Annotated in this window: 55 protein-coding genes (2 of these 55 cut by a window edge); 35 read left to right on the top strand and 20 right to left on the bottom strand. The window is 40.2% G+C overall.

Translation table 11 applies throughout. The features are described from left to right. On the top strand, nt 1-314 hold the final stretch of the coding sequence (locus BIZ36_RS03245; RefSeq protein ID WP_187456432.1) for a lysophospholipid acyltransferase family protein. It extends 445 nt beyond the left edge of the window; the window shows 314 of its 759 coding nt (coding positions 446-759); its start codon lies beyond the left edge, outside the window; the stop codon is at nt 312-314. 133 nt (nt 315-447) lie between these two features. Beyond that, a complete protein-coding gene (katG, locus tag BIZ36_RS03240; RefSeq protein ID WP_187456431.1) occupies nt 448-2,694 on the top strand; it encodes a catalase/peroxidase HPI in 2,247 nt (748 codons plus the stop codon). 57 nt (nt 2,695-2,751) lie between these two features. On the opposite strand, the gene BIZ36_RS03235 is transcribed toward katG, so the two are convergent. The 6 genes from BIZ36_RS03235 to recA all read right to left on the bottom strand — a co-directional run bounded on the left by BIZ36_RS03235 (nt 2,752) and on the right by recA (nt 8,499). Continuing rightward, entirely contained in the window at nt 2,752-3,681 is a 930-nt protein-coding gene (locus BIZ36_RS03235) for a YeiH family protein (RefSeq protein WP_187456430.1), read from the bottom strand. A 72-nt stretch (nt 3,682-3,753) separates the two neighbouring features. Continuing rightward, complete coding sequence (locus tag BIZ36_RS03230; protein WP_187456429.1) at nt 3,754-4,638, bottom strand: LysR substrate-binding domain-containing protein; 885 nt, start codon at nt 4,636-4,638, stop codon at nt 3,754-3,756. Nucleotides 4,639-4,733: 95 nt separating this feature from the next. Continuing rightward, nucleotides 4,734-6,266, bottom strand: coding sequence for an outer membrane beta-barrel protein (locus BIZ36_RS03225; protein ID WP_187456428.1), 1,533 nt, complete (start codon nt 6,264-6,266; stop codon nt 4,734-4,736). Between the two features lie 58 nt (nt 6,267-6,324). Beyond that, the gene (locus BIZ36_RS03220; RefSeq protein ID WP_187456427.1) at nt 6,325-6,888 is read right to left on the bottom strand and encodes an RNA polymerase sigma factor; all 564 of its coding nucleotides are present in this window, start codon (nt 6,886-6,888) and stop codon (nt 6,325-6,327) included. A 33-nt stretch (nt 6,889-6,921) separates the two neighbouring features. Beyond that, nucleotides 6,922-7,347, bottom strand: coding sequence for a hypothetical protein (locus BIZ36_RS03215; RefSeq protein WP_187456426.1), 426 nt, complete (start codon nt 7,345-7,347; stop codon nt 6,922-6,924). A 144-nt stretch (nt 7,348-7,491) separates the two neighbouring features. Continuing rightward, nucleotides 7,492-8,499, bottom strand: coding sequence for a recombinase RecA (gene recA / locus BIZ36_RS03210; protein WP_187456425.1), 1,008 nt, complete (start codon nt 8,497-8,499; stop codon nt 7,492-7,494). Between the two features lie 475 nt (nt 8,500-8,974). Between recA and trhO the strand changes: the two genes are divergently transcribed. The 7 genes from trhO to BIZ36_RS03175 all read left to right on the top strand — a co-directional run bounded on the left by trhO (nt 8,975) and on the right by BIZ36_RS03175 (nt 16,790). After that, nucleotides 8,975-10,006, top strand: coding sequence for an oxygen-dependent tRNA uridine(34) hydroxylase TrhO (trhO, locus tag BIZ36_RS03205; protein WP_187456424.1), 1,032 nt, complete (start codon nt 8,975-8,977; stop codon nt 10,004-10,006). Nucleotides 10,007-10,129: 123 nt separating this feature from the next. Continuing rightward, entirely contained in the window at nt 10,130-11,419 is a 1,290-nt protein-coding gene (locus BIZ36_RS03200) for a PSP1 domain-containing protein (RefSeq protein ID WP_187456423.1), read from the top strand. After that, the gene (locus BIZ36_RS03195; protein WP_187456422.1) at nt 11,412-11,894 is read left to right on the top strand and encodes a gliding motility lipoprotein GldH; all 483 of its coding nucleotides are present in this window, start codon (nt 11,412-11,414) and stop codon (nt 11,892-11,894) included. The genes BIZ36_RS03200 and BIZ36_RS03195 overlap by 8 nt, the downstream gene beginning before the upstream one ends. A 3-nt stretch (nt 11,895-11,897) precedes the next feature. Beyond that, on the top strand, nt 11,898-14,243 hold the full coding sequence (locus BIZ36_RS03190; RefSeq protein WP_187456421.1) for a penicillin-binding protein 1A: 2,346 nt from the start codon (nt 11,898-11,900) through the stop codon (nt 14,241-14,243). A gap of 97 nt (nt 14,244-14,340) precedes the next feature. Beyond that, on the top strand, nt 14,341-15,042 hold the full coding sequence (locus tag BIZ36_RS03185; protein ID WP_187456420.1) for a CoA transferase subunit A: 702 nt from the start codon (nt 14,341-14,343) through the stop codon (nt 15,040-15,042). A gap of 166 nt (nt 15,043-15,208) precedes the next feature. Beyond that, nucleotides 15,209-15,862: a CoA transferase subunit B gene (locus BIZ36_RS03180; RefSeq protein WP_187456419.1), complete on the top strand. Its 654-nt coding sequence runs from the start codon at nt 15,209-15,211 to the stop codon at nt 15,860-15,862. A 394-nt stretch (nt 15,863-16,256) separates the two neighbouring features. Next, nucleotides 16,257-16,790 carry a GNAT family N-acetyltransferase gene (locus BIZ36_RS03175; RefSeq protein ID WP_187456418.1) on the top strand — a complete coding sequence of 178 codons (534 nt, stop codon included), beginning with the start codon at nt 16,257-16,259 and terminating at the stop codon, nt 16,788-16,790. Nucleotide 16,791: 1 nt separating this feature from the next. On the opposite strand, the gene BIZ36_RS03170 is transcribed toward BIZ36_RS03175, so the two are convergent. Further along, complete coding sequence (locus tag BIZ36_RS03170) at nt 16,792-17,952, bottom strand: methionine aminotransferase (RefSeq protein WP_187456417.1); 1,161 nt, start codon at nt 17,950-17,952, stop codon at nt 16,792-16,794. A gap of 105 nt (nt 17,953-18,057) precedes the next feature. Here BIZ36_RS03170 and BIZ36_RS03165 point away from each other — a divergent pair, with 105 nt between their 5' ends. Together BIZ36_RS03165 and BIZ36_RS03160 are read left to right on the top strand one after the other, a co-directional pair. Next, nucleotides 18,058-19,032, top strand: a complete 975-nt coding sequence (locus BIZ36_RS03165; protein WP_187456416.1) for a ThuA domain-containing protein — start codon at nt 18,058-18,060, stop codon at nt 19,030-19,032. Further along, nucleotides 19,033-19,422, top strand: a complete 390-nt coding sequence (locus BIZ36_RS03160) for a DUF2721 domain-containing protein (RefSeq protein ID WP_187456415.1) — start codon at nt 19,033-19,035, stop codon at nt 19,420-19,422. 161 nt (nt 19,423-19,583) lie between these two features. Here the strand turns inward: BIZ36_RS03160 and BIZ36_RS03155 are convergent, their stop codons facing one another. Together BIZ36_RS03155 and BIZ36_RS03150 are read right to left on the bottom strand one after the other, a co-directional pair. Next, nucleotides 19,584-20,558, bottom strand: a complete 975-nt coding sequence (locus BIZ36_RS03155) for a succinylglutamate desuccinylase/aspartoacylase family protein (protein WP_187456414.1) — start codon at nt 20,556-20,558, stop codon at nt 19,584-19,586. Further along, nucleotides 20,549-21,442 carry a RimK family alpha-L-glutamate ligase gene (locus BIZ36_RS03150; protein ID WP_187456413.1) on the bottom strand — a complete coding sequence of 298 codons (894 nt, stop codon included), beginning with the start codon at nt 21,440-21,442 and terminating at the stop codon, nt 20,549-20,551. The genes BIZ36_RS03155 and BIZ36_RS03150 overlap by 10 nt, the downstream gene beginning before the upstream one ends. Nucleotides 21,443-21,761: 319 nt before the next feature. Between BIZ36_RS03150 and BIZ36_RS03145 the strand changes: the two genes are divergently transcribed. The 5 genes from BIZ36_RS03145 (at nt 21,762) to BIZ36_RS03125 (ending at nt 26,429) form a co-directional block, all read left to right on the top strand. Then, nucleotides 21,762-22,430 carry a succinate dehydrogenase cytochrome b subunit gene (locus BIZ36_RS03145; RefSeq protein ID WP_187456412.1) on the top strand — a complete coding sequence of 223 codons (669 nt, stop codon included), beginning with the start codon at nt 21,762-21,764 and terminating at the stop codon, nt 22,428-22,430. A 4-nt stretch (nt 22,431-22,434) separates the two neighbouring features. Continuing rightward, nucleotides 22,435-24,450, top strand: coding sequence for a fumarate reductase/succinate dehydrogenase flavoprotein subunit (locus tag BIZ36_RS03140; protein WP_187456411.1), 2,016 nt, complete (start codon nt 22,435-22,437; stop codon nt 24,448-24,450). Between the two features lie 19 nt (nt 24,451-24,469). Then, nucleotides 24,470-25,216, top strand: a complete 747-nt coding sequence (locus BIZ36_RS03135; protein ID WP_222937213.1) for a succinate dehydrogenase/fumarate reductase iron-sulfur subunit — start codon at nt 24,470-24,472, stop codon at nt 25,214-25,216. 102 nt (nt 25,217-25,318) lie between these two features. Beyond that, nucleotides 25,319-25,789 carry a very short patch repair endonuclease gene (locus BIZ36_RS03130; RefSeq protein ID WP_187456409.1) on the top strand — a complete coding sequence of 157 codons (471 nt, stop codon included), beginning with the start codon at nt 25,319-25,321 and terminating at the stop codon, nt 25,787-25,789. Between the two features lie 94 nt (nt 25,790-25,883). Continuing rightward, nucleotides 25,884-26,429: a type 1 glutamine amidotransferase domain-containing protein gene (locus BIZ36_RS03125; RefSeq protein ID WP_187456408.1), complete on the top strand. Its 546-nt coding sequence runs from the start codon at nt 25,884-25,886 to the stop codon at nt 26,427-26,429. A gap of 367 nt (nt 26,430-26,796) precedes the next feature. Here BIZ36_RS03125 and BIZ36_RS03120 read toward each other — a convergent pair whose 3' ends face one another. Continuing rightward, nucleotides 26,797-29,643, bottom strand: coding sequence for a WD40/YVTN/BNR-like repeat-containing protein (locus BIZ36_RS03120; RefSeq protein WP_187456407.1), 2,847 nt, complete (start codon nt 29,641-29,643; stop codon nt 26,797-26,799). Between the two features lie 373 nt (nt 29,644-30,016). Here BIZ36_RS03120 and BIZ36_RS03115 point away from each other — a divergent pair, with 373 nt between their 5' ends. From BIZ36_RS03115 to BIZ36_RS03105, 3 genes are read left to right on the top strand one after another with little or no spacing between them, the layout of a single operon-like run. Further along, nucleotides 30,017-31,309, top strand: coding sequence for an aminopeptidase P family protein (locus BIZ36_RS03115; protein WP_187456406.1), 1,293 nt, complete (start codon nt 30,017-30,019; stop codon nt 31,307-31,309). A gap of 23 nt (nt 31,310-31,332) precedes the next feature. Continuing rightward, a complete protein-coding gene (locus BIZ36_RS03110) occupies nt 31,333-32,103 on the top strand; it encodes an exodeoxyribonuclease III (protein WP_187456405.1) in 771 nt (256 codons plus the stop codon). 10 nt (nt 32,104-32,113) lie between these two features. Continuing rightward, nucleotides 32,114-32,287 (top strand): hypothetical protein, encoded by a 174-nt coding sequence (locus BIZ36_RS03105; RefSeq protein WP_187456404.1) that lies wholly within the window; start codon nt 32,114-32,116, stop codon nt 32,285-32,287. Here the strand turns inward: BIZ36_RS03105 and BIZ36_RS03100 are convergent. Next, nucleotides 32,284-33,573, bottom strand: coding sequence for a branched-chain amino acid transport system II carrier protein (locus tag BIZ36_RS03100; RefSeq protein ID WP_222937193.1), 1,290 nt, complete (start codon nt 33,571-33,573; stop codon nt 32,284-32,286). The genes BIZ36_RS03105 and BIZ36_RS03100 overlap by 4 nt on opposite strands. A 285-nt stretch (nt 33,574-33,858) precedes the next feature. Here BIZ36_RS03100 and BIZ36_RS03095 point away from each other — a divergent pair, with 285 nt between their 5' ends. Continuing rightward, nucleotides 33,859-34,077, top strand: coding sequence for a DUF1660 family phage protein (locus tag BIZ36_RS03095; protein ID WP_187456403.1), 219 nt, complete (start codon nt 33,859-33,861; stop codon nt 34,075-34,077). Nucleotides 34,078-34,253: 176 nt separating this feature from the next. Here BIZ36_RS03095 and thiL read toward each other — a convergent pair whose 3' ends face one another. After that, a complete protein-coding gene (thiL, locus tag BIZ36_RS03090) occupies nt 34,254-35,303 on the bottom strand; it encodes a thiamine-phosphate kinase (protein ID WP_187456402.1) in 1,050 nt (349 codons plus the stop codon). Between the two features lie 145 nt (nt 35,304-35,448). On the opposite strand from thiL, the gene BIZ36_RS03085 reads away from it, so the two are divergent. Genes BIZ36_RS03085 through BIZ36_RS03070 form a run of 4 tightly spaced genes read left to right on the top strand, consistent with a single transcriptional unit; the run spans nt 35,449 to nt 40,015 of the window. Continuing rightward, nucleotides 35,449-36,711 (top strand): choice-of-anchor B family protein, encoded by a 1,263-nt coding sequence (locus BIZ36_RS03085; protein WP_187456401.1) that lies wholly within the window; start codon nt 35,449-35,451, stop codon nt 36,709-36,711. Next, entirely contained in the window at nt 36,711-38,141 is a 1,431-nt protein-coding gene (locus BIZ36_RS03080) for a hypothetical protein (protein ID WP_222937191.1), read from the top strand. Before BIZ36_RS03085 ends, BIZ36_RS03080 begins: the two co-directional genes overlap by 1 nt. Before the next feature lie 10 nt (nt 38,142-38,151). Continuing rightward, nucleotides 38,152-38,922, top strand: coding sequence for an MbnP family protein (locus BIZ36_RS03075; protein WP_187456400.1), 771 nt, complete (start codon nt 38,152-38,154; stop codon nt 38,920-38,922). Nucleotides 38,923-38,941: 19 nt separating this feature from the next. After that, nucleotides 38,942-40,015 (top strand): cytochrome-c peroxidase, encoded by a 1,074-nt coding sequence (locus tag BIZ36_RS03070; RefSeq protein ID WP_222937189.1) that lies wholly within the window; start codon nt 38,942-38,944, stop codon nt 40,013-40,015. Nucleotides 40,016-40,017: 2 nt separating this feature from the next. On the opposite strand, the gene BIZ36_RS03065 is transcribed toward BIZ36_RS03070, so the two are convergent. Further along, nucleotides 40,018-40,974 carry a glycosyl transferase family 90 gene (locus tag BIZ36_RS03065; protein WP_222937188.1) on the bottom strand — a complete coding sequence of 319 codons (957 nt, stop codon included), beginning with the start codon at nt 40,972-40,974 and terminating at the stop codon, nt 40,018-40,020. Nucleotides 40,975-41,191: 217 nt separating this feature from the next. Between BIZ36_RS03065 and BIZ36_RS03060 the strand changes: the two genes are divergently transcribed. The 10 genes from BIZ36_RS03060 (at nt 41,192) to BIZ36_RS03015 (ending at nt 49,595) form a co-directional block, all read left to right on the top strand. Beyond that, nucleotides 41,192-41,521 (top strand): HesB/IscA family protein, encoded by a 330-nt coding sequence (locus BIZ36_RS03060; protein ID WP_187456399.1) that lies wholly within the window; start codon nt 41,192-41,194, stop codon nt 41,519-41,521. A gap of 9 nt (nt 41,522-41,530) precedes the next feature. After that, nucleotides 41,531-42,976 (top strand): Fe-S cluster assembly protein SufB, encoded by a 1,446-nt coding sequence (gene sufB, locus BIZ36_RS03055; protein WP_187456398.1) that lies wholly within the window; start codon nt 41,531-41,533, stop codon nt 42,974-42,976. A gap of 55 nt (nt 42,977-43,031) precedes the next feature. Next, on the top strand, nt 43,032-43,784 hold the full coding sequence (gene sufC, locus BIZ36_RS03050; RefSeq protein ID WP_187456397.1) for a Fe-S cluster assembly ATPase SufC: 753 nt from the start codon (nt 43,032-43,034) through the stop codon (nt 43,782-43,784). 53 nt (nt 43,785-43,837) lie between these two features. Further along, entirely contained in the window at nt 43,838-45,154 is a 1,317-nt protein-coding gene (gene sufD, locus BIZ36_RS03045; RefSeq protein ID WP_187456396.1) for a Fe-S cluster assembly protein SufD, read from the top strand. A 138-nt stretch (nt 45,155-45,292) separates the two neighbouring features. Beyond that, nucleotides 45,293-45,889: an outer membrane protein gene (locus tag BIZ36_RS03040; RefSeq protein ID WP_187456395.1), complete on the top strand. Its 597-nt coding sequence runs from the start codon at nt 45,293-45,295 to the stop codon at nt 45,887-45,889. 78 nt (nt 45,890-45,967) lie between these two features. Then, nucleotides 45,968-47,182: an aminotransferase class V-fold PLP-dependent enzyme gene (locus tag BIZ36_RS03035; RefSeq protein ID WP_187456394.1), complete on the top strand. Its 1,215-nt coding sequence runs from the start codon at nt 45,968-45,970 to the stop codon at nt 47,180-47,182. A gap of 75 nt (nt 47,183-47,257) precedes the next feature. Then, nucleotides 47,258-47,680 (top strand): SufE family protein, encoded by a 423-nt coding sequence (locus tag BIZ36_RS03030; RefSeq protein WP_187456393.1) that lies wholly within the window; start codon nt 47,258-47,260, stop codon nt 47,678-47,680. A 36-nt stretch (nt 47,681-47,716) separates the two neighbouring features. Further along, entirely contained in the window at nt 47,717-48,049 is a 333-nt protein-coding gene (locus tag BIZ36_RS03025; protein WP_187456392.1) for an SUF system Fe-S cluster assembly protein, read from the top strand. A gap of 18 nt (nt 48,050-48,067) precedes the next feature. Next, on the top strand, nt 48,068-48,583 hold the full coding sequence (locus tag BIZ36_RS03020) for a DUF2480 family protein (protein ID WP_187456391.1): 516 nt from the start codon (nt 48,068-48,070) through the stop codon (nt 48,581-48,583). Between the two features lie 79 nt (nt 48,584-48,662). After that, on the top strand, nt 48,663-49,595 hold the full coding sequence (locus BIZ36_RS03015; protein ID WP_187456390.1) for a DUF3078 domain-containing protein: 933 nt from the start codon (nt 48,663-48,665) through the stop codon (nt 49,593-49,595). A 555-nt stretch (nt 49,596-50,150) separates the two neighbouring features. Here BIZ36_RS03015 and hflX read toward each other — a convergent pair. Next, the gene (hflX, locus tag BIZ36_RS03010) at nt 50,151-51,371 is read right to left on the bottom strand and encodes a GTPase HflX (protein WP_187456389.1); all 1,221 of its coding nucleotides are present in this window, start codon (nt 51,369-51,371) and stop codon (nt 50,151-50,153) included. A gap of 77 nt (nt 51,372-51,448) precedes the next feature. Between hflX and BIZ36_RS03005 the strand changes: the two genes are divergently transcribed. Then, entirely contained in the window at nt 51,449-52,423 is a 975-nt protein-coding gene (locus BIZ36_RS03005; RefSeq protein ID WP_187456388.1) for an endonuclease/exonuclease/phosphatase family protein, read from the top strand. 17 nt (nt 52,424-52,440) lie between these two features. Here BIZ36_RS03005 and BIZ36_RS03000 read toward each other — a convergent pair whose 3' ends face one another. From BIZ36_RS03000 to BIZ36_RS02975, 6 genes are all read right to left on the bottom strand, one after another. Continuing rightward, nucleotides 52,441-52,911, bottom strand: a complete 471-nt coding sequence (locus BIZ36_RS03000; RefSeq protein ID WP_187456387.1) for an FKBP-type peptidyl-prolyl cis-trans isomerase — start codon at nt 52,909-52,911, stop codon at nt 52,441-52,443. Nucleotides 52,912-52,955: 44 nt separating this feature from the next. Next, entirely contained in the window at nt 52,956-53,669 is a 714-nt protein-coding gene (locus tag BIZ36_RS02995; protein ID WP_187456386.1) for a 3'-5' exonuclease, read from the bottom strand. Beyond that, nucleotides 53,659-55,476: a DUF4153 domain-containing protein gene (locus BIZ36_RS02990; RefSeq protein ID WP_187456385.1), complete on the bottom strand. Its 1,818-nt coding sequence runs from the start codon at nt 55,474-55,476 to the stop codon at nt 53,659-53,661. The genes BIZ36_RS02995 and BIZ36_RS02990 overlap by 11 nt, the downstream gene beginning before the upstream one ends. Nucleotides 55,477-55,718: 242 nt before the next feature. Then, nucleotides 55,719-56,192, bottom strand: coding sequence for a methylated-DNA--[protein]-cysteine S-methyltransferase (locus tag BIZ36_RS02985; RefSeq protein WP_187456384.1), 474 nt, complete (start codon nt 56,190-56,192; stop codon nt 55,719-55,721). Then, on the bottom strand, nt 56,192-57,316 hold the full coding sequence (locus BIZ36_RS02980; RefSeq protein WP_187456383.1) for a CNNM domain-containing protein: 1,125 nt from the start codon (nt 57,314-57,316) through the stop codon (nt 56,192-56,194). The genes BIZ36_RS02985 and BIZ36_RS02980 overlap by 1 nt, the downstream gene beginning before the upstream one ends. A gap of 51 nt (nt 57,317-57,367) precedes the next feature. Further along, nucleotides 57,368-57,671, bottom strand: the end of a protein-coding gene (locus tag BIZ36_RS02975; RefSeq protein ID WP_187456382.1) for a serine hydrolase domain-containing protein. 1,007 nt of this gene lie beyond the right edge of the window; only the last 304 of its 1,311 coding nucleotides appear in the window; its start codon lies off the right edge, out of view — the gene reads right to left on this strand; it ends in the stop codon at nt 57,368-57,370.

Here is a 57,671-nt window from a genome sequence, read left to right as displayed (position 1 = left end):
GGTTGAGCATCTGTATTTTTCCGGAAGGTGGGGTGCCCGATGATGAATCTATCATTTTAGACCACTTTAAAGATGGCGCTTTTAAAATGGCCATTGCCCATAAAATACCTGTTGTGCCCATGTCTTTTCTTGATAATAAAAAAAGATTTTCGTTTACCTTTTTTAGCGGTGGACCAGGTATTGCTAGAGCTACGGTACATAAATTCTTTAAGACTCATAAATTAAAGGAAGAGGACAAAGTTGAATTACGTGAAAAAGTGCGAAGTATAATTTACCAAGAGCTACAAGGGGTATCAAGTCCAAAACCTCTTTGAGTTATTAGTGATTTCTTGGGTAATTATCAATTTGTATAAGAAAAATCAATACAGGAATAATTTAATTCAAATTTTAGAGTCATTATCCGAAGTCGTTTTTTGGTAATTTTATAGGAAACTTAAAACGATTAGCATGGAGAGCAACAACAATTCCCACGGTGAAGCTTGGGACGTAAACGAATCGAACGCAGCACAATGCCCGTTTTTGAACGGTAGCCTCAATCAAGCTGCTGGAGGCGGTACCACCAATAAAGATTGGTGGCCCAATCAGTTAAACCTGAATATTTTAAGGCAGCATTCTTCCCTTTCCGACCCTATGGACAAGGATTTTGACTATGCGGAAGAATTTAAAAAATTAGACCTGGCCGCCGTTAAGCAAGATCTATATGATTTAATGACGGATAGTAAAGAGTGGTGGCCTGCAGATTACGGTCACTACGGTCCCTTTTTCATTCGTATGGCCTGGCATAGCGCAGGAACTTACCGTATTGCAGATGGTAGAGGGGGTGGAGGTTCAGGATCCCAACGTTTTGCTCCTTTGAACAGTTGGCCAGACAATGCTAATCTAGATAAGGCCCGTTTATTACTTTGGCCTATCAAGAAAAAATATGGTAAGAAGCTCTCTTGGGCAGATTTGTTGATTTTGGCCGGTAACTGTGCTCACGAATCCATGGGCCTGAAGATGTTCGGCTTTGGAGGCGGACGTGAAGATATTTGGCAACCAGAAGAGGATATTTATTGGGGTTCCGAAGGTGAATGGTTGGGTAATAAAGAACGTTATGCCAATGAAAATCAATTGGAAAACCCTCTAGGTGCTGCACATATGGGGCTCATTTATGTGAATCCTGAAGGTCACAATGCCAATCCGGACCCTGTGGAAGCTGCTCATTACATTCGCGAAACTTTTGGCCGTATGGCCATGAACGATTATGAAACGGTAGCCTTAATTGCTGGTGGCCATACCTTTGGTAAGACCCATGGTGCTGCCAATCCAGACGATTATGTTGAAGCAGAGCCTGCCGGTGCCGGAATTCTGGAACAGAGCATGGGCTGGAAAAATAACTTTGAAAGTGGAAAAGGGGAACACACCATTACCAGTGGTTTGGAAGGCGCATGGACAGATACCCCTACGAAATGGAGCCACAAATACTTTGAAAATTTGTTTGGCTACGAGTGGGAATTAACCAAAAGTCCGGCAGGTGCTTGGCAATACAAGCCCAAGGGCGATGCTGGAGCGGGAACTGTTCCTGATGCCCACAATCCCGATAAAAAGCACGCTCCATTTATGTTGGTGACCGATATGTCCCTACGAATGGATCCCGCTTATGAAAAAATATCGCGACACTTTTTAGAGAATCCTGATGAGTTTGCCGATGCCTATTCCAGGGCTTGGTTCAAATTAACGCACCGTGATATGGGGCCTGTAGATCGTTACTTAGGTCCTGAAGTACCTCAAGAAGAGCTTATTTGGCAAGATCCCGTACCTGCGGTGGATCATGATTTAATTGATGATAACGATGTCTCTAATTTGAAAGCGAATATTTTGGCTTCCGGATTATCGGTCTCAGAGCTTGTTTCAACTGCTTGGGCGTCCGCTTCAACCTTTAGAGGATCGGATAAACGTGGTGGTGCTAATGGAGCAAGAGTTAGATTGGCACCTCAAAATAAATGGGAAGTCAATAATCCGGAACAGTTAGAAAAAGTACTGGATACGTTGGGAAGAATTCAAAATGAATTTAATGATGCGCAATCGGGAAACAAAAAGGTTTCCTTAGCTGATTTGATTGTTTTAGGGGGATGTGCTGCAGTCGAGAAAGCGGCCGGTGCTGCCGGAAACGCGGTGACCGTTCCTTTTAGTGCAGGTCGTACCGATGCTACGGAAGAACAGACAGACGCCGAAGCTTTTGAGGCCTTAGAGCCTAGAGCCGATGGATTTAGAAATTACGTTAGGAACAAATTCAATGTTTCTACCGAGGAATTGTTAGTTGATAAGGCGCAATTAATGACCTTGACAGCACCGGAAATGACCGTATTACTTGGTGGAATGCGTGTTTTGGGTACCAATTACGATGGTTCCAAACATGGTGTATTCACAGATAAGCCAGGGGTTTTAACCAATGATTTCTTCGCAAATCTTTTAGATCTTGATTTGGAATGGAAGGATACTTCAGGCAATGAAACCGTTTTTGAAGCTTCAAAAAGGGGTTCGAGTGACGTAGTTTATACAGGAACTAGGGTGGATTTGATTTTTGGTTCCAACTCCGAATTAAGGGCTATTGCTGAGGTGTATGCCTGTGAAGATGGGCAAGAGAAATTTGTCAACGACTTTGTTGCGGCTTGGAACAAGGTGATGAATTTAGATCGATACGATTTAAAATAGCCATTTAGAGTGATTTCTAATGGTAAAAGAGTGGTGCACTGCACCACTCTTTCTTTTTTATACAAGTTGGTATAAAATAAAACTCAAGGAGAGTACCGAAATGAAAATCCAAAGGCTTGATGCCAGAACCAAAGGCCTGAAGCCAGTCTGCTTCAGTTCTGAAATGGATATAGTTGAACCTACCAAATACAGCGTCAGCAACAACAGATGTTTGGATGTGATAACCAAGGTTTCCGTAAGAGGTTGAGGAAGTAAATGGTAATTGTTAATGATGATGGCACCTATAAAAAATAAAATAAAATAAGGAGCCTTAATCTTTTCGCCCTTCGCCTTAAAGATGAACATAGATAGCACGGATAAGGGCAAAATCCATAACATTCTTGAAAGTTTTACCGTTGTGGCCACCTGCAGGGCTTCGTCGCCATATTCCAAGGCTGCGCCCACTACCGAGCTGGTGTCATGAATAGCAACTGCGCACCAGAGACCGAACTGATGTTGGTTCAGTCCAAAAAAATGTCCTACAGCTGGAAAGACGAACAAGGCTATGGAGTTGAGTAGAAAAACCACGGCCAAGGCTATGCTGATGGCTTTGCTTCGCGCATTGATTACGGGAGAAATAGCGGCAATGGCACTGCCACCACATATGGAGGTACCAGAGGTGATCAGGTGTCCCAGTTTTTTGTCTAAACCAAGTAACTTAGTCAATAAAAAACCTAAACTGACGGTAAGTAGAATGGAAAGAAATGTTAATAAAAACCCTTCTTTACCCGCTTCAAGCGTTTCGTCAATGAACATTCCGAAACCGAGCCCTACCACCGATACCTTTAGCAATAATTGAATTGATTTATGACAAAAGCTTTTAAAGGGGTTGTCAAAAAGAAGGGTGAAGCCGAATCCTACTAACAGGGCAATGGGACTGCTAACCCATCCTGTTGAAATAAGAATGGCCAACGCAATGAAAGCAAACCTTTTGAATACCAACTTCATAACACGTAATTTGTTGGTAAAATTAGCTGGTTTGTATTATTTATTTGGAATCTATTTTAATATTTGAAATAACTAAAAGTTATAGTTGTTTCTTGCAAATTTTTCAAAATAATCCATCACAACTGATTGATAACCGGTTCTGGAAACGAAGTAAAACCACCTGTCAATCGTGAAATTCTTTATTTCTACTACTTTAAGTTTGTTTAAAAGCAAATCGTTGGAAACGGCATGAATGGAAAGGAGGGCAAAGGTATTTGAATGGTAGAGATAGTTTTTAATAGCTTCCGTGCTGCTGAGGGTCACAAGAGTATTCAGTCTTTTGATGGAAGTTTCTTTTAGTTTGTCATATATAATATCACGCGTGCCCGAGCCGATTTCCCTCTCTACCAGTGGAAGTTTGGCTAGCCTATCAATGGAAACGGAATTTTGTTTATACCGGGTGTTATTTGTCCCGGTAACCAATACAATTTCGTCTTTAATAAATTTATGATATTGTAATTTCTTGTGGGTATTCTTTCCTTCGGTAATTCCAAAGTCGATTTGCTGATTTAAAATGAGTTGCTCAATTTCCTCTGAGTTTTCACTTTTTATTTCAAATGTCGTTTGCGGATGTTGCTTCCTAAATTTGGCGATTATTTCTGGTACTACATGATTTGCAATTGTAGTACTGGCGCCAAAATTGATAAGACTCGGAACGCTCTCCTGTTGATGTAAAAACTGATTTTCAACTTCGGAAAGGAGTTCAAGGATACGATTAACGTAAACTAAGAAAGCTTGGCCGTTTTCGGTAAGTTCTATGGAGTTTCGTTTCCGAAGGAAAAACGTGGTTTTGTATTCCTCTTCAATACTTCGGATGGCCTTGGACACGGCAGGTTGCGAAATAAAAAGTTGTTCTGCAGCTTTGGTAAAACTTGCATGATGTGCAACGGCCTTAAAAATTTGGTATTTATGCTTCATGAACGATTAGTACGTTGGTTGGCTAATGATCGACATGAAGCAAAATACACCAATTTATTTAGGTTACCATAGACAATTCCATTTAGTACCTAGACTTAAAACTTAAAGTTGAGTCCACTATAGACACCAACACTAAAAGGCCTAAAATCACCTGAAACTTCAGAAAAAGTGTTCAATTGGTATTTGAAAACAGGTTCAACGTTCAATTGAATCATGGGTGTAAATTTGTAATTGACCCCAAAACCAACGTTGGTGCTAAAGTTAACCTCGTTGATATTGTTGGCTTCCCCCACTTCCGTAGTTAAATCTCCGGAGGTAAGCGTAACCGAATTGTCAAGTAGAAATAGGGAGCTGAAGCCACCTACTAGATTAAGGCCAAATTTTCTGTCAATAAGCGAATAATCCAATTCCAAAGGAACTTCTAGATAGCCCAATTGTTGAGCCATGGCACCTGTTCTGGAAAAGTCGTTGGCATCCCTAACCTCCATTGCCAATTCTTCCAATGGGGAAGAAAGACTGGAAAAAGTAGCCGTTTCACTATTTACGATGATGTTCTTTGCAGATTGACTATAATTTATGTTTGATATTTTCTTGGAGCTTGAAGCATCTAAGGAAGAGGCAAAAGCAACATCATCCGTATCGTACCCAAAATTAACTTTATGGATTCCGGAGCGCACCTTGAACTTTTTGTTCACTTGGTACGCTACGGAAACACCGTAACTCAAGTTGGTATTTCCTGATTTCGTGTTTTGATTAAATGCAGAATGTATGGGCGAACCTTCTCCAACCGCATCAAAATAAACGGGGGCCACACTGGGACCTACACTCCAACGTCCACGGGTAGATTCAGCAACCTCAATATCCTCTTCGTCTTGTTCCGCGATGGCGTCTATAATGGATATTTTAGATTCTTCATCTTGGGCACTTGGTTCTGATTCCTCGGTCTTTTCAAAAGCGAGTGCATTGTTCTTTATGTTAGATCCACTGAACTCCGAGTTGTCTGAATTTTGATTCTCTAAAGACTTCTCATTTTTAGAATCTAAGTTGTCTTCTAGAGCCGAATTTTCGTGCCCCAAATTATTGGCGAGCTTGGCAGAGCTAACATCAAAATATTCCTGTTTTTTTGGCTGAAAATGAGTGTCTGCATCATTTTCCGTATTGCGATTTTTCGAAATAGTTGAACCAGTAGCTATACCTTCCTCAATATTGGGGGCTATGCTTTTCTGAATTTTATTGTGATCGGTTGGGCCAGAAGACGTCGAAATCTTCTCTTTTAGGTCATTGGTTCCTGTCCTTTCTCCATCTCGATCAGTATTTCCTTCAACTACGGCAGTATTTATTTCTTGGTTGGTGTTAATTTGGTTTTCATTTTCTGAATTATTGGGCTCCCCTTTTGTGCTTGTGACAGTAGGTGTAGTATCCGAAGTGATAGAAGAGGGTCTAAATACTAAAAAGCCTAAAATTAAGGCAGCGGCAATACCGCCAAGTTTCCACCATAGTGGAATTACTTGTTTTTTAGTTCTTTTGTCCAAAGATGCTTCAATTTTTTGCCAGACCGCTTCATCTGGTACTTCCTTAAAGCCCTTGAACTTCTCTTGGTAGAGGCTGTCAAGGTTTTTTTTACTCATTTTTAATGTCTTAGGTACGGTGTTCTTAGTCTTTTGATGTTTTCTAATTGGGTTAAGGCTATATTTCCAGAATGAAAAAAAGCAGTAGCCCAATTATGGCTTTATTCTGTGTTGTTTCTATTCGGTCTTTTAATATCTGTCTTGCCCTGGCCAGGTTGGATTTGGATGTGCCGGCTGATGTTCCCAGCATTTCTCCAATTTCTTTATGTGTATGGCCGTCCAGAACGTACAGGTTAAATGTTAACCGATATTTATGGGGCAAATCTTGAATGTAACCCAAAAGGGTATTCAAACTAATATCTGCATAACCACTATCTATTTCAGTTTCGGACTCGGTACTGTCCGTAACCACAGTCATATATTCTTCCTTTCGGTATTTTTGTAATACCGTATTTACTGTTATTCTCTTTAACCAACCCTCAAAAGAGCCTTTGGATTTAAACTGGTCTATTTTGTCAAAAATGACCATAAAACTGTCGTGCAGATTGTCTTCTGCCTCGATTTTATTTCGGGAATATTTAAGGCATATCGCAAATAATACCGGAGAGTATTTTCGGTATAACTGTTCTTGTGCCTGCCTATTTCCCTTTTTACAGTTTTTTATGAGTTCGTCCAGACTCAAATTTTGGTCAGATTTAGTAAGGTTTAAGCTAAATTACTTTACCGGCACATTTAATTCTATGAATTCAGGATTGCCGTCTGCATCGTCCCCTGAATAAAATTTAAACACATAGGGGTCTGTATAGATGACTTCAAACTGAAAAGAATCCCTAATTTCCTCGGCAATTTCTGCACATTCATCCTTTTCGAGTTCAATACCTATATGAGATACCGTTCTTACATTGGTAGAGTCTGTGGTAGAGGGTCTAACATCAAACCTATCTGCCAAGGTACAGTCATTAGGTCTTAACAGGTCAACATTAATGGTGTAGACTCTTCCAAATTCAAAGGTATCCGGAACTTGTGCGTTCACAATTTGCAAGGGGGTGTAATGAAAATTGGCTCCATCATCGTCCAAACTACATGATCCAATTGCAAATGCGACAGCTATCGAAGATACTAGATAAAACAATCGCTTCATAATTACGTCAATTTTTTTTCATAAGATGAGAAAGAGACGTAAGGGTTGCGTTCCTAGGGAAGGGTTGAAATGAAAATCGCTTGTTTTAGGCAATATTTAACTCTTCAACCCAAAACAAGCGATATATAAAACTATGATACTGTATTATTCAGAAAGTACGTTGATGGCGTCCCTGATCTTACCATCTAGCTCTTCAAATAATTCAGGGTTATCTAAAAGAAGCGATTTAACGGCATCACGGCCCTGGCCTAGTTTGGTGTCTCCGTAGCTAAACCATGAACCACTCTTCTTTACAATCTCATATTGTACTCCAAGGTCTATGATTTCACCTACTTTTGATATCCCTTCGCCATACATGATATCAAATTCTGTGGTACGGAAGGGTGGTGCCACCTTATTTTTAACCACTTTTACGCGGGTTTTGTTACCTTGAACATCCCCATCGGTATTTTTTATCTGGGTAGATCGCCTAATGTCCAATCTAACCGATGCATAAAACTTTAAGGCGTTACCACCAGTGGTAGTCTCCGGATTTCCGAACATCACCCCGATTTTTTCTCTTAATTGGTTAATGAAAATTACGGTACAATGGGTTTTGCTGATAGACGCCGTTAGTTTACGCAACGCTTGGGACATTAATCTAGCGTGAAGCCCCATCTTGGAATCTCCCATTTCACCTTCTATTTCACTTTTTGGGGTAAGGGCGGCAACGGAGTCGATAATCACAATATCAATGGCACCTGAACGTATAAGGTTATCCGCAATTTCCAAAGCTTGCTCACCATTATCAGGTTGAGAGATAATAAGATTGTCTATGTCAACTCCTAATTTTTGCGCATAAAAACGGTCAAAAGCATGTTCTGCATCAATAAAGGCGGCAATACCTCCCTTTTTTTGTGCTTCTGCCATGGCATGCAAGGTAAGTGTAGTTTTACCGGAGGATTCTGGACCGTAAATCTCAATGATCCGGCCACGGGGATAACCACCTACCCCTAAGGCAATGTCTAGACCTAGGGAGCCGGAAGGGATTACATCTACATCTTCTACCACGCTATCACCCATTTTCATGACCGCGCCTTTTCCGTATGTTTTATCTAGTTTGTCTAACGTTAATTTTAGTGCCTTAAGTTTGGCGTCTTTTTCCGAGCTCATATTTTTCAAAATTAGGATTGCTAAATTACCATTTCTTTTGCACAATACCAGTTGCTAAAATTGGTTTTTGACCCAACTTAGGATGTTTGAACTTCAAATGTTTATAAGTTTTTTGAAAGGGTCATTGTTTATAGACTTTACTAGATGCGACGACCATCATGTCTAAAAAGAAATCGACTTTTTTCTTCCAGAGACGCAACCTTTTATGTGAAACGGTATCTTTATAGAAACACGACATCCGATTTATCGGGAACTAACTCAAACATCATCCTCCGGATAGCTATATATGGAGGGCAACACAGGCCAATTCCTCTTTAGTGTTTTTTAAAGACTGCTATGAAAAAGAGTCAAGGGAATGGCCATTGAAGAGCCTTGATAGTCCATCAGGGCTCTTTTTTTATTGGTATACCCTCTATTTTACGTAGTTTTGCAAAAAAATTAAGTATCCTTTTTTAACTTAAAACGTAGGTATAGCATGCAACTGTACAACACTTTAAGTGCAAGGGAGAGAGCCGCCCTTATTGAAGAGGCGGGGCAAGAACGCCTTACTATCTCTTTCTATAAATATGCACATATAGGCAACCCCAAGATTTTTAGGAACCATCTTTTCATCACTTGGAATGAATTGGATGTTTTAGGTAGAATTTACGTGGCCAATGAGGGTATCAACGCTCAACTTTCCGTTCCGGCAGAAAATTTTGAAGCTTTTAAAGAACATCTGGACAGCATTTCATTTTTGGAAAATGTTAGGCTTAACATTGCCATTGAACAGGATAACATGTCCTTTTTAAAACTGAAGGTAAAGGTGAGACATAAAATAGTGGCAGATGGTCTTAACGATGCTACTTTTGATGTTACCAACAAGGGTGTTCATGTGGGTGCCGAAAAATTCAACGAACTTATAGAAGACCCGGATACCATCTTGGTAGACATGCGGAATCATTACGAAAGTGAGATAGGGCATTTTAAGAATGCCATTACGCCAGATGTAGATACTTTTCGCGATTCGCTTGATATCATTGAACAAGATTTATCGGAACATAAGGAGGATAAAAAACTGGTTATGTACTGTACGGGAGGTATTCGTTGTGAAAAAGCCAGTGCCTATTATAAGCATAAAGGTTTTAAACAGGTATATCAGTTAGAAGGCGGCATTATAGACTATACTCGCCAAGTACAGAACAAAAATTTGGAAAACAAGTTCTTGGGTAAAAATTTTGTGTTTGACCACAGGCGTAGCGAACGTATATCGGACGATATTATTTCCAATTGCCATCAATGTGGTAAACCCTGTGATACGCATGTAAACTGTGCCAATGAAGCGTGCCACCTTCTTTTTATACAATGTGATGAATGCGCTGCCCAAATGGACAATTGCTGTAGCGATGATTGCAAAAAAGTAAATGCGTTACCCTATGAAGAACAGAAAAAGCTTAGAAAGGGTAAGGGTGCAAGCAATAAGATATTCAAAAAAGGACGATCGGAAGTATTGAAGTTCAAGCAATAAGAGGCAGGTAAAATTGTTCGCTTTACATCGCATCAAAATTTCATTACCTTTACGTTTAAGATTAGTATGAACCCAATCCCAATAAGGTGAGTATCACCTAGTTTAGGGATCAAGATATAAAATATGGGCTGTAGCAGTTGTTCGACCGCAAAGGACGGACAACCTCGTGGATGCAAGAACAACGGAACTTGTGGTACCGATGGTTGTAATAAATTAACGGTCTTTGATTGGCTTTCCAATATGTCACTTCCTGGGGGTGAAAAACCTTTTGATTGTGTGGAAGTACGCTTTAAGAATAGCAGAAAAGAATTTTTTAGGAATACGGAGAACTTAACCCTCTCCATTGGTGATGTAATTGCCACTCAAGCCCAATCAGGTCATGATATTGGTATGGTTACCTTAGTTGGTGAGCTGGTCAAGGTACAGATGAAGCGCAAGAAAGTGGATTTCAAGGATAAGACCATTCCTAAAATCTACCGTAAAGCGACTCAAAATGATATAGATAAATGGCAAAAATGCCGGGACCGTGAAGAGGAGATTAAAAAACGTGCCAGGGAAATAGCCATCATTCTTAAGCTGCAAATGAAAATTTCCGATGTGGAATTTCAAGGCGATGGTTCTAAAGCCACCTTTTATTACACCGCAGAGGAAAGAGTAGATTTTAGGCAGTTGATCAAGGACATGGCCAAGGCCTTTGGCATTCGTATAGAGATGCGCCAAATAGGTTACCGTCAAGAAGCCCAGAGACTGGGCGGAATAGGTTCTTGTGGACGGGAACTTTGTTGCTCCACTTGGCTAACGGATTTCAGATCCGTTTCCACATCCGCTGCCCGTTACCAGCAATTATCTTTGAACCCCCAAAAACTGGCCGGTCAATGCGGTAAGCTAAAATGCTGTCTAAATTACGAGCTTGATATGTATTTAGAGGCACTAAAGGATTTTCCCGCCTCCGACACAAAATTGTTTACTGAGAAAGGGCTTGCATTCTGCCAAAAGACAGATATTTTCAAAGAACTTTTGTGGTTCTCTTACAAGGATGACCCTTCCAATTGGCATGTTCTGAACAAAGGGCAAGTACAGGAAATATTGGAGAAGAATAAGAAAAAGGAAAAAGTTGCAAGTTTAGAGGAATATACCACGGAAAACTTCGTTAATGAAGAAAAGGAGACCGTTTTTGAAAATGTAGTGGGGCAAGATAGCTTAACACGTTTTGATAGGCCTAAAAAGTCAAGAAACAGGAAGCGCAACCGCAATAAGACCAAAAGCAAAAATGGAGACACCAAAACAAGGTCCCGTGGGAATGCTAAAAAACAAACAAAGGATAAGCAACCAAATAACAACCGGCCCAAAAGCGGTAGGCCAAACCAAAAGAAACGCAGGAACAATAACAAAAGGCAACAGAAAAATGAGTAAATATTGGGGCGCACTTTTTATAGCCTTGCTTTTTTCTTGCAATGAAAATTTGGTGAAATCAGAATTTCAAGCCACTCAAAATGGGACTTGGAACAAGGACAGCATCTATCAATTTTCCTTTTCAGAAATAGATACCGTACAAAAACACCATATGTTCATAACGGTACGCAATGATGCATCCTTTCCTTATAACAACCTGTTCCTTATTGCGGAATTGGAATTTCCGTCCGGAGAAACGGTAAAGGATACCTTGGAGTATGAAATGGCACTACCAGACGGTACTTGGTTAGGAAAAGGCTACGGTAGTATCAAGGAAAACAAATTATGGTACAAGGAGAACATCGTTTTTCCTACTTCTGGCGTATATAATTTGAGCTTGTCTCATGCCATGCGCAGAAATGGTAGTGTAAACGGGGTGGAAAGCCTTCAAGGTGTCACCGATGTAGGTTTTGAAATAGAAAAAAGTAATCAATAGAATATGGCCAAGGTTGCTAAAAAGGAAAAGCCGACCGGTTTTTTCAAATTCGTTAAATGGTTTTGGATTTTATTTGCCTCTGGAGTATTAGTGGCCGCGCTAATCTTTTTATTGGCTTCATGGGGAATGTTGGGAATAGACATGCCGGAATATGAATATCTGGAGAATCCACAAACCAATTTAGCAACAGAAATCATTTCCTCCGATGGAAAAACATTGGGGAAATTCTACTTGGATGACAACCGTACTCCTGTACCTTATGACAGTTTACCTGAAAATTTGGTAAACGCACTCGTGGCAACCGAAGATGCACGTTTTTATGACCACTCCGGTATTGACGCCTATGGCGTAATGAGGGCAGTTGCCTATCTGGGGAGTAAAGGTGGTGCAAGTACCATAACCCAACAGTTGGCCAGACAGTTATTTGTAGGGGTGCGTTCTAAAAATAAGGTAGAGGCCATTAGGCAGAAAATAATGGAGTGGGTCTTGGCCACAAGGTTGGAGAGACAGTATACCAAGGAGGAAATCATCGCCATGTATTTAAATCAATATGATTTTCTCAATAATGCGGATGGAATTCGTTCTGCTTCCAAAATTTACTTTGGTAAAGAACCACAAGAATTAAAGACGGAAGAATCAGCCGTTTTGGTGGGCATGCTTAAAAACTCCTCGTATTTTAACCCCATTAGAAGGGAAGAGTTGGTCACCAACCGTAGGAATACGGTCTTGGGCCAGATGGCCAAATACGGCTATATTTCAGAAAAGGAAAAGGATTCGTTGCAGGCCCTTAAAATGGATATCAATTATAATCCGGAATCCCATAGAGAAGGTTTGGCCACCTATTTTAGAATGTACCTTCAAGGGTTCATGAACGATTGGATCGAAAAAAATCCAAAACCGGCCATTGATGGCGCGCGTGATAAATGGAGCCTGTGGTTAGACGGATTAAAAATATATACCACTATTGACTCTAGAATGCAGGCAAATGCAGAAGATGCCGTGCGAAAACATATGACCAAACTGCAAGCTGAGTTCTTTCACCAAAACACGCCGGACAGAAATCCAACTGCCCCATTTTTAGATTTGGACAAATCTGAAATTAATTCCATAATGGAAAGGGCTATGAGAACCTCCGAAAGATGGAGAAAAATGAAAGATCAAGGAAAATCTGAAAAGCAGATTAGGGAATCTTTTACCAAGAAAACCGAAATGACCGTTTTTGATTGGAGAAGTGATGGACGTGAAAAAGACACCATCATGACCCCAATGGACTCCATTAGGTATTATAAAACCTTTTTAAGGGCGGCAATGATGTCCATGGAACCACAAACGGGACATGTAAAAGCTTGGGTTGGAGGCATTGATTATAGGCATTTTCAATATGACAATGTAATTCAGGGTGCTAGACAAGCGGGCTCTACATTTAAGCCTTTTGTATATGCGGCCGCAATTGACCAATTGCGATTGTCTCCTTGTGACGAATTACCCGACACCCAATATTGTATTGAAGCCAACAAGCATGGAAATTTAGAGCCTTGGTGCCCTAAAAATGCAGATGGTAGGTACTCTGGAAAAGATTATACCTTAAAAGACGCTCTGGCCAATTCCGTTAATACGGTAACGGCGCAATTGATAGATAGGGTGGGGCCTCGATCCGTGGTGTCCATCGTAAAGAATTTAGGTTTGGACCGTGAAATACTTGAAGTTCCCTCAATTGCCTTGGGAACCCCGGACTTTAATGTGTATGAAATGGTAGGTGCGTATGGTGCATTTGCCAATCAAGGGGTCTACGTTAAGCCAGTAATGGTAACTAGAATCGAAGATAAAAACGGAACGGTTCTGTACGAGTATGTGCCAGAGACTAAGGATGTACTTAGCAAAGATGTAGCATACGCCATGGTCAACCTTATGGAGGGGGTAACACAAGGTGGTTCAGGTACTAGATTGAGGCATAGTTATAAAAAGAACGCTACGGAATATAAGGAGATTATTACGGGTTACCCTTACGGTTTTACCAACCCTATTGCTGGTAAAACAGGAACTACCCAAAACCAAAGTGATGGATGGTTTATGGGAATGGTCCCAAATCTGGTGACAGGTGTTTGGGTAGGTGGCGAAGAAAGGTCCGTACACTTTAAAAGCATCACGTATGGTCAAGGAGCATCCATGGCTTTACCTATCTGGGGCATGTACATGAAAAAGAATTATGAAAACAAAGATTTGGGTATATCGGACGGAGCTTTTGAGAAACCGGAAGACCTCTCCATTCGAGTAGATTGTACACAACCTGCAGAACAAGAACAAGATGACATTGAATTAGAGGACGATCTAGAAGATTTGGACTTCTAAAAGTTTTAAATGATTCATAAAAACCCTTAACCTTTTTAAAGGTTAAGGGTTTTTTTATGGATAAAATTGTAAATTCAACAAACTCAATTTTAGTTGTATGATTCTTAAAAAAGTAGCTGGTGTAGAAGAAGCCTTGCAAGGAGTTAAGAACGGCATGACCTTTATGCTCGGAGGTTTTGGTCTCTGTGGCATTCCAGAAAATGCCATTTCCCAATTGGTTAAACTAGGCATTACGGATATTACCTGCATTTCAAACAATGCCGGGGTGGACGATTTTGGTCTAGGGCTGTTATTGCAAAAACATCAGATAAAAAAAATGATTTCTTCCTATGTGGGTGAAAATGATGAGTTTGAGCGGCAGATGCTTAGTGGCGAGTTGGAAGTAGAGCTCACCCCCCAAGGAACTTTGGCAGAAAAATGCAGGGCCGCCCAAGCTGGTTTTCCGGCATTTTACACCCCGGCCGGTTATGGAACCGAGGTTGCCATGGGTAAAGAAACGAGGGAGTTCAATGGTAAAATGTATGTACTTGAAGAAGCCTTTAAGGCCGATTTTTCATTTGTAAAAGCTTGGAAGGGAGATGAAGCAGGGAACCTGATTTTCAAAGGTACGGCCAGAAACTTCAATCCCTGTATGTGTGGAGCGGCTAAAATCACGGTTGCCGAAGTTGAGGAATTAGTGCCTGCAGGTGAATTGGATCCAAACCAAATTCATGTGCCCGGCATATTTGTGCAGCGCATATTTCAAGGAAAGGCTTACGAAAAGCGAATTGAGCAGAGAACGGTTCGTAAACGTAGTTAATATATAGATTCAAAAATGCGTTAAGGTGATAATTGGTTGATGCAGACAAATATAAATTTATTGAAAAATACACGCTACTATTTTCATTGTCTCGAAACTTACTACAACACTCAAGAAATCGTAATGTCCAATTTTCAAATTAACAAATTAGTAAATTAAGAACATCATGTTGGATAAAAACGGAATAGCAAAAAGAATAGCTAAAGAAGTAAAAGATGGTTATTATGTAAACCTCGGAATAGGTATTCCCACTTTGGTGGCCAACTTTGTGAGGGACGATATTAGTGTGGAATTTCAAAGTGAGAACGGGGTATTGGGCATGGGGCCTTTCCCTTTTGAGGGAGAAGAAGATGCAGACATAATCAACGCGGGTAAGCAAACCATTACCACACTTCCCGGAGCTTCTTTTTTTGATTCGGCTACCAGTTTTGGAATGATTAGGGGGCAACATGTAGACTTAACCATTCTTGGTGCTATGGAGGTTGCGGAAAATGGAGATATTGCCAACTGGAAAATTCCCGGGAAAATGGTGAAAGGTATGGGTGGTGCCATGGATTTGGTAGCTTCCGCTGAGAATATCATTGTTGCTATGATGCATACCAATAGAGCTGGAGAGTCCAAGTTGCTGAAGCAATGTTCGCTGCCCTTGACAGGTGTAGGTTGTGTAACCAAAATTGTGACCAACTTGGCCGTTATTGAAGTAACCGCAAGAGGATTTGTATTGAAAGAAAGAGCTCCCGGAGTCTCTGTTGAGGAAATAAAAGCAGCAACAGAAGGTACATTGATAATTGAAGGTAATATCGCCGAAATGGCCATTTAATTCCTACATTTCTGTAGTACGGTTGTAAGTAGAACCTGGAATATATTGAAAATTTAATGGCTTCTTCATTTTCACAACAAATTGCAGGCTGTTCACAACAAGTATTTTACTACTGTTGAATTCTACCGTAGTTTTAGGTTATAATTAATTGCAAGAACTACTTTTTAAACCCTTACCAAATCCAATTGTAAAATTGAACTAAACCTACAGCCTATGGAAGCCCAAATGAACCAAACTAAAGAAGACATCCAAGTGTATCGTTATGAATTTTTAAGCGGTATTGTGTTACTGACCAAAAAGTTATTTATGCTATAATACTTTTTGAAGGAAAAAAATGTAAGAGCAATTTCCCCAAAGGTTGCTCTTTTTTTATGCCTTTTATTTATATTGGACCATGGATAAACAGCATCGGTACCGTCTAATAAAATGTCAATCAAGTGATTTGGATAACTTGGTGAAAATTTCAAGTGAGACCTTTCGTGCTGCTTTTGAAAAGCAGAATGACCCTGTTGATTTTGAAAAGTATATGTCCGAAGCTTTTTCGGCAGATCGGTTAAAAAAGGAACTGAATCAAAAACACGCTTCTTTCTACTTTTTATGGGATGGAGATGCACTTGCAGGTTACCTTAAAGTCAATGAATTTGGGGCACAATCAGATTTGAAAATTGATGAGGCCTTGGAGTTGGAGAGAATATATGTGCTGCAAAATTATCAAGGAAAGGGAATTGGAGCGCACCTGATAGAAGAGGTGAAGACCATTGCCAAGAACAGAGATAAAAATTTTATTTGGTTAGGGGTCTGGGAAGAAAACCACAGTGCCATCAAGTTCTATGAGAAAAACGGCTTCTATAAATTTGGCACTCATCCATATATAGTGGGAGATGATAAGCAAACTGATTGGTTGATGAGGTACGACCTTGAAGTTTAAATCACTTTAGACTACATAGAATCTCCGCTGCTTTTAACAAGGTCTCTTTCTTTTTGGCAAAACAGAATCGTAGAACGCCATCTTGCCTGCGGTCTACATTAAACGATGAAATGGGTATACTGGCCAATTGATGTTCTTTTATAAGTCGTTCCGCTAAAACGTCATCGTCTTCAGAAGTAATATTTGTATAATCCAATAACTGAAAATAAGTTCCTTGGGTTGGTGTGAACTTAAATTTGGAGCCGACCAAAGCACTTAAGAACAAATCCCTTTTATCCTGATAGAATTTTCGGAGATTTAAATAGTTCGTTTCTCGTTTTAGATAGGTTGTCAAGGCATTTTGAATGGGGTGATGTATGGAATAAACTGCAAATTGATGCACTTTCCTGAACTCTGTCATTAAGGCCTTTGGGGCAGCACAGTAACCAATTTTCCAACCGGTGACATGAAATGTTTTGCCAAAGGAGGCACAAATAAAACTGCGTTGGACTAAATCGTCAAATCTTGAAGCACTTTGATGCTCATAATTGTCAAATAGAATATGTTCGTAAACCTCATCACTAATAAGTATAATGTTGGTGGGTCTCAAAATTTCTTGCAGTTGAAGCATTTCCTCTTTACTGAAGACTCTGCCACTTGGGTTGTGGGGCGTGTTGATGATCATCATTCTAGTCTTCCCTGAAATTTTTTCTTTAAGTTCCGTCCAATCCACTTGGTAATCGCCTTTGCTCATTTGAACAGGAACAGGAGTACCTCCATTGGCCAAAATGGAAGGTTCGTAACTATCATAAGAAGGTTTAAGAATAATCACTTCGTCTCCAGGGTGTACAAAGGCAGCAATGGAGGTGTAAATAGCTTGGGTAGCACCTACGGTGATGGTAATTTCCTCATCAACTTGATAAAGGGCACCGTGAAGCTTTTCAATTTTTTCTGAAATAATTTCTCTTAAACCCATATGCCCTTGCATAGGGGCATATTGATTGTACCCAGAAAGCATCGATTCATTTACTAGCCTAATAAGATCAGGGTCTATTTCAAAATTTGGAAAACCTTGTGATAGGTCGGTCGCATTATACTTTCGGGCCAATACTCCAATAGTGGAAAAAATGGTTGTTTTTACTTCCGGAAGCTTGCTTTTTGGCGGTTCAATTCTAACGTTCATAATTTGGCAAAGAGAAAGTGAATTTACAACGAATCACCTAGATTGTTCTCACTTACTATAAATTCTTCTAGGTAATCGATTATATTTATAGGGCAAAAATGAAATATGAAAACTCAACCACGTATTATTTTCACAGTTTTGGCCACTATGATCTGTAGCCTCGGTTTTTCCCAATCCTCCAAAAAAACTATTAAAACGCTTATTGTAGATGGGCAGAACAATCACGAACATTGGCCCAAGATAACCTATATGTTGAAGGCAGAAATGGAGAAAACGGGGTTGTTTTCTGTGGATGTTGCCCGTTCTGCCTACACCTGGCAGGGAGAACAATTTTTAGAAGATTATAGTATTGCAGGCACGGAAGGAACTGAAGCTTTGGAGAAACCCAAGGCGGATCCTGATTACGCACCAAAATTCTCAAAATACGATTTGATTGTCTGTAATTTTGGATGGAATGCCGCACCATGGCCAGAGGAAACCAAAAAAGATTTTGAAAAGTATATCAAAAAAGGGGGCGGACTTGTGGTTTTTCATGCCGCTGATAATTCCTTTCCCGAATGGGAAGCCTATAATCAAATGATTGGATTGGGCGGATGGGGAGACCGAACTGAAAAGGACGGTCCGTACGTGTATTATAACGATGAGGGAAAATTGATTAGGGATAATTCTCCTGGGCACGCAGGTTCCCATGGTCCCCAACACGAATACCAGATTCAGGTACGTAATTTTGACCATCCCATTACCAAAGGTATGCCCGAAAAGTGGTTGCATGCCAAAGATGAACTCTATGATCGGTTGAGAGGCCCTGCCGAAAATATGGAAGTTTTGGCAACAGCCTACTCTTCTGAGGAGTACAAAGGTACTTCAAGGCACGAACCTGCCTTAATGGTATTGAATTATGGTAAAGGGCGAATTTTCCACAATATCATGGGCCATGCCGATTATTCTGTTAAGAGCGTTGGTTTTATGGTGAGTATGTTACGGGGTAGCGAATGGGCCGCCACTGGAAAAGTGACCCAAGAAATTCCTGATAATTTTCCAACGGCAGAAGAATCAAGATCAGTAAAATTCCAAGAGTAAATGGAATTGACCTTAAGCATTCCGGCACTTTTGTTTCCGGCCATCTCCTTGACCATGCTGGCATACAACGCAAGGTATTTGGCAATTGCGGCATTGATCAGGCAATTGCATCAAAAATACCAAGAAACGGAATCGGGAGCCATTGCCCTACAAGTTAAAAAACTCCGAAAACGGCTGACCATCATCAAAAACATGCAGGCCACCGCTATCTTTAGTTTTCTATTGGCCGTAATAACGATGTCTTTAATTTATATTGAACAGCGGTTTTGGGCCAACCTGGTTTTTGGCATCAGTCTCTTGGCGTTAATGGTCAGTTTGGTGCTGTCATTTATCGAAGTACAGCTATCAACAAAAGCGCTTTCCATTCAGTTGGAAGATATGGAGGGTTGATAATATCTAAGTAGGTTACAATTATTCAAACCGACTAACGAGTCGGTGTATGCAGTTCTTAAAATGGATGCAAAGTCCTGAAAAACGGGATTTAGTAAAACTTAAAATCGGTAAACGGCACAAACGATGGGAAATTGCTGAATTTCACAGGTATCAACTAACTAATCGGTCTGTTCTATTTTCTTTCCTATATGAAAAAGAGCATCCCCTTGGTTCACTACGGCCTGATGATTTATACAAATAACCACTCCATCATAAGGAGCTTTAATCTTTTTGGTGCGTTTGGCAAAAGTGTCCGAAACCAATCCCATCAATTCACCGTTTTTTACAGTGCCGCCATTTTTAACTTTAGGTACAAACATACCGGCAGTGGGGGCACGGAGCCACTTTCGGTCTTCTAGATGTAGCGAGCTCGGTGGTTTTGTTTTAAATTCCATTTTAATCATGCCAAAATGTTTAAGGATATTCAAAACCCCTTGAATCCCTTCTGAAATGGAAAAATCATCAAATCGCATACTTTCACCTGCTTCGTACACAATAATGGGTTTGTTAAGGTTAAAGGCCGTTTTTCTAAAGGAGCCTTTAATTAAGCTTGAAGGAAAGCACAACGGAGCATTGAATAACCTTGCTAGCTCCATACTTTTTTTATCTTCTTGAGTATATCTTATCTGAGGAAAGTTATGTCTTTGTCCTCCACCCGTATGTAGGTCAATGCCAAAATCAATATGCGGAAGTATTTCACGGGTATAATGAAAAGCTATTCTACTTGCCATAGAACCCGATTTAGTGCCCGGAAAACTTCTATTTACATCCTTGCCATCTGGTACGTCCCTAGAAAAATGTATAAAACCAAAAATATTAAGAATGGGCACTGCAATAACCGCTCCTTTGGTGACCTGCAATTGCTTTTCGGCCAGCATTCTTCTCACCACTTCTACGCCGTTTACCTCGTCCCCATGTAATCCCGCCTGAACTAAAACTACAGGGCCGGGTTTTTTTGCATTGAACACATATACGGGTATATCGATAAGGGTTCCGGTGGGCAGTCGGTCAATACTTATGTTTACAAGTTTATTTTGTCCTGGCTTTACGGTAGTTCCCCCAATGGTAATCTCCTTATTGTAGTTTATCTCCATCGTTTCTTTTTACAATTTTTTTCTACGAAAAGGATAATTTCCTTTGCTATATTTATTCCTGTGGCAGCCTCAATACCTCGTAGGCCAGGTGATGCGTTCACTTCAATCAATAAAGGACCTTTATTGGATCTTATAAGATCCACTCCTGCAACTCCCAGCCCTAAATGTTTGGCCGCGTTAATGGCAATTTCTTCTTCTTTTTTGGTGAGTTTTATTTTTTCTGTTTTACCGCCCCTGTGCACATTGCTTCTAAATTCTTCTTGGGAACTTATGCGCTTCATACTGGCTACCACTTTATCGCCCACCACAAAAATGCGAATGTCCTCGCCATTGCTTTCCGCTATATATTTCTGGAGTAAAATACTGGTATCCATCTTATAGAAGGTGTCAATGATGGACTTTGCAGACTTTTGGGATTCGGCAAGAATTACGCCCAATCCGTGAGTACCTTCTTGAATTTTTATGATGACAGGTGCGCCACCGAGTAATTCTATTTGTTCTTCAATAGTATCGGGGTCAATGGAAAATAAGGTTTCAGGAATGGGAATACCCTTTTGTGACATAATCTGTAGGGACCTTACCTTGTTTCTGGCCCTTGCTATGCTCAATGAGCGTGCGGAACTGAACGTACCATTAATTTCAAATTGTTTGACAATAGATACCCCATGCTTGGTAACTTTAGCGCCAATTCTAGGTATGATGGCATCAAATTGGTTGGTGATATTTTTTTCCCTAAAAAAGATTTGGGGAGATTCGCCACCAAGTTTCACCGAGCATTGTGTATGGTCAACCTGTTCAATATAATGGCCTAGGTTTTGAGCTTCTTGGGCTATTCTTCGTGTAGAATAAACGTTATTGCTTACGGAGAGCAGGGCGATATCCATGCTTATGTGCTGGTTGATTTTGAACGTTCTAAAAATACAATTTGTTACGGATTGTTATTCGTAGAAAAGTAAAATAGGTCTCTAATAGATGAAATTAAGATAATTGGGAGGTTTTAGATAGCTATAATTATATTTCGTTAGATATGGAATTGTTTAATTTTTTTTCTCAAAGAGCGATGTTTTTTATAGAGAGATCAAACAGCTAGAACACCTTGATTATAATGGGTCTAAATAACCTTGGTTGCAGGGTTCAAAGTTTGTTAAAGCGGCGTCTATGAACTATTTTTGTAGACGGTTTAAAACTAATTGAAACTTAATAATGAGCGGATTGATAAAATCTTCGATAGCCCGAAAAGTCGTAATGGCCTTATCGGGTCTTTTTTTGGTCTTTTTTCTGGCCCAACACTTTACTATAAACATTACATCGGTCATTGCGCCCGACACCTTTAACGAGTGGTCTCATTTTATGGGCTACAACGGATTGGTACAGTTTGTACTTCAGCCCATTTTAATTGCAGGGGTAATCGTTCATTTTGTTATGGGAATTGCCTTGGAAATTAAAAACAACAACGCAAGGGCCATTAAATACAACAAGTACAACGGAAGTGCCAATGCCTCTTGGATGTCAAGAAACATGATCATTACAGGTCTTGTAGTTTTGGCCTTCCTGGGTCTTCATTTTTATGACTTTTGGGTACATGAAATGAGCTATAAGTATATTGCAGGCAACCCTGAAGACCCTACAAGGTATTATGAGGAAACGGTTGAAAAGTTTGAGCCTTTTTGGCGTACCGTTATCTATGTAATTTCTTTTGTGCTTTTGGCATTGCACCTTTGGCATGGATTTGCTTCCTCATTTCAAAGTATGGGTGTGAACAATAAATACAAATCGGCCATACAAACTTTTACAAAAGTATATGCGATTGTTATTCCTTTGGGATTCATATTTATCGCATTATACCATCATCTTAACCCAATAACACATTAAATATATGGCAGTATTGGATTCTAAAGTACCTAAAGGTCCACTGAAGGATAAGTGGACAAATCATAAAAATCATATTAACCTAGTTAACCCGGCCAATAAACGTCTTATAGATGTGATTGTGGTGGGTACAGGTCTTGCTGGCGGTTCTGCCTCCGCTACGTTGGCAGAATTGGGCTATAACGTGAAGGCGTTTTGTTATCAGGATTCCCCCAGGAGAGCTCACTCCATTGCTGCTCAAGGTGGGATTAATGCTGCTAAGAACTATCAGGGAGATGGTGACTCCACCTACAGATTGTTTTATGATACTGTAAAGGGGGGTGATTACCGCTCAAGGGAAGCCAATGTTTATCGTTTGGCGGAAGTTTCGGCAAATATTATTGACCAATGTGTGGCGCAAGGGGTACCTTTTGCTCGTGACTACGGTGGTCTTCTGGATAACCGTTCTTTTGGCGGGGTTTTGGTTTCAAGAACGTTCTACGCCAAGGGGCAAACAGGACAGCAATTGTTGCTGGGGGCCTATTCGGCCATGAACAGGCAAATAGCCCGTGGTAAGATTGAAATGTTCAACCGTCATGAAATGCTGGATGTAGTAAAGATTGACGGAAAGGCACGAGGAATTATTGCCCGTAACTTGGTAACCGGTGAAATTGAGCGCCACTCGGCCCACGCCGTAGTGATAGCTTCTGGAGGATATGGAAATGTTTTCTTCCTTTCTACCAACGCCATGGGGTCTAACGTTTCCGCAGGATGGAAAATCCATAAAAAGGGAGCTTTCTTTGCCAATCCTTGTTATACTCAAATACATCCAACCTGTATACCTCGTTCTGGGGATTACCAGTCTAAATTAACCTTAATGTCCGAATCCCTTCGTAATGATGGTCGTATTTGGGTGCCAAAGAATTTAGAAGATGTAAAAGCCATTAGGGAAGGACGTAAGAAACCAACAGATCTTTCTGAAGAAGAAAGAGATTACTACTTGGAGAGACGTTATCCTGCCTTTGGTAACCTTGTACCTAGAGATGTTGCTTCTAGGGCAGCAAAGGAGCGTTGTGATGCCGGTTACGGAGTAAACGCTACCGGGGAGGCGGTTTATTTGGATTTTGCTTCGGCAATTACCCGTTATGGTAAGGAACAGGCAAAAATTCAGAACATCAGTAATCCATCGGCCTCAAAAATATATGATCTAGGTAAAGCAATCGTAGAGGCAAAATATGGTAACCTGTTTCAGATGTACGAGAAAATCGTGGATGAAAATCCGTATGAGACACCAATGATGATTTATCCTGCGGTACACTATACCATGGGTGGCGTGTGGGTAGATTATAATTTGATGACCACCGTACCCGGACTTTATTGTATTGGGGAGGCCAATTTTTCCGATCACGGTGCCAACCGTTTAGGAGCTTCGGCGTTGATGCAAGGACTGGCAGACGGGTATTTTGTATTGCCTTATACGATTGGGGATTATCTGTCAGGAGATATTAGAACTGGTAGAATTTCAACCGAAGGCCCAGAGTTTGAGGAAGCGGAGAAGGAAGTAAAGGAGCGTTTGAGCTTTTTCGTGAACAACAAGGGCGGACACTCCGTGGACTATTACCACAAGAAGTTGGGTAATATCATGTGGGAGAAATGCGGTATGTCCCGAAATGCTCAAGGTCTTAAAGAGGCTATGGCGGAGATTAAAGAATTGCGCGAGGATTTCTGGAAAAATGTTTCCGTTCCCGGTAAAATGGACGAGCTGAATCCAGAATTGGAGAAAGCTGGTAGAGTAGCGGACTTCTTGGAATTAGGAGAATTGTTTGCCAAAGATGCACTTGCTAGAGAGGAATCTTGTGGAGGTCATTTTAGGGAAGAATCCGTTGAGCTGGATGGCGAGCAAAAAGGAGAGGCCAAACGTAATGACGAGGACTTTGCCTTTGTTTCCGCTTGGGAATATACAGGAGAACCTGCCGATGCGGTTTTACACAAAGAAGAATTAGAATTTAACGATATCGAACTGAAACAACGTTCGTACAAATAAAATTAAGGATATGAGCAACATGAATCTTACACTTAAAATTTGGAGGCAAAAAGACTCAAAAAGTAAGGGTAAAATGGTTGATTATAAAGTATCCGATATTTCTGAGCACATGTCTTTCTTGGAAATGATGGATGTTTTAAATGAACAGCTTATAAACAAAGGAGAAGACCCGGTAGCTTTCGATCACGACTGTCGCGAAGGTATCTGTGGTATGTGTTCCATGTTCATTAACGGTGAGGCGCACGGCCCTGATAGGGGCGTGACCACTTGCCAATTGCACATGCGTATGTTCAAGGATGGAGATACCATTACCATAGAACCGTTTAGAGCCAAAGCCTTTCCTGTGATGAAAGATTTGGTGGTAGACAGATCCTCCTTTGATCGTATACAACATGCGGGGGGATACATTTCCGTGAACACTTCCGGAAACACACAAGACGCGAACGCATTGCCAATTGCGAAGGAAGCTGCGGATAAAGCAATGGATGCCGCTACTTGTATTGGATGTGGTGCATGTGTGGCTACCTGTAAAAACGCTTCAGCCATGTTATTTGTTGGAGCCAAGGTTTCCCAATATGCCCTATTGCCTCAAGGACAGGTAGAGGCCACGGAAAGGGTTCAGAATATGGTGAAGCAAATGGATTTGGAAGGTTTTGGTAACTGTACCAACACTGGGGCATGCGAGGTAGAATGTCCAAAAGGCATTTCCTTGGAAACCATTGCACGTATGAACCGTGAGTATCTAACGGCAAGCATAAAAGGATAGCAAACCAAGGGTTGATTCTCTTGAATCAATTTCTTTAGTTAACAGGATAAAATCAGTCCCGTATTTCAATCAATGGAATGCGGGATTTTTTTATTTTGAACTATGTCAAAGAAATATCCTGAAGAACGAATAAAGGTGCCTCGCTTCAATGAGGAGTCCGGTTTTTATACGACACCCAAGCGCTCCAAAATAATGAGTAAGATACGAGGTAAGAATACCAAGCCCGAACTTGCTTTTAGGAGGGCGCTTTATGCTGCGGGCTATCGATACCGGGTAGACTATAAAAAACTGATCGGAAAGCCGGACATCGCCTTAAAAAAATACAAAACCGTCATCTTTATTGATGGGGAATATTGGCACGGGTTCAATTGGGACGAGCGTAAACCCAAGATAAAGACCAATCGGGAATTTTGGATTGCTAAAATTGAAAGGAACATGCAAAGGGATGCTGAGGTAAATGAAGAATTAAATAGACAAGGTTATAAAGTTTTTAGGTTTTGGGAGACCGAAATAAAAAAAGAACTGGATCGGTGCCTAAAAGAAGTATTGGTGCATTTACAGTTGCAGCAATAGAGCAAAGATCCTCTTGTTTACCGTTGATCTATACAGCCTTAGCGGGGTATATTTGTGATGTAATAAATTATTAATCATATAAAACAATATACAAATGAAGAGGATAGCAATTTTAGCTACAAATGGATTTGAAGAAAGTGAACTAAAATCGCCAAAAGAAGCGATGGAAAAAGAAGGATTTAACGTAGAAATCGTAAGTCTGGAAGCAGGAGAGATTAAAGGATGGGCCGATGGTAACTGGTCAAACTCCTACAAAGTTGATAAAACGTTAGATCAGGTTAGTGCGACCGATTATAATGCCTTGATGTTACCAGGTGGTGTAATCAATCCGGATTTACTAAGAAGAAACGAAGACGCTTTAGTATTCGTAAGAGACTTTTTTAAGCAAGAAAAGCCGGTAGCAGCTATTTGCCACGCACCACAAATTTTGATCAGTGCAGATGTGGTAAAAGGAAGAAAGCTAACATCGTTCAATTCTATTAAGGACGATTTAATAAATGCTGGTGCTAATTGGGTAGACCAAGAAGTAGTGGTAGACCAAGGATTTGTAACCAGTAGAAACCCGAACGATTTACCTGCTTTTAACGATAAGTTGATTGAGGAAATTAAGGAAGGTAAGCATGAAGAACAACATGCCTAATTGGAACATTCCAAATCTTAAAAATCCCGGCTCCCCGCCGGGATTTTTTTTGCTCAATATTTTCAACTTCGTTAAAAAAGGATGCCGTTCATCGAAGAAAAAAACCATACCCCTTTTTCACAACAGAGATGGCCTACTTCACAACAAATTTTTAGACAACCCAGATTCTTGCCTTAGTTTTACATTGTATTTAAGTGATAGAGCAATCCCAAATCGCACTTTGAACTTAACCTAATTAGTTTTAACCCCAAATTTAAAACTAGAACCTACAAAAGATTATCCGACCCAAATCGGAACCAAATTAACCTTGTACCTACTTAACAGAAAATGGCCCTTGCAAAAGGGCTTTTTTTATTTCTGGCCAGTGCTATTTGATCTCAAAAGTTGCTTCTGCCTTCTGTTTTTGATGGGAAAGGTGTACTGTATAACCGCCTTTGGGCAAGTAGGTTTTGCCATCTTCGCTCGCCTCTAAGGCCTGCTTTGTTTTCTTTTGATGGTCGGCTTTTCCTTTTTCAGAAAAGGCTAAATCATAGGAGAGGATATTCAACCCTTTATCGGCATGCACTTCCGTTGAGCTAACAGTTGTATTCTGTTCGTTTTTTACGGTAACTATAATTTTGCAATCTTGTTTTGAATAAAAAGAGATGTCAAGGCCAGGTGTGTTGGCCCTTTGCCATGTTCCGGATGCAGTGCCCCACTTATCGGAGTGTTTTAGGGTGTCCAAATCAAAAATAAACAACTCCTTCTCAAGAACTTCTCTGGTAAGTTTTTGTAGATGTTTTATATCGGCCAAATAGATGCTTCGTCCATGGGTACCCACCAAAAGATGCTTTTCCTTAGATTGAATGACCAGATCGTGAATGGCCACTGATGGTAACCCCTTTTTTAAGGCTTCCCAAGATGATCCTTGATCTAAAGAGGCATAAAGTCCGTTATCGGTACCTACAAAAAGCAGGTGTTCATTCTCTGGATCCTCTACGAATGCATTAATTGGTGAACTGGGAATAGTTGCCGAAATATCCGTCCAATTCTGGCCATAATCATCACTTTTAAATAGGTAGGTGGTAAAGTCATCCCAGCGATAGCCGTTCAAGGCCAGGTAAACCCTTTCCTTTTTGTGTTTGGATGCAACAATCCTGCTAACCCATAAATTCTTGGGAAAAGTAGTTGATATTAGTTCCCAATGATGTCCGCCATCTTTACTAATGTGCACTAATCCATCATCACTTCCGGTATATAACAAACCAAATTGTAAAGGAGATTCTGAAATCGTTGTCAGGGTGCCATACGCTACATTGCCCCTTTTACCTCCTTGTGTTAAATCCATTGATATGGCCTCCCAATCATCTCCTTGGTTCATGGACCTATGTAGTTTATTGCTACCTAAGTAGAGAATATCTTGATTGTGTTCCGAAAGTAAAATAGGGGTTTGCCAATTAAAGCGATAAGGGGCTTCGCCCAATTCATGTTTTGGCTGTATATATTTTCTAGAGTTATCTGCTCTATTGATTCGATAGTAATTGCCAAATTGATAGCCGGTATAGAGAATATTTGAATTTCTTTTGTCAATTTCAATCTGCATTCCATCCCCACCCATCAGTGATTTCCAAGGATATTCGCCCATTTGATGCCATTCTACATCTTCCTTGGAATTATAGGGCCCTGCCCATACACCATTGTCCTGTAAGCCTCCATAGACGAGATATGGTTGCTGATTGTCCACATTGATAGCATAAAATTGGCCTACCTTGGGAGAATTGTTCTTGATCCAGTGTTCACCATCATCGTACGAAATATTAACACCACCATCATTTCCATTGATCAAATGCCCCGGTTTATTTGGGTTGACCCATAGGGCCTGATGATCGGCGTGAACGTTTTCCTTACTTATAGATACAAATGTAGCACCGCCATCGGAGGATTTAAGCAGTGGCACGCCGCCTATGTAAATCTTGTCACTGTCGCTGCTATCTACTCTTATTTCCCCAAAGTAATAACCATAGCTATAATAAAAATCGTCTATGTAGTCTTGGTTCTGTTTTTCCCATGTAAGTCCGCCATCTATACTTTTGTATACCTCAGCACCAATCACAGGAGTATCAAAAAGCATGGAATTTGCGTTTTCCAAGTATTTGGTAATATCCGCGGGTTGGGAAACACCGCTGCGAATCATTTGCTTTACATTTTCAGCTCTATATTTTTCTTGAAAGCCATTCTTTTTTAGAAAGGAATTCAACTTTTTGTCATCCAGCTTCAAAAATTCTTCCACACCCATTTGCTCAAAATCGCTAGGAGCCAAACCGTTATTGGAATCCTTCTCCGTTACTTTTTCCCTATGTCCTTGATTGTCCAAAAGGGTATATATGGTATGTTGGTCGTAAACCGCTAGACCAATTCTACCCACCTGGTCACCAGTAGGAAAACCGCTTCCTTCAACGGAAAGCTTTTTCCAATTTTGACCGCCATCAGTACTTTTATAGATTCCAGAATGGGGCCCATTGCCCAAAAAATCCCATGCCTTTCTGTCCTTTTCCCAAGCGGCCGCATAAATGACATTAAAATTGTTTGGGGTGGATGCCAAGTCAATAATTCCGGTATCCTTATTAATGAATAAGGTCTGCTGCCATGTTTTTCCACCATCGCTGGTCTTATAAATGCCACGTTGCTCATTGCTGGAATATAAATGGCCTGTTACACCAACAATGACCTCGTTCTCGTTTTCTGGGTTGATCAAAATATGTCCAATATGGTGGGAGTCCTCTAAACCTACATGGTGCCAGGTGCGGCCAAAATCCGAGGACTTTAAAATTCCTATACCTGCGTAAGATGATCTAGAAGCATTATTTTCACCTGTCCCGACCCAAATAGTTTTGCTAGGCCAGTGTACCGCTATATCACCCATGTTTTGTGTGGGAGTTTTATCCATTAGAGGGGTAAAGGAAGTGCCGTTGTTTTGGGTATGCCATAGTCCCCCAGAAGCGTAGGCCACTAGAAATTCGGTTGGGTCTTTGGGGTTTACATCTAGATCTACTACCCTTCCGCTCATAATACTAGGACCAATATTCTTTAAGGGAATATTTTTGAGCAAGCTCTGTTCTTCCATCTCTAATTTGGCTTCCACCGATTTTTTTAGATGGTTTGAGCTAGTAGGAAATGGCTGTGCCTGAGCGGCTAGAATAGAAGCAAAAAACAGCAATTGAAGTAAGGTCTTCATAAGATTCAGTCTATCAGAAATTTAGGAATAGATGGCTTACATCTAACTCCTTCAAAGCTTAAAAATAAACGGAAGGGCTTTGTACAACAACTTAATATTTTGTTAATTTAGGCCTAACTAAGAAAAACTACCTCAAACTAGAAGAATAACATAACCAACTTTAATTGAGGGAGAGGCCTAGAAATAGGCCTCTTTTTTTATGCTTTTTTGTTACTCGTCACAATGTAAATTAAGCTAACGATGTTCTTTGTTCTTTTCTTAAATCACTACTTTTGAAAAAAGTGAATAGGAAGAAAGAAACAAGCTGTTATTAGTTATGAAATTCCCTTTTGAAAGATTCTTTCTACTGTATTAAATCAAAATAAAAATCTCTATGAAATACGAACAAATAAGCAATTCCTTGTTCATCAAAAACCGTAGCAAATTCATGGCCCAAATGAAGCCAAAAAGTATTGCGGTTTTTAATTCCAATGATATTTATCCTATTGGGGCAGATAGCGTTATGCCCTTTGAGCAACATAGGGATTTGTTCTATCTCTCAGGAGCCGATCAGGAGGAAACCCGTTTGCTGCTTTTTCCTGATGCGATGAATAAAAAACATAGGGAAATTCTGTTTGTGAGAGAGACCAATCCGCATATAGCTGTTTGGGAAGGAGAAAAATTGACTAAGGAGAAAGCTACCGAAGTTTCAGGAATTGAAACGGTTTATTGGCTTCAGGATTTTGAAAAGGTTTTCTTTGATTTGATGACAGAGGCGGAAACTATTTACTTCAATACCAATGAACACTATAGGCAAGCAGTTGAAACCCAAACTAGGGAAGATCGTTTTATCTTGGAATGCAAACAAAAGTTTCCGGCCCATCAGGTAGCAAAAAGCAATCCAATACTCCAAAAAATTCGCGGTATAAAGGAGCCTGAGGAAATAGAGTTGATGCAGACGGCCTGTAATATTACCGAAAAAGGGTTTAGGAGAGTGCTGGAATTTGTAGAACCCGGGGTTTGGGAATATGAGATAGAAGCAGAACTATTGCATCAGTTCGTGCGCAACCGTTCCAAAGGATTTGCGTATCCGCCCATAATTGCTGCCGGGAATAATGCCAATGTCTTGCACTACTTGGAAAATAACAAACGTTGTCTTGACGGTCAAATGATTTTGATGGACACAGCGGCCGAATATGCCAACTATTCCAGCGACCTTACAAGGACTATTCCGGTAAACGGTAGATTTACCCCTAGACAAAAGCAGGTATATGAAGCTGTTTTAAGAGTAAAGAACGAGGCAACCAAAATGTTGGTGCCGGGTACCGTTTGGGCAGAATACCACGTAGAATGTGGTAAATTAATGACTTCAGAATTATTGGGTCTTGGTCTTTTGGACAAAGCCGATGTTCAAAATGAGGATAAAAACTGGCCTGCCTATAAAAAGTACTTTATGCATGGCACGAGCCATCATATTGGTCTTAACACCCATGATTACGGGGAACTCAAATTGCCAATGGCGGCCAATATGGTATTTACCGTAGAACCAGGAATCTATATTCCTGAAGAAAAAATGGGAGTTCGTTTAGAAGATGACGTAGTTATTAAAGAAAACGGAGAACCTTTTAATCTTATGGCCAATATTCCTATAGAGGTAGAGGAGATTGAAGAATTAATGAACAAATAGTTTTTGAAACAAAATCAACTATAATGAAGATAGTTTCTTGGAACGTAAATGGCATAAGGGCTTCCGTAAAGAAAGGTTTTGAGGAGGTAGTTTCCAATTTTGATGCGGATATTTTCTGTATTCAGGAGACTAAAGCACAGGACGATCAGGTGTCCGAAGCTTTAAAGGCAGTAACGGAGTATGAGCTTTACAGCAATAGTGCTGAAAGAAAGGGTTATTCCGGTACTGGTATTCTTTCCAAACAACCGCCACTTATGGTTCAGCCTAATATAGGTGTAGAGGAGCACGATTTGGAAGGTAGGGTTTGTTGCGCAGAATATGACTCTTTCTATTTAGTCAACGTGTATGTACCTAATAGTGGTAATGGGCTTAAAAGATTGGATTACAGAGCTATATGGGATAAGGACTTTACCCAGTATCTTTTAGAGCTTCAAAAAAAGAAACCCATTATAGTAACGGGCGATTTTAATGTGGCCCATACCGCAAATGACCTGGCAAATCCAAAAAGTAATTACAATAAGACTTCGGGATTTACCCAAGTGGAAATTGACGGATTTGAGTATATGCTGAAAACCCTGAATCTGGTAGATAGTTTTAGAACCCTTCATCCGGATACGTTCGATAAATATACTTTTTGGAGTATGCGTGGTGGTGCCCGTTCCCGAAACGTGGGCTGGCGGATCGATTATTTTTTGGTGAGCGAAAATCTTTGGCCCAAGGTAAAATCGGCTGAAATCCATGATCAGGTCTTGGGAAGCGATCATTGCCCAATTAGCCTCGAAATAGATATTTAATTTCCTTTGTATGTTGGCTCTTCAAGATGTTTCGGAAATACAAAAAAAGATGGAAGAAGCACCTGACAGTTCCTATGAAATTGGAGTGGTTATTGGAACTTACTTACCTTTTTTGGTTTTGCTGGTTGTGGCCTACCTATTCTACTATTATTCTAAGAAGAAAGGGACGGACAGCCTTAATTAACTTTTAGGTAGATTGCTCAAAAAATTACTTAATAGAAAAACCACTACTGCGGGTAACACCCATCCCAAACTATAGGTACTTAATGGAATGTAACCTTGTAAGCTGATCAAAGATTCTTTTAAGCCTAAACTTCCAAGGAAATCCGGTATACTAAAAAGTATAGTGGTTATTACCACGGCCCTAAATACTATGGGGGACGCATACCTGTCCGGCACAACATTCAGTAATATCAGAACAATGGTAATGGGGTATATGAACATGAGCGCCGGTAAGGCAACGGCAATAATATAGGCCACATTAAATTGCCCCATTAAAACTCCTAAGACGCATCCAAAAAATGCTGTTACTTTATAAACGAATGTTGAATCCGTAAACCTTGATTGAAGAAAATCCGATGTACCGGTAACAATTCCAACTGCAGTAGTAAAACAGGCCAAACTCACTAAAATGCTTAAAGATAGTTGACCAAAGCTTCCCAAGGTCTTTAAACTTATGCCATTTAACAGCGCTGTCCGAGTAACCGAAGATTCAAATGAACCATGCATGATGGCACCAGTAAAAATGAGACCCGCGTATAATAGGAAAAGACCCAAGCCTGCCAAAAAACCTGCCCTCCTGATGAGGAGTTTCTTTTCTTCATAAGGGGCATCTTTCTTCTGTAGGCTAACGGAAATAATTACAACAGCACCCACTACTACCGCTCCAATAGCGTCAAAAGTTTGATATCCCTCCAAAATACCTTCTGAAAACGGACTTCCCAAAGCAACATCACCAAAATTAAACTCTAGACCAAAGGAGGCAATACCAATGATTCCCAGTAGGATTATGATGATGGCAGGAGTGAGGGCCTTACCTAGAATATTCAATAGTTTGGACCTATTGATCACAAAAATAAATACCAACGAAAAATAAATCACACTTGTTACCCAAGATGGGGTGTTGAAAATGGGGGCAATGGCCATTTCATGTGTTACCGAGGCTGTTCTTGGCGAAGGTAGACTAACGGAAATAGCGTAAATCAAAAATGAGTAGGCCAAGCTAAATGATGACGATACTTTCTTGCCAAAGTCGAATATGGTGCCTTGTAATTTGGCATGTGCCAAAATACCAAGCATTGGTACCAATACTGCCGACACACAGAAACCTATGGTAACTAACCACCAGGCACTTCCCGAGTTAAACCCAAGAAGTGGGGGCAAAATGAGGTTGCCCGCTCCAAAAAATAGGGAAAATAAGGCAAAGGCAGTTACAAGCGTTTCCTTGGTTGAAATTTTAAGTTCCATCATATAGTATAATGAAGCAAATATACTATGGAATGTTGATGATAAATATCTGAGTTTAATTTCATGGGCGAAGCATACGTTTTGTCGGAAAAACCTTTCCGAATCCCTGTTATTTGTGTAGTTCATCGAAAATGTGATGAAACTTAAATAATATATCCAATAAAAAAAGAAGTGAGGCCGTTGTTGATAGAAAGTGTTTTAAACCACTTTGTATATCGACCAAATTTTTGACCAAAAGCACCAAGCGGTTACCCCAAAGACCACTGATGCGTTTTTAAACCTACAACCATGAAAAAAATTTTTTGCAGCCTATTTGGGCACCACTACGCGGTTTCAAAAGAAGTGACATTGCACATTAAAGAATATAAATGCATTCATTGTGGAAAAGAGGTAACAACAGATGTAAGTGGCAATTTGTCCAATCTAACCCCGGAGCTTCAAGATATCAATAAAACATTGGAAAATATATTCCAGAAGAGACATAGGGCAGCAAAACATGCAGCCTAACCTGAACTTGATTCAGCGTTAACTATGCTTTGGCACCCAAATCCTGAGCTCTAGGGTTTCAGGATTTTAACTTATTCCCGAAAAATAGTAGCAACCTCGTTCTCCACTGTCGTTCGCCCCACAACAGTATGTTAGGCTTGCCTTTTCGGGAATTTTTTTATTTAGTACCTTTTGGTTTATTCTTCCTTAAAAGAATTCCATCCCTGAGCGCTAATAGGAATTTTAGTGTTCGCCCTTGTAATTAAATGATTGCCTTCCTTTTCTTCGGTCATATGACCAATAACCGTTAAATGCGGGTTGCCCTTAATTTTTTCAAAATCTTTTTGGTCAATGGTGAATAGCAATTCGTAGTCTTCACCCCCGCTGAGAGCTACCATAGTACTGTCCATTTTAAATTCCTCACAGGCAGAAATTACCGTAGGATCTAAGGGAATTTTATCCTCAAAAAGATTGCAACCAACCTTGCTACTTTTACTCAAATGTAAGATCTCAGAAGAAAGTCCATCGCTTATATCGATCATAGAAGTAGGTTGAACCTCTAGCTTTTCCAATAACTCGACCACATCTTTTCTAGCCTCAGGTTTTAACTGTCTTTCTACTATATAGGTGTAAGGGGAAAGGTCTGGCTGATTATTGGGATTTACCTTAAAGACTTCCTTTTCCCGCTCTAAAACTTGTAGTCCAAGATAGGCTCCTCCTAAATCACCGCTTACTACCAAAAGGTCATTGGGCTTTGCACCCGATCGGTAGGCGATTTTGTGGTCTTGGACTTGACCTAGAGCGGTAACGCTTATGAGCATGCCTTTTGTTGAGGAAGTAGTATCCCCTCCCACTAAATCTACATTGTAAAGCTTACAGGCCAAGTCGATACCGGAATAAAGCTCTTCCAAGGCTTCCAAAGGAAAACGGTTGCTCACAGCTATGGAAACGGTTATTTGGGTGGCCATGGCGTTCATGGCGTAAACATCGGAAAGATTTACCATTACGGCCTTATAACCCAAATGCTTTAAGGGCATATAGCTCAAATCAAAATGAACACCCTCCACCAACATGTCGGTAGTTAGGACGGTTTTTTCATCCGTGTAGTCCAAAACAGCGGCATCATCGCCAATACCTACTTTGGAAGAAGAATGGCTTAGGTTAAAATTTTCCGTCAAGTGTTCTATAAGTCCAAACTCCCCAAGATTATCCAAGGAAGTTCTCTTTTGTTCTTTATCTTCTAGCATGCCACAAAAGTACAGTTAATTTATATTGTACAAACCAATTGTAGTTTTAGGAATAATTATTGTGGGTATCCATTGGACTACAATTGGTTATAATTTTATAGATTGTTTTGGGCTAAGTAATATCTTTATTAAAAATTAAGATGGCATGAAAAGAATAGCTGCACTTTTTCTTTTGGTCTTTTCTCTGGTTTTCCAAACAGGTTGTTCCAGCAATGATACTATAGATGGTGTGTTCCCTGACGAAATGATGGATGGGGAAGTACCTACTCCAAATCAGCAAGAGGAAGGTTTCGCACCCTGCGAGAATGGTATGGCCGGTATATATCCCTGTAACGGCTATGATTTATTGGGTAAAGTTTCGATGGAGGTATTTGATGCCTCTTTTGGTAATGATGTCTGGGGTTGGACCGATTCTGAAACCGGCAAGGAATATGCAATAATGGGGCTTGATAACGGAACGGCCTTTGTTGATGTTTCAGATGCGGACAATCTCCTTTATTTGGGCAAATTGCCCACGGCTACGGAATCTAGTACATGGAGGGATATAAAAGTGTATGCAAACCATGCGTTTATAGTTTCGGAAGCAACCGCACATGGGATGCAGGTATTTGACCTTACCAAATTGAGGGAAGTTAACAACCCTCCTGTAGTATTTGAATCCGATGCACGGTACACCGGTTTTGGCAATGCCCACAATATTGTAATCAATGAAGACAGTGGCTTTGCCTATCCAGTGGGTACGGCCCGTAATGATATCTATTTGGGCGGTGCCCATTTTATTGATGTATCTGATCCCAAAAACCCTATTGGTTCCGGTGGTTACAGTGAAAGTGGATATTGTCATGATGCACAAGTGGTCACCTATCAAGGGCCAGATTCCGATTATATTGGCAAGGAAATTTTCATAGGAGCAAATGAGGATGAAGTGGTCATAGCAGATTTTACGGATAAAAACACTCCTTTTGAAATTAGCACCATTCAATATTCCAACACCAGGTATACCCATCAAGGCTGGTTTACTGAAGATCAGCGTTACTTCATACTTGGAGATGAACTGGATGAACAAACTTTTGGGTTTCCTACCAGAACCTTGGTTTTTGATTTATTGGATTTGGATAATCCCGTGTTGCACACTAGTTATACCGGTCCCACAGACGCTATTGACCACAACGGTTATGTGAAAGGAGACAGCTTTTTTCTTGCAAATTATACCGCGGGATTACGGGTTTTGGATATATCGGGTATTGGAGAAGAATCCATGGTAGAAACAGGTTTCTTTGATACCTATCCAACCAATAATTCTGCTAGCTTCAATGGGGTCTGGAGTACATACCCTTATTTCGAAAGCAACAAAATTTTGATCAGTGATATAAATTCGGGGTTGTTCGTTGTTGCTAAAAGTGATTGATGCCTAATAAAGTTCTTTTCCGATATAATGACCTCTTTTCAAGAATCTGCCAAGGTACGTTCGGCTTGATTGGATTCCTAATTTTCATCCTTATGCTCTTGGCTTCCTGTTCGTCAGATGAAGGAAATGCTACTGGGTCGAACTCAAATCCACTGCCAAAGCCCGAACCGGAACCCACCACTCAGCGTACGGTGAATGTGGATTCTTACGGGGGTAGTTTAAATGAGAATTTAAAATCAATTGTAGGCACCCAAGATGGAGGGTTTGCGGTTTTGGGTTATGTGCAAAGTAATGATGGTGATATAGATAACAAGGAAACCACAGATTTTGATTATTGGTTGCTAAAGTTCAATTCCCTTAGTGAGTTACAGTGGCAAAAATCCTATGGAGGTAGTCTAAATGATCGGGGAAACGAAATTATACAATCCAAAGACGGGGGATTCTTATTATTGGGATTTAGTGAAAGTGCGGATGGGGACGCTAGTTCAAATGCTGGTTCTTTAGACTATTGGCTTTTAAAAACAGATGCTGATGGCAACTTGCAGTGGCAGAAATCCTATGGATTTAAAGGTAGGGATGAAGGTATTTCTGTTATAGAAACTCAGGACGGTGGTTATATGTTAGTGGGAGTGTTGGATGTTACCGCTTCTGAAGGGCAGGGGATCAGTACCGCAAAAAATCATGCAGGAGGTGATTATTGGGCCGTAAAATTGGATGCGCTGGGAGAATTGCAATGGAGTAATTATTATGGTGGAACTTTTACGGATACCGCCAATGCAGTCATAGAATTGGAAGAGGGTGGTTTTTTAATAGCCGGTTCATCCGATAGTTTTGATGTGGATATTTCATCCAATAGAGGTACCTATGATTTTTGGGTGGTTCGTATTTCTGAAATCGGCGAATTAATTTGGGAGAAAAATTACGGAGGTAGTGAAATAGACGAGCCGCATGCGATAGTGGCAGCTAAGGACGGTAACTATTTGATTGTAGGCGATACCCGTAGCAGCGATCAACAGGTGACTAGCAATAAAGGGGCCGCAGATGTTTGGGCCGTACAAATTACTTTGGAAGGTGATTTGATATGGGAACGCACCTATGGTGGTAGTGGTTTTGATGCGGCCAGGAGTGTTTCAAAGACTAATGAAGAAGGATTTCTAATTACCGGAAGTTCCAGAAGTGCCGATGGGGATTTGCAAGCGAACAAAGGACAAAACGATGCATGGATAATTCAAATTGATGATGTTGGTGATGTGGTATGGCAAGAAAGTATAGGAGGTTCCCAAATAGATGTTGCTTATGATGTTACGCAATTACAGAATGGAAATGTTGTGGTAGTGGGGGAGTCCGCCAGCAATGACGGCGATATTGATGTTAATAAAGGATTTACGGACGCCCTCTTAATCACTATAAGGGAGGAGGTTATAGATTAATAATTCAGAGATGAGAAAATTTATTTTATACTGCACATTGGGCTGTTTGTTGATGTTTGGTTGCAGTAATGATGAAGATTTAATAGATGAAGAGGCCAACGTTTCAGTATCCCTTAAAATGCAACATAGTTGGGACGGTGAAACAATTGCCATGACAGATTTAAATACCATTAAGTATGAAAATGCAAATGGGGAAAAAATGAGTATAGAACGGCTTCGGTATTTGATTAGTGATGTCACTCTCGAAAAGCAAGATGGAACTATTGTTGAATTGAAGGATTATTATCTGGTAGATATAACCAAGGAGGAAACATTGGTTATTGAAATATCCGATAGTATTCCTCCCGATACCTATAATAATATTTCTTTCACTTTTGGATTTGACAATGAAGATAATCTTTCGGGTATTTATCCAGATTTGAACACTGCTCTGTGGAACGTGCCCGAAATGTTGGGTGGCGGTTATCATTTTATGCAATTGGAAGGTAAGTTTATCAATGAAAGTCAGGTGGAAACAGGATATCAATACCATGCTATAAAAGCGGTGGATAATTCTGGGGATGAACCCGTATTTCAGGATACGTTTTTTACAGTCAATCTTGGGCCTGTTACTATAAGGGGGCAAGAAGAACTGAAGCTATCCATGGATGTTTCTGAATGGTTTAAAAATCCGGTTCAATGGAATTTAAACGAATTACACTCCATGATGATGCCAAATTTTGATGCCCAGGTGATGATGTTCCATAACGGCCAGAATGTATTCTCATTAGTTGAGGATTGAACGGTATAATACTATTTTTTTGAAAAGGATAATTTGCTACATAGGAGTTTTGGCTGCATTGGCTTGCTCTAAGGACCAGGTGGAGCCTGAAGAAGAATATGTGGTATATGAGCCAACTCCTGTATCTTTGGATATTCCAGAGTTTTTTAGCAACGCCATTTTGGACCCGGTTATCCCGCCAAACAACCCACTTACAAAGGAGGGGATAGCTTTGGGAAAAAAGCTATTCTTTGACCCCTTGCTTTCGGTTGACCAATCCATATCCTGTGCAGATTGTCATATGCCCATAAACGCCTTTACGGATAAAGAAACTTTTAGTGAGGGAGTAGCAGGGGCAAAGGGAACGCGTAATTCCATGCCGTTGTTCAATCTTGCTTGGAACTATGACGAGCGTTTTTTTTGGGATGGTTCGGCCTTTGGTTTGGAGCGTCAAGTCTTTCATCCGGTTACGGACATTAAGGAGATGGGCAACACTTGGGAAAGGGTTGTGAACGATTTGGCGGCGTCTAAAGAATATCCGGTATTGTTTCAGAAAGCGTTTGGTGAAGAAGGAATAGACAGTATAAAGGTTTCTCGTGCCATTGCACAATTTGAGCGTACCTTGATTTCTTCCAATTCCAAGTTTGATCAAAGTCTAAGGGGAGAAATAGAATTGACCCAAGAGGAGGAAAACGGTCTGGCCGTTTTTTTAGATGAAACTAGGGGAGACTGCTTTCATTGCCATGGCAATCCAAACAACCCCTTATGGACCGATAATATTTTCCATAACAATGGTTTGGATAGTGCCTTTGTAGATGTAGGATTAGGTAAAGTTTCAGGTGATCCCGCCGATAATGGTAAATTTAAAACACCTTCCCTTAGAAATCTGGCCTTTACAGCACCTTACATGCATGATGGAAGATTTGAAACGTTGAAGGAAGTAATAGATTTTTATAGCGAAGGGCTTCAACCTTCGGAGACAATTGACCCATTGATGAAAAAAGTAGCTCAAGGAGGTGTTCAGCTCACGGAAAATGATAAGCAGGATTTAATCGCATTTTTACTGACCCTTTCCGATCAGCAATTTATTGCCAACCCCGATTTTACACCATAGAATTAGGATTTAAAACGCAGATAGTCTTCTTGGCCCGAAAGTTGGGCGTATTTTTCAAGCACTAAAAAGCACAGTAGGTCTTCAAGTTTTCTGTCCTTGAACTGGGCAATATGTTGGTGGGCGTTCTTGATAATCTCTTTGGACTCTTCTACATTTTCAGAAAAGTAAGTTATTTTTTCTTCCATATCCGAAAAATCATCTTTCACCTCCACATAGTGAATTCCGGCTCTTAAAGTACCTTCCATAAACCAAGTTTCACAAGTAGGTTTTGGCATAATGCAAAGGGAATTGGAGCTCATGGCCCATTTGAGATTGGTAGCCACATCATAGCCTTCAATGCAAGCAATAAACTGATGGTCTAATTGGGACGGAATGTCCATAAAACCCTTATGAAATGGAAGGTCATTTTGTTTAGGAGTGATTAGTCCCACATCAAAGAGGGGGTTGTTCCAAAATTTCTCCACAAAATCCCTGCGTTGCTTTTGGTGGGCCCTGCCGCGCCACACTGCCTTTTTGTTCTTTTTTTCAAAAGGAATAGCATCTTTTACCCACTTAAAATGTCTCCGCTTATTAAGTTTAAAAAGAACGGAATTTTCGTTTTCAACCCCTAGCATACGTGCCTTAAAAAGCGTAGGATAAGGATTTATGTGCAACTCGTCACCAAAATGATAGGCAAATTTCACATGGGGCTTAAAGTAATGTAAGAACTCCTTTAAATCCAAATAATAACCGGTTCCCTTCGTTTTTTTAAAGTCCTTTACCGCCACGGCCGCTTCCGGAATTTGAAAATCCTTGTTTCCCTTTAGATAGTAATCTACCCTTCTTTGAAGAATATATGGGTCAATAGTTTTTTTATATTCCAGCAATTTTTTAAAGTACCACCTAAAATAGGGGCTGGGTAGTGCATTCCTTCCAAAATTTTTGGCATAATAAAAAGCGTTGATGTCCTCTAAACCCATAAAATAAAAGAATCGAGTTTGGCTATTAAAGATTGAAAAAGAATACGAATTCTAATCAAAGGTAGGGATTAATGTAATAGGGGATTACCTTGTTTTGGGATGTATTAGTGCGATAGAATTCAACTATGGATAGATTCGTTATAATAATGTTAGTTCTTATGGTTAAACCCTACTAATGACGTATATTTGTGGACTATTTAGTTAAAAGAAACATGCGATGATACAGGTATCTGAGTCGGCTAGAAAAAAGGTGAAAGACCTTATGTCTGAAGGAGGATTTGACGCCACCACGGACTACGTGCGCGTTGGTGTGAAAAGTGGAGGCTGTAGCGGACTTTCTTACGAGCTTGATTTTGATAAGCAGGTAAACGAGACCGATAAGGTTTTTGAAGATAACGATGTGCGCATCATTGTAGACAAAAAGAGCTTTCTCTATTTAGTAGGTACCACTTTGGAATATTCCGGTGGGCTAAACGGAAAGGGGTTTGTTTTCAATAACCCTAATGCACAACGTACCTGCGGCTGCGGGGAAAGTTTTTCACTCTAAAACAACACTATGGCATATACTGAGGAAGAGTTAAAAAAAGAACTCGAGACCAAGGAGTATGAATACGGATTTTATACTGATATAGAATCTGATACCCTTCCCGTTGGTCTTAACGAGGAAATTATCATAGCGATTTCCAAAAAGAAGGAAGAACCGGATTGGATGACCGCTTGGCGTTTGGAGGCCTTCAAACATTGGAAGGAAATGGAAGAGCCCGATTGGGCGAACGTTCACTACAAAAAGCCGGATTTTCAAGCAATTTCTTACTATTCGGCACCAAATAAGAAGCCTAAATACAACAGTTTGGATGAGGTAGATCCGGAATTATTGGAAACCTTTAAGAAACTAGGTATTTCGGTAGATGAACAAAAGAAATTGGCCGGTGTAGCGGTTGATATCGTAATGGATTCGGTATCCGTAGCTACTACTTTCAAAAAGACCTTGGCCGAAAAAGGAATTATTTTTTGTTCTATTTCCGAAGCTATCCAAGAACATCCGGAATTGGTCAAGAAGTATATCGGTACCGTGGTGCCCCAGCGCGATAATTTTTACGCAGCGTTGAATTCAGCCGTATTTTCAGACGGGTCGTTCTGTTATATACCAAAAGGTGTAAGGTGTCCCATGGAACTTTCAACTTATTTCAGGATCAATCAAGCCGGTACCGGTCAGTTTGAGCGGACGCTGGTTATCGCGGACGAGGGAAGCTACGTGAGTTATTTAGAAGGGTGTACCGCGCCTTCTAGGGATGAAAACCAATTGCACGCAGCAGTGGTGGAGCTGATTGCGCTTGATGATGCCGAAATAAAATACTCAACGGTACAGAACTGGTTCCCTGGGGATAAAGAGGGTAAAGGTGGAGTTTTCAATTTTGTGACCAAAAGAGGTCTATGCGAGAAAAACGCCAAGATTTCTTGGACCCAGGTAGAAACAGGTTCCGCGGTTACATGGAAATATCCATCCTGTGTGCTTAAAGGAGATAACTCTATTGGGGAGTTCTATTCCATTGCTGTAACCAATAATTTTCAACAGGCAGATACGGGAACTAAAATGGTGCATTTGGGAAAAAATACCCGTAGTACCATTATCTCAAAAGGTATTTCCGCAGGTAAATCGCAAAATAGTTATCGTGGATTGGTTCAGGTGAACAGCCGGGCAGAAAACGCTCGTAATTTTTCACAATGCGACTCCCTTTTAATGGGTAATGAATGTGGTGCACATACCTTCCCTTATATAGAGGCAAAAAATAAATCGGCTCAAATAGAACATGAGGCCACCACAAGTAAAATTGGGGAAGACCAAATTTTCTACTGTAACCAGAGAGGTATTGACACGGAAAAGGCCATAGCACTTATCGTCAATGGCTTTAGTAAGGAAGTATTAAACAAATTACCAATGGAATTTGCCGTAGAAGCTCAAAAATTATTGGAAATAAGCCTAGAAGGTTCCGTAGGATAAAAATTAAATGGGTGCGGTAATCTAGAAGCCCGCATGAAGAAGTTAAGATAAAGATATGCTTAAAATAAAAGACTTACACGCAAGTATAGACGATAAAGAAATATTAAAGGGAATTAACCTTGAGGTAAAGGCAGGTGAGGTTCACGCTATTATGGGCCCTAACGGATCCGGTAAAAGTACATTGTCCGCGGTTATTGCCGGTAAGGAAGAGTTTGAGGTTACCCAAGGTTCAGTGGAGTTGGACGGTGAGGATCTGGACGAAGTTGCCCCGGAGGAACGCGCCCATAAAGGGGTGTTTCTTTCTTTTCAATACCCGGTTGAAATCCCCGGAGTATCCGTAACCAACTTTATCAAAACAGCCATCAACGAATCAAGAAAAGCTCGTGGTATGGAAGAAATGCCGGCCAACGAGATGTTGAAAATGATTCGAGAGAAAAGTGAGTTATTGGATATTGACCGTAAATTCCTTTCCCGTTCTTTAAACGAGGGGTTTTCGGGAGGTGAAAAGAAGCGTAATGAAATCTTTCAAATGGCTATGTTGGAACCAAAATTGGCTATTTTGGATGAGACCGATTCTGGTTTGGATATCGATGCCTTGCGAATTGTCGCCAACGGTGTCAACAAGCTTAAAAGTAAGGACAACGCGGTAATAGTTATTACACATTATCAGCGATTGTTGGAATATATCGTGCCGGATTTTGTACATGTATTACACAACGGTAAAATCGTAAAATCCGGAGGAAAGGAGTTAGCACTGGAATTGGAGGAAAAAGGGTACGATTGGATTAAAAACGAAGCGGTAGTATAATCCCATTGGCAGGTGTTACGAACACGTCAATCGTTTATTGCAAAAAGAACAGTATGGATTTAAAGGATAAGTTGATATCGTCTTTCATGGCTTTTGAGAGTAATGTGGATATCGAGCACCCGGTGCACGATGTTCGTACAGAGGCGATGAAGAATTTTGAAATGAAGGGGTTTCCTACTAAAAAGGAGGAGGCCTGGAAGTATACCAGCCTTAAGAACCTTCAAAAAGTCGATTTTAGCATCTTTCCAAAGGAAGAGAACGCTTTGGAATACAAGCAGGTAAAAAAGTACTTTTTACATGAGGTAGATACCTATAAAATTGTATTTATAGACGGTATTTACAGTTCCTATCTTTCAGAAACTACCCATGACGGCGTTGATATTTGTTTGATGAGCTCCGCTCTTACCAAGCCCATGTACAAACCGGTGGTTGACGTATATTTTAACAAAGTGGCTTCTAAAGACGAGTCGCTTACTACCTTGAACACCGCGTTTTGTAGGGAAGGGGCCTATATTTATATACCCAAAAATAAAATGCCTAAAAAACCGGTAGAAATTATTCATTTTGCTACCGGAAATGAGGCATCTTTGATGTTGCAACCCAGAAACCTGATCATTGCCGAAGAAAATTCAGAGCTGCAGGTAATTGAGCGTCATCAAAGCCTTACCTCCAACGAAGTATTGACAAATAGCGTAACGGAAATTTTTGCCGCGGATAGTGCTATTGTCGATTATTATAAAATTCAGAACGATTCTGAAAATGCCTCTTTGATAGATAACACCTATATCGACCAAAAAGGAAAAAGTAATGTAAGCGTACATACGTTCTCTTTTGGTGGTAAATTGATTAGGAACAACCTAAACTTCTATCAGAATGGGGAGCATATAGAATCTACCATGAAGGGAGTTACTATCCTTGGTAACAAACAGCATGTAGATCACCACACCCTAGTTCATCACATTGAACCTAACTGTGAAAGCCACCAAGATTACAAGGGAATTTACGGAGAGAATGCCACCGGAGTTTTCAATGGTAAGATTATAGTGGATAAGATTGCCCAAAAAACCAATGCCTTTCAGCAGAACAACAACATTTTGGTAAGTGATAAAGCAACCATTAATACAAAGCCTCAGCTGGAGATTTTTGCGGACGATGTAAAATGTTCCCATGGTTGTACCATTGGTCAATTGGATGAGGATGCACTATTCTATCTACAGTCTAGGGGAATACCTCAAAAAGAAGCTCGAGCTTTGTTAATGTATGCCTTTGCCAATAATGTGTTGGAAAGTGTGCGTATACCTGAAGTGAAAGCGAGAATCAACAAGTTGATTGCCAAAAAGTTAGGGGTTAGTTTGGGTTTTGACCTGTAAAGAAGCCCTTTAAGACTTTTAAGAGAGTCCTTAAAAATTTAGCAAGTTCTTGACGAACTATTAACAAGTTGTTGTGTTTTCCTACACGGTAATTCGTCTAATTTGGTCGAAAACAATTTCAACCTTAAAACATTTTAGATGAATTCAAAACTACTTTTTTGCGCCTTGTTCTTAGTTACGTTTAGCCTTTTCGCCCAAGATAAGAAATGGAGCATTGAGGCAAATTATCCTATTACAGATGAAGATCAGCTGAACGGTGTTCTTGACGTAGGGGTTAAATATCGCTTTGTAGATTTAGGTATTGTGCAATTGGGTGCTGGTCTTGGTACCGCTCTATTTAGTGATCGTGAAAACTATATTTACGATTCCAATATAGAACTAGACTATAAATGGAAACGGATACTTGTTCAGCCAACCGTTTTTGCGGAATTTAGTATTCCTGGCTTGGCAAAGTTAAAACCCAGCGCGGGGGTTGGCTACTCCTATCTTTATGACGATATTGACCACAAGCAGGCAGAAGTTGGCTATAATGAAACCGATAGCTGGGGAGCCTTTAATGCCAATTTAGGATTGTCTTACGACCTTACCGATAGATTTTTTGTAAAAGTACAATACGACTATTTAAATCATCGTCAAAGGTGGTTGATCAACGCTGATGACCCAAACAGTTATCAGCACGAAACAAAGTGGAATACCATGAATGTTTTTAAGGCTGGGGTTGGTTTTCGATTTTAACTGCTCACTATGTAAAACACGTGTTTTCAGCTGCTATTCCTAGCGAAACTAATATCTTTGTAGTTCAATAAGAACACTATGTTAGATGTGCAAAAAATCCGGAAGGATTTCCCCATATTAAATCGAGAAGTGAACGGTAAACCTCTGGTTTACTTAGATAATGCTGCTACTTCCCAGACTCCTAAACAGGTGATTGATGTTATCGTGGATTATTACCAAAATTACAACGCCAACATTCATCGCGGGGTACATTTTTTATCGCAGGAGGCGACCGATAAATACGAACAGGCAAGGCAGAAAATCCAAAAGCATTTTAACGCAAAAAAAAGTCACGAAATCATTTTTACCTCCGGTACTACGCATGGTATCAATTTGGTAGCGAATGGTTTTTCATCCATTTTAAAAAAGGGCGATGAGATATTGGTATCCGCCATGGAACACCACAGCAATATTGTGCCTTGGCAAATGTTGGCGGAACGTACAGGTGCCTTGTTAAAGGTCATTCCCATGAATGAGGAAGGGGAGCTTGTTATGGATGCTTTCCACGACTTGCTTGGTGCTAAAACCAAATTGGTTTTCTGTAACCATATTTCCAATGCATTGGGTACCATAAACCCTATTAAGGAAATAATTGAAAGCGCTCATACTGTGGGTGCAGCGGTATTAATTGATGGGGCACAGGCCGCACCGCATATTCAAGCGGACGTGCAAGCGCTTGATGTCGATTTTTACACCGTTTCCGCCCATAAAATGTGTGGACCCACAGGTGTTGGCGTGCTCTATGGAAAAGAGGAATGGTTGAACAAGTTGCCTCCCTATCAAGGTGGTGGGGAGATGATCGCTGAGGTAACTTTTGAGAAAACGACCTATGCTGAGCTTCCGCATAAGTTTGAGGCAGGTACGCCCAATATTTGCGGGGGAATTGCCTTTGGAGCTGCTTTGGATTATATGAATTCCATTGGTTTCCAAAAAATTGCAGCCTACGAGCATGAATTACTTAAGTACGCAACCGAGGAATTGTTAAGTATAGAAGGCCTTAGAATATACGGTACGGCCCAAGAAAAGACTTCGGTAATCTCATTTAATATTGAAGGAGTCCATCCGTACGATATCGGTACCATTTTGGATAAATTGGGCATTGCCGTACGTACAGGACATCATTGTGCACAGCCAATTATGGATTTCTATAAAATTCCTGGAACCGTTAGAGCCAGTTTCTGTTTCTATAATACGAAAGAGGAGGTAGATGCGCTGGTTGAGGGGGTAAAACGAGCGCGAAACATGTTGCTTTGATAAGGCTTCCTAACTTTGGCTTAAAGAATTGATAAGCAGGGATTCTTATTGTATTTTTGCTGAAAATATAGAATAATGGCTATAAAGGAAATACAGGAAGAGATAGTAGACGAGTTTTCCATGTTCGATGATTGGATGCAGCGTTATGAATACATGATTGAACTTGGTAAGTCCCTTCCGTTAATAGATGAGCAGTACAAAACCGAGGATAACATTATTAAGGGATGCCAAAGCAAAGTGTGGGTCCATGCAGAGTTGGATAACGAGAAATTGGTATTTACCGCAGACAGCGATGCGATTATAACAAAAGGTATTATCGCTATATTAATCAGAGCTTTCAGCAATCAAAAACCGCAGGATATTATTGATGCGGATACTGCTTTTATTGATGAAATAGGCCTTAAGGAACATCTTTCCCCAACACGAGCAAATGGTTTGGTAAGCATGATCAAACAGCTGAAGTTATATGCAGTTGCGTACCAAACGCAATTAAACTAAAAGAAACTTCTGTTTCTAAACTAAAAAAAGAATTATATGAACGACGATATTGAAACAGTTGAAACCGGTGAATTGGGCGAAAAAATAGTAAAGGTTCTCAAGACTATCTATGACCCAGAAATTCCGGTAGATATTTATGAATTAGGCTTAATTTACGATGTGCTTGTAAATGAGGATAACGAAGTTCGCATTCTAATGACACTTACATCACCTAATTGCCCTGTAGCTGAATCTTTGCCCGCGGAAGTGGAGGAAAAAGTGAAGTCTTTGGACTTGGTAAAAGACGCTGAAGTGGAAATTACGTTCGATCCTCCTTGGACCCAGGAATTAATGAGCGAGGAAGCCAAGTTAGAGCTAGGTTTACTTTAATTCTGTAATTGCCCTACGATGTCTAAGGAAGAAGATGTAATTATAAACCGGGTCGCTCAAAGTAAACTGGTCACTTTTGATTTAGAGGATTATTACCCTTCTGGACCAAGAGTTCTTTTGGATATTTCTCAGTGGTTGTTTGAAGGGATTATTCTCAGAGAGAAAGAATTTAGGGCATCCGTCAAGGCGCATGATTGGTCTCAGTACAAAGATGCCTTTGTGGCTGTTCATTGCTCCACAGATGCCATTGTGCCCGGGTGGGCGTTTATGTTACTCACCGTTGAGTTGTCTGCTTACGCCAAAAAAGTAGTTAAGGGAGATTTGCAGAATTTAGAAACCTCTTTATACCAATCGGTACTTGAAAATTTGGATTTGACCGACTTTCAGGATAAGATGGTGATAATAAAAGGATGCAGTAAAAAGCCAGTTCCGGAAAGTGCTTATTTGTTGATAACCCAACAGTTACACCCCCTGGTTAAGTCCCTTATGTATGGTGAGGCTTGCTCTTCCGTACCCCTCTTTAAGAGAAAATAATTGTTAGTAAACTTGTTTATTAAATGTTAGCATCGTTAACTTTGCAGTTAATAAACACTTATTCACTAACATTAACATTATGAAGAAATTAGTAATTTCTTGTATTGCAATGCTCGCTTTTTCTGCGGGATTTGCTCAAACAATCGAGGAGTTAAAAGCTGAGCAAGCAGCTAAAAAAGACTCTATCAAAGCTATTCAAGGTAGGGTAAATGCCCTTCAGGGTAAAATTGATGCCTTTCCCGGTTGGAAGACCGGCGCATTCGGTACCATTGGTGCCAATCTATCTAAGTTCAATAACTGGTATTCTCAGGGTGTGCCTAACAACTCATCAGGTAATATTGGTGTGACTGTAAACGGGTTTGCCAATTTGGACAGAGAAAAGTTCTTTTGGAGAAACTCTGGTGTTGTCAACCTTCAATGGGTGAAAATAGATGACAAGGACGATCCTACTGATGAGGAAGGCTTTACTGGTACTACCGATGTTTTTACAGTTACATCTCTGTACGGATATAAATTGAACTCTAAATTTGCTATTTCAGCTTTGGGTGAGTACCGTACTTCAATCATCAATAACTTTAATGACCCTGGTTATTTAGACCTTGGGGTTGGTGCTACCTGGACTCCAATCAAGGATATGGTAGTGGTAATCCACCCATTAAACTACAACTTTGTATTTGCTGATAATGACACTGCTTACGAATCATCTGCCGGTGCTAAAATTGTGGTAGATTATACCAAACAATTGGGTGCAGTGAGCTTTAAGACCAACTTTTCTACTTTCCAGAGTTATAAAGATGGTGACTTATCTAACTGGACGTGGATCAACTCCTTCGGTTATACCCTATGGAAGAACATCGGTGTAGGTTTTGAATTTGGGTTAAGAGGTAATAAGCAAGAGGCCTTGGCCAACGCTTTAGCTGTTGAGCCTGCCATTACGCCAACACCTACATTCGATAACATAGATAATGACCTTCAAAGCTACTATTTGCTAGGTTTGAACTATTCTTTCTAAGAATAGGAAACAAGCATATAAAAGAAATGCCCCAACAATCGTTGGGGCATTTTTTTTGTTAAGTAGGGTCGGTAATTTGGTACAGTCAATAAAAATCAAACCTAGGTCAAGTTCTTTTGTCTTTGGGACATAACACTAAATTTCAAATACAATTCGAATTTAAGTTGACCTTGACAGAAGCTGAAAATTTTGTTGTGAAGAGGTCGCATAGTGTTGTGAAATGCGTTAAAACGTCAATTTTTTCGATGAACGGATGCAATATGCTTCTTTTTCGAGCTAGTTGGCTTTGCATTTGGGTATAAAAAAACCCTCTTGGGGAGAGGGTGATTTTTTTAATAAGTAGGTAATTTCGAGGTTAAGTTCTTTAAGTATCGGATTTGGGATTCGAAACTTTTCTATTTCAGATTAAGTTCAGAGTGCGATTTGGGATTTGCTCTATCACTTAATTACAATGTAAATCTACGCCAGACTTTGGTGCTGGATAAATTATTGTTGTGAAGTGCCTCCCATTTGTTGTGAATAGTATAAGTAGTTTAAAATCTTCGATGAACGGTACTACTGACTTTGATATTCATCTAAATTCTCAGGGTATAAAAAGTTATTGTATGGGAATCTCGTCACATGAATATCCCTTACTTCATTGTACACCCTTTTTCTGAACTCATCAAGATTCTCTTTATTTAGGGCCGAAATGAACAAAGCTTTGTCGCCAACGCGTTGCATCCACGTTCGTTTCCATTCTTCAATTGTAAAATGCCTTTCTGTTCTTTCCGTGACCAAATCATCTTCATCGATTTCAGCATGTTTGTACTGGTCAATTTTATTGAAGACCATAATGGTGTTTTTATCGGCACTATGAATCTCGTCTAAAATTTGATTGACAGATTCAATATGTTCTTCAAATTGCGGATGGGAAATATCCACCACGTGCAATAGCAAATCTGCCTCACGCACTTCGTCAAGCGTACTTTTAAAGCTCTCTACGAGTTGGGTAGGCAACTTTCTGATGAAACCTACGGTGTCACTTAGAAGAAATGGTAGGTTGCCCAAAACCACCTTGCGCACTGTGGTATCCAAAGTTGCGAACAATTTGTTTTCGGCAAATACTTCACTTTTACTAATTACATTCATAAGGGTAGATTTACCAACGTTGGTATAACCTACCAAGGCGACACGAACCAGGGCACCACGATTACCGCGCTGGGTTTCCATTTGGCGGTCTATCTTTTCGAGCTTCTTTTTTAATAGGGTAATACGGTCACGAACAATACGCCTATCCGTTTCAATTTCCGTTTCACCGGGTCCGCGCATACCTATTCCCCCTCGTTGCCTTTCCAAGTGGGTCCAAAGACCTGTCAAACGCGGTAGTAAATATTCGTACTGAGCCAACTCCACCTGTGTTCTGGCATAGCTTGTTTGGGCCCTTTGAGCGAAAATATCAAGGATGAGACTAGTACGGTCCACGATTTTACAACGAAGTTGTTTTTCTATGTTTCTTTGTTGCGCAGGTGTAAGTTCGTCGTCAAAAATAACGGAGCCTACCTTGTTTTCTTTCACAAACTCCTCTACTTCCTGCATTTTTCCGCTCCCGATAAGGGTCTTTGGGTTGGGTATATCAACACGCTGTACAAAACGCTTGATAACTTCCCCACCGGCGGTATAGGTAAGAAATTCGAGTTCATCTAGGTACTCGGTCACTTTTTCCTCATTTTGCTCCCTATTGATCACACCGATCAATACTGCCTTTTCATGTTCAATGGTATTCTTTTCTATCATAGAGGTCGTAAATTGCAAATTTAAAAAATACTGGGCGACCTATATACGTTATTTTAATAGACCAATAACAACATTACATGAATTTTTCTTTTTGGAAAAAACACGGAAAAAGACAATTACAAACTATTGCCTTTTATAACCTTGAAAATTTGTTCGATACGAACGATGATCATTTGACGCTTGATGATGATTTTACACCTAATGGTGTAAAACAATGGACACCCATGCGTTATGAAAAGAAATTAAGAAAATTGGCCAACACCATTTCTAGGGTAGGGCTTAACGATGGTTATATGGCACCTATTGTAGTTGGAATCTGTGAAGTGGAGAATAGGCAAGTAGTGGAAGATTTAATTACCACCGAACCCCTAAAAAATGAGGACTATGGTATTGTACACTACGATTCTCCAGATGAGAGGGGCATTGATTGTGCCTTGATTTATAACAAAGAGCACTTTAAATTGATCAGTTCAGAACCCATTCATTTAAAAGTTCATCAAACGGATGGAAGTATAGACCGTACTAGGGATATTTTATATGTAAAAGGAACTTTGAAAAATGAAACCGTACACATATTCGTAAATCATTGGCCATCGAGAAGGGATGGGGGTACGGTTACTAGCCCCAAACGAATGAGGGCTGCGCAAACCCTTAGCGAGTTTATTGCCCGTCTACAGGAGAAGGATCCTCAAATGAACTGCATAGTTATGGGCGACTTTAATGACGGGCCCAAATCAAATAGCTTGCGACATTTAAAACAGGCAAACGGACTTTATAATCCCATGGAAAAGCTGCTGACGCCCCACCGAGGAAGTGCGAGCTACAAAGGCCGTTGGATGCTTTTTGACCAGATTTTAATCTCGCACAGCTTCCTCAATTACGAAAAAGGTACCCACAGCTTTTCCCACGCCAATATTTTTGATGATTATTTTCTTACTGAATTTAAGGGCAAATATAAAGGCTCCCCATTCAGAACCTACGCGGGGCGTAAATATTTAGGAGGGTTAAGCGACCATTTTCCGGTGTACATTCATTTAAAATATAACACCTAGGTCTACAGATTAAAGCACTAGTTGACGCTTATAAGATTTATGTCAAAAATAAGCACAGAGCCTCCAGGGATACCATTATAGTCAAAACTACCATACCCTAAATGGGAAGGAATCAAAAGCATACCACTGCCACCCTCGTTAAAATAGGTGATACCTTCGGTCCACCCAGGAATTACTTGCTGTAGATTGAAAGTGATGCCAGATTCGCTACTTTGATCAAAAACGGAGCCGTTTAAAAAATATCCTTTGTAAGCAACGGTCACATCTGAAGAGGAAGTAGGTTGGGCGCCATCGCCTTGTTCGTTAATAATATAGTAGAGTCCAGTATCTGTTTTTACTGCAGTAAGCTCATTTTGTTCCAAGTAAATCTGGATATCCTCATCATTCTGTGCCGTATAGTCAATAGGTTCTGGTTGTTCGTTACTGCCATTATCGTCAAGGCAAGAAACCAAGGAAAGAAAAATCAGGGGAAGAAGTAAATATTTCATAAAAATGTTTAAAACGTAAATGTAGCGAATCCGATGATGTAGTGCTATACTTTTTTGATTTCATTGTCGTGCAACAATTCATCACCACGCAGTCTCAGAAATACTTGGGCCGTTGTTACCACATCCAATTCACAATAGGTAATAATTCGATCAAGGTCTTTTTCCTTGTAAAATACTTCGCGGACCATACTGCCGTCAATATCTTGCTTGGGTGATGGAATCCCTAAAATATTTGCCAATAACTTAAGGGAGGTAAAGTGCTTGTAATCCCCAAATTTCCACAGTTCCATGGTGTCCAAATGCGGTACTTCCCAAGGTTTTTTGCCAAATAAGTTGAGTTTGTAAGGTAGTTCTATACCGTGAATGATCATCCTTCTGGCAATATAAGGAAAGTCAAATTCCTTGGCATTATGACCACATAATAGTTTTTTGGTCGCGCTGAAATGGCCGTTCAGTAAATTTTTAAATTCTTTTAGAAGTTGGATTTCATCTCCATAAAAACTGGTGGTTCTAAATGAGCGTATGTCACCTTTCATATGAAAGTATCCCACGGAAATGCAGATGATTTTTCCGAACTCTGCCCAAATACCTGCTCTTTCATAAAATTCCTCAGCGGTATATTCATCTTTACGCTGGTATTGCGATTTTTGTTCCCAAAGTTCTTTTTTTTCTTCAGATAGGCCTTGAAAATGTTCCTCCTCTGGGACAGTTTCAATATCTAAAAACAAAATATTCTCTAAACTAATCTTATTCAGCATCGTTCTTATTTTTGATAAACATATAAGCCGATCCGTTGTGTAAATCGAGTGAGTCCTTCGAATATACCGTAAAGCTTAAATTGTGAAAAACAAGTTTTGCTCTTTTGGAACCGTTTTCTAAAATTACACTTCTTTCGTCAACTGAAATATTGTTAAGGTTTGGTCCTTTTTTTGAAAGTTCATTCAAGAAGAAACGCAACTCTATTTGCAAAGGCTTTTCAACGGATTCTTTATCCACGACTTTTAGACAAAGGTCCTTGGGATAATATTCTAGGCTATAACTCGAGTCTTTGGTGTTGTTATATGAATGATTGGAAATGTAAACAGGCAAAAAATGTGAATAACCGGTTACATCCATCAATTGATTGTTACCATCATTCTCGTAGAAAGAATAGTGCGTGCCATAATTTTGGGCGATGTTTAGGTTGTCTTTAGGGTCAATACTAATACCTAAAGAATCAAGAACACTCTTGGTATCTACCCAATTATAGCTCCTCCATTTGCTTGAAATGGTATCATTCATGGCATCATCCATATGGATTCCCGTCACCGCATCCAATCTGTAAATTTCCTTTCGGTCTTCTAAATATTCAATAATGGAGGTCAACTGATTGAATTCGTCATAGGATGCAAGTCCTTTGTTTTCCATTACTTTTTTGTACACTTTTTTAAATTGGGTGGCTTGGCTCCTGTTCGATACCGAGAAAACACCCCAAAAACCAAAGGAGGATAGCAGGGCCAAAGCAAACAACGAAAGTGGCAGAATAATCAGTCGTCGTTTTTTGGCAACTAAAAGATAGAGTGCCATGGCAAATATCCAAATAGCGATCAGAACCACAAAGTACCGGTTCTCAGTAATACCATAATCGCTGATTCTTCTAAAAATGGCTACAAAGAGCAAAATGATCAGAGGTAACAAGGCGTAATAAAACCAAGGATAAAACCTCTTGATAGTCCATGCCGAGGTGTTTTTTTGGATGGGATTGATGATTATTTGTACCAAATAGCCAATAAGGGCCAAGGCGGTCACCAAATAAGAAACCCATCCTTTAGGAAGTTGCCATTCTATGAGAATTTTGGTCCCGTAAGCATATAGAATGACGATATAGAGAATGACCAAAGGAATCAAGATGAACTTCACAAACACTTCCAGTGCCTTTTCAAAGTGTATTTCGGTTTGGTTTCTAACTTTTTTCGGAAAATCGGATAGATAAATCCATGTGTTTACCGTACCCAAACAGAATATAAAAAGTTGGCCGTAGCGTTCCCCTTTGATATGGGTTTCAAATAAGGCATCAATTGCCAATAACGCCAAAACAAGGCCTAAGTAAAGAACGCCTGAAAAGAGTGCGCTGCGGGTAATGGCAATACCCACTGATTTAAGATAGTTCCAATAGGCACTTTTATTCCAATATTTTACGAAGGGAGCAAATAATAGGAACAAATGCCCGGCGATTAGGTAAAGAAAGAATCGTACAATATAAACAGGATTGTCATCTAGGTCTTTGCCGTCTGGTAGGTGCCAATAAAAAAGGAACAAAAGAACCAGAACTATCAATTTCAGGATAATCCACTTATTTGATGGTCTTTGTTGTTCTATGAAAAATTGAGTCCCTATGAGCCAACTGATACCGAGAATCAAAGTGAGAATGATATTGAATTTATCTTCAATTTCGGTTCCAGAGCTTACTCCGATAAGGTGCATAATATAGAAGCTTCCTAAAAGGGCCCATACCAGGGTGACAGGAAATCGGTTAAAGGCATTTTGGGCCTTACTCGTAATTTCTTTAATCGATGGTAACTGCATAACATGAAGATTTACTCACAAAATTATAGGTCCCAGACTTGTCATTTATCCCTGTAAAAAGGGATTTTAAGTATAAACGGATGTATGAATAGTAATTTAAGCAAAAAGACCTTATAGTCGGTTTACAGTATTTCTGCTATTCCGTTTTCTTCTATGACCTGCATTTTTGTTCTGTAAGATGTAAAAAAGAAACTTATTCTCAGGGGGAATATTGTCTCTACCAACCGAGTAGTCGGTAAAACTTAAAACAAACTTTGTTGCTTTACTGGGCTTTCATGTTCCAAAAGCCATTTTTTACGGTGCAGACCACCCGCATAGCCGGTTAGGGAACCATCACTACCAATAACACGATGGCAGGGAACCACAATCCATAAGGGATTTTTTCCGTTGGCGGAGGCAACTGCTCTAATAGCCTTAACATCGCCCAAGGTTTTGGATAGGTCAAGGTATGAGACGGTTTTTCCAAAAGGAATGTCTAACAGTGCTTCCCAAACTTTTTTTTGAAAGTCCGTACCTTGCGGATTCAACTTTAAATTGAATTCCGTTCGTCTTCCTAAAAAGTACTCTTCAAGTTGCTCTGCGGCGGGTTGTAAGCTTTTGGGTACGTTTTTTCCTGGGTTAGGGGTCTCATTGGAAACAGTGATGGCAGTAATACCATCCAAATCACCTTCCAACTTAGCGGTGCCCAAAGGTGTAGAAATATAAGCCGTTTCCATTATTTTTTAGAATCGATGCGTTTTTCCAATATGCCGGCGCGCTGTGCACGGTTTTCCCAATTCTTGCGCGCTAAATCCTGTAAATCGGCTACGCTATCACTTTCGTCCATAATCTCGAGACCTAAAAGGGTCTCGATTACATCTTCCATAGTAACCAATCCGCTTACGGACCCATATTCATCCACAACCAAAGCCACATGTTCCCTTTTTGCGATAAGGGTCTCGAACAATTTAGGAATAGGAGTTTTTCGTTCTGTAACCAAAATCTCCCGCTTGATTTCGGAAAGGGGCATGTCGCCATTTTCATTCACCATTTCCTCAAGGATGTTATCCTTAAGTACAAAGCCATCAATATGGTCCATTTTATCTCCATGAACGGGAATTCTAGAGAAGCGCATTTTAGGATTTTGTTCAAAAAACTCACGGATGGTTTTCTTCTCGGGTGCAATTTTCATCACCGCCCTTGGGGTCATGATATCCTTCACCAAAACTTCATCAAAACGAAGTAAGTTCTTGATAATCGTAGATTCCGATTTTTCAAAAACACCTTCCTCATGGGCAATTTCTGTCATGGCCGTAAAATCTTCCCTGCTCAGCACACTTCCTTCGTGACCCTTTCCACCCACTAATCGGGTAAAAAGTTGAAGCAACCACAACAGCCCTGTGTATTTTAAGGCCAAAACCATAATACGAAGTGTTTTTGCAGTAAAGTTGGCCAAGCCTTTCCAATAGGTAGCCCCTATGGTTTTAGGTATGATTTCCGAAGCTACTAAAATAAGAATTGTCATAACCGTAGAAACGATACCTACCATCAAATCTTCCGTAAATGAAACGCCAAGAATCGTTCTTTCGGTACTGCCGTAGAGTTGGGTGTAGGCAACTTTGGCCTGTACCCCTACTAGAATGGCCCCCACGGTGTGGGCTATGGTGTTAAGGGTAAGAATGGCAATCAAAGGTTTATCTACATCTTGTTTTAATTCCTCTAATAAGACAGCATAGGCCTTGCCTTCTTTTTTCTTTACATTGATAAAAGTGGGTGTAATACTTAAAAGAACTGCCTCTAAAACAGAGCACAGGAAGGAGAAAAAAATGGATATAACGGCGTAAAAAATGAGCAGACCCATATATTGGTTGTTTACGCACGAATATACCAATATTCGGAGAACCTTTTGATCTTATTCGCTAGCTAATGTGGACTGATAAAAAACTTGCTGAACGGCAGACCTGATATTTAAACTGTACAGTTTTCTATGGTCGCGAGAGGGATTGACCCTATTGCTCAGAAAAATATATACCAACTGGTTTTCTGGATCCGCCCAAACAAAAGTGCCCGTAAAGCCAGAATGTCCAAAGCTGCTTTCACCTACCTCTGGAGCGGGATATGCATCTTCTAAACCTAACTCTGAGTTGTTCAATAAGGGTTTGTCAAAACCTAATCCCCGGCGATTGTCGTTTTCGGGATACTGCACTTTAATAAAC

This window comes from Cytophaga sp. FL35 (genome assembly GCF_014349235.1).
In the GTDB taxonomy this organism is placed as follows: domain Bacteria; phylum Bacteroidota; class Bacteroidia; order Flavobacteriales; family Flavobacteriaceae; genus Euzebyella.
This window is presented reverse-complemented; position numbering and strand designations above follow the sequence as displayed.

What these genes read in the sequence shown, in the direction of transcription:
- BIZ36_RS03110 (WP_187456405.1), top strand. Translation starts at nt 31,333, where the DNA reads ATGAAGATAGTTTCTTGGAACGTAAATGGCATAAGGGCTTCCGTAAAG.
- BIZ36_RS02990 (WP_187456385.1), bottom strand. Translation starts at nt 55,476, where the DNA reads ATGCAGTTACCATCGATTAAAGAAATTACGAGTAAGGCCCAAAATGCC.
- sufC (WP_187456397.1), top strand. Translation starts at nt 43,032, where the DNA reads ATGCTTAAAATAAAAGACTTACACGCAAGTATAGACGATAAAGAAATA.
- BIZ36_RS03130 (WP_187456409.1), top strand. Translation starts at nt 25,319, where the DNA reads ATGTCAAAGAAATATCCTGAAGAACGAATAAAGGTGCCTCGCTTCAAT.
- BIZ36_RS03025 (WP_187456392.1), top strand. Translation starts at nt 47,717, where the DNA reads ATGAACGACGATATTGAAACAGTTGAAACCGGTGAATTGGGCGAAAAA.
- BIZ36_RS03085 (WP_187456401.1), top strand. Translation starts at nt 35,449, where the DNA reads ATGAAAAGAATAGCTGCACTTTTTCTTTTGGTCTTTTCTCTGGTTTTC.
- BIZ36_RS03040 (WP_187456395.1), top strand. Translation starts at nt 45,293, where the DNA reads ATGAATTCAAAACTACTTTTTTGCGCCTTGTTCTTAGTTACGTTTAGC.
- sufD (WP_187456396.1), top strand. Translation starts at nt 43,838, where the DNA reads ATGGATTTAAAGGATAAGTTGATATCGTCTTTCATGGCTTTTGAGAGT.
- BIZ36_RS03145 (WP_187456412.1), top strand. Translation starts at nt 21,762, where the DNA reads ATGAGCGGATTGATAAAATCTTCGATAGCCCGAAAAGTCGTAATGGCC.
- BIZ36_RS03105 (WP_187456404.1), top strand. Translation starts at nt 32,114, where the DNA reads ATGTTGGCTCTTCAAGATGTTTCGGAAATACAAAAAAAGATGGAAGAA.
- BIZ36_RS03200 (WP_187456423.1), top strand. Translation starts at nt 10,130, where the DNA reads ATGGGCTGTAGCAGTTGTTCGACCGCAAAGGACGGACAACCTCGTGGA.
- BIZ36_RS03225 (WP_187456428.1), bottom strand. Translation starts at nt 6,266, where the DNA reads ATGAGTAAAAAAAACCTTGACAGCCTCTACCAAGAGAAGTTCAAGGGC.
- BIZ36_RS03015 (WP_187456390.1), top strand. Translation starts at nt 48,663, where the DNA reads ATGAAGAAATTAGTAATTTCTTGTATTGCAATGCTCGCTTTTTCTGCG.
- BIZ36_RS03000 (WP_187456387.1), bottom strand. Translation starts at nt 52,911, where the DNA reads ATGAAATATTTACTTCTTCCCCTGATTTTTCTTTCCTTGGTTTCTTGC.
- BIZ36_RS03080 (WP_222937191.1), top strand. Translation starts at nt 36,711, where the DNA reads ATGCCTAATAAAGTTCTTTTCCGATATAATGACCTCTTTTCAAGAATC.
- BIZ36_RS03170 (WP_187456417.1), bottom strand. Translation starts at nt 17,952, where the DNA reads ATGAACGTTAGAATTGAACCGCCAAAAAGCAAGCTTCCGGAAGTAAAA.
- BIZ36_RS03100 (WP_222937193.1), bottom strand. Translation starts at nt 33,573, where the DNA reads ATGATGGAACTTAAAATTTCAACCAAGGAAACGCTTGTAACTGCCTTT.
- BIZ36_RS02980 (WP_187456383.1), bottom strand. Translation starts at nt 57,316, where the DNA reads ATGGGTCTGCTCATTTTTTACGCCGTTATATCCATTTTTTTCTCCTTC.
- recA (WP_187456425.1), bottom strand. Translation starts at nt 8,499, where the DNA reads ATGAGCTCGGAAAAAGACGCCAAACTTAAGGCACTAAAATTAACGTTA.
- thiL (WP_187456402.1), bottom strand. Translation starts at nt 35,303, where the DNA reads ATGCTAGAAGATAAAGAACAAAAGAGAACTTCCTTGGATAATCTTGGG.
- BIZ36_RS02995 (WP_187456386.1), bottom strand. Translation starts at nt 53,669, where the DNA reads ATGCTGAATAAGATTAGTTTAGAGAATATTTTGTTTTTAGATATTGAA.
- BIZ36_RS03195 (WP_187456422.1), top strand. Translation starts at nt 11,412, where the DNA reads ATGAGTAAATATTGGGGCGCACTTTTTATAGCCTTGCTTTTTTCTTGC.
- BIZ36_RS03175 (WP_187456418.1), top strand. Translation starts at nt 16,257, where the DNA reads ATGGATAAACAGCATCGGTACCGTCTAATAAAATGTCAATCAAGTGAT.
- BIZ36_RS03095 (WP_187456403.1), top strand. Translation starts at nt 33,859, where the DNA reads ATGAAAAAAATTTTTTGCAGCCTATTTGGGCACCACTACGCGGTTTCA.
- BIZ36_RS02985 (WP_187456384.1), bottom strand. Translation starts at nt 56,192, where the DNA reads ATGGAAACGGCTTATATTTCTACACCTTTGGGCACCGCTAAGTTGGAA.
- BIZ36_RS03035 (WP_187456394.1), top strand. Translation starts at nt 45,968, where the DNA reads ATGTTAGATGTGCAAAAAATCCGGAAGGATTTCCCCATATTAAATCGA.
- trhO (WP_187456424.1), top strand. Translation starts at nt 8,975, where the DNA reads ATGCAACTGTACAACACTTTAAGTGCAAGGGAGAGAGCCGCCCTTATT.
- BIZ36_RS03140 (WP_187456411.1), top strand. Translation starts at nt 22,435, where the DNA reads ATGGCAGTATTGGATTCTAAAGTACCTAAAGGTCCACTGAAGGATAAG.
- sufB (WP_187456398.1), top strand. Translation starts at nt 41,531, where the DNA reads ATGGCATATACTGAGGAAGAGTTAAAAAAAGAACTCGAGACCAAGGAG.
- BIZ36_RS03125 (WP_187456408.1), top strand. Translation starts at nt 25,884, where the DNA reads ATGAAGAGGATAGCAATTTTAGCTACAAATGGATTTGAAGAAAGTGAA.
- BIZ36_RS03020 (WP_187456391.1), top strand. Translation starts at nt 48,068, where the DNA reads ATGTCTAAGGAAGAAGATGTAATTATAAACCGGGTCGCTCAAAGTAAA.
- BIZ36_RS03120 (WP_187456407.1), bottom strand. Translation starts at nt 29,643, where the DNA reads ATGAAGACCTTACTTCAATTGCTGTTTTTTGCTTCTATTCTAGCCGCT.
- BIZ36_RS03190 (WP_187456421.1), top strand. Translation starts at nt 11,898, where the DNA reads ATGGCCAAGGTTGCTAAAAAGGAAAAGCCGACCGGTTTTTTCAAATTC.
- BIZ36_RS03115 (WP_187456406.1), top strand. Translation starts at nt 30,017, where the DNA reads ATGAAATACGAACAAATAAGCAATTCCTTGTTCATCAAAAACCGTAGC.
- BIZ36_RS03065 (WP_222937188.1), bottom strand. Translation starts at nt 40,974, where the DNA reads ATGGGTTTAGAGGACATCAACGCTTTTTATTATGCCAAAAATTTTGGA.
- BIZ36_RS03215 (WP_187456426.1), bottom strand. Translation starts at nt 7,347, where the DNA reads ATGAAGCGATTGTTTTATCTAGTATCTTCGATAGCTGTCGCATTTGCA.
- katG (WP_187456431.1), top strand. Translation starts at nt 448, where the DNA reads ATGGAGAGCAACAACAATTCCCACGGTGAAGCTTGGGACGTAAACGAA.
- BIZ36_RS03155 (WP_187456414.1), bottom strand. Translation starts at nt 20,558, where the DNA reads ATGGAGATAAACTACAATAAGGAGATTACCATTGGGGGAACTACCGTA.
- BIZ36_RS03235 (WP_187456430.1), bottom strand. Translation starts at nt 3,681, where the DNA reads ATGAAGTTGGTATTCAAAAGGTTTGCTTTCATTGCGTTGGCCATTCTT.
- BIZ36_RS03135 (WP_222937213.1), top strand. Translation starts at nt 24,470, where the DNA reads ATGAATCTTACACTTAAAATTTGGAGGCAAAAAGACTCAAAAAGTAAG.
- BIZ36_RS03230 (WP_187456429.1), bottom strand. Translation starts at nt 4,638, where the DNA reads ATGAAGCATAAATACCAAATTTTTAAGGCCGTTGCACATCATGCAAGT.
- BIZ36_RS03060 (WP_187456399.1), top strand. Translation starts at nt 41,192, where the DNA reads ATGATACAGGTATCTGAGTCGGCTAGAAAAAAGGTGAAAGACCTTATG.
- BIZ36_RS03005 (WP_187456388.1), top strand. Translation starts at nt 51,449, where the DNA reads ATGAATTTTTCTTTTTGGAAAAAACACGGAAAAAGACAATTACAAACT.
- BIZ36_RS03160 (WP_187456415.1), top strand. Translation starts at nt 19,033, where the DNA reads ATGGAATTGACCTTAAGCATTCCGGCACTTTTGTTTCCGGCCATCTCC.
- BIZ36_RS03150 (WP_187456413.1), bottom strand. Translation starts at nt 21,442, where the DNA reads ATGGATATCGCCCTGCTCTCCGTAAGCAATAACGTTTATTCTACACGA.
- BIZ36_RS03165 (WP_187456416.1), top strand. Translation starts at nt 18,058, where the DNA reads ATGAAAACTCAACCACGTATTATTTTCACAGTTTTGGCCACTATGATC.
- BIZ36_RS03180 (WP_187456419.1), top strand. Translation starts at nt 15,209, where the DNA reads ATGTTGGATAAAAACGGAATAGCAAAAAGAATAGCTAAAGAAGTAAAA.
- hflX (WP_187456389.1), bottom strand. Translation starts at nt 51,371, where the DNA reads ATGATAGAAAAGAATACCATTGAACATGAAAAGGCAGTATTGATCGGT.
- BIZ36_RS03075 (WP_187456400.1), top strand. Translation starts at nt 38,152, where the DNA reads ATGAGAAAATTTATTTTATACTGCACATTGGGCTGTTTGTTGATGTTT.
- BIZ36_RS03030 (WP_187456393.1), top strand. Translation starts at nt 47,258, where the DNA reads ATGGCTATAAAGGAAATACAGGAAGAGATAGTAGACGAGTTTTCCATG.
- BIZ36_RS03185 (WP_187456420.1), top strand. Translation starts at nt 14,341, where the DNA reads ATGATTCTTAAAAAAGTAGCTGGTGTAGAAGAAGCCTTGCAAGGAGTT.